The following is a 42,385-nucleotide window of genomic DNA, read 5'->3' on the forward strand; positions in this document are numbered from 1 at the left end:
CGACCTCTCCGGCTTCCGGCACGTGCACCCCGAGCTGACCGGCGACGGCACCTGGCGGGTCGCCTCGCCGCTCGCCGGGCCCGGCGTCTGGCGGGCGTTCGCGGACTTCACCCCGAGCGGCGTCGAGCCGCTGACGCTCGGCGTCGACATGACCGTCCCTGGCCCGCTGGTGGAGCACCCGCTGCCCGCCCCCGCGACCAGCAGCACCGTCGACGGCTACACCGTCACGCTGGCCGGCACGCCACAGCCCGGCCAGGCCGGCCGGCTCACCCTGACCGTGACCCGGGACGGCCGCCCGGTCACCGACCTCCAGCCCTACCTCGGGGCGTACGGGCACCTGGTCGCGCTGCGCCAGGGCGACCTGGCGTACCTGCACGTGCACCCGGAGGGCGCGCCCGGCGACGGGACGACCCCGGCCGGACCGGCGGTGAGCTTCACCACCGAGCTGCCCTCGATCGGTACGTACCGTCTCTACCTGGACTTCCGGCACGACGACGCGGTGCACACCGCCGAGTTCACGGTCGTGGCCGGTGACGTCCCGCCGCCGGCCACGCCGGCCACGACAACCGCACCCACCCCGGACGCCGGACACGGCGTCCCCGGTCACGGACACAGCTGACAGGAGGTGCCGCGATGACCTCGACCGCGAAGTCGCTGCCGGTCGCGCCGAACCGGATCGAGCTGGCGATCGGCGGGATGACCTGCGCCTCCTGCGCCGCCCGGATCGAGAAGAAGCTCAACCGGATGGACGGCGTCGAGGCGACCGTCAACTACGCCACCGAGAAGGCCACCGTTCGGTACGCCGACCAGATCACCCCGGCCGACCTGATCGCCACCGTGGAGAAGACCGGCTACACGGCCGTCGTACCGCCGCCGCCCGCGCAGGCCGCCGCCGAGGCGGCCGCGCCGGTGGACGAGCTGCGCGGACTGCGTACCCGGCTGTGGGTGTCGGCCGTGCTGACCGTGCCGGTGATCGTGCTCGCCATGGTCCCGGCCTGGCAGTTCGACTACTGGCAGTGGCTGTCGCTGACCCTGGCCGCCCCGGTCGTGGTCTACGGCGGGCTGCCGTTCCACCGGGCCGCCGCGATCAACCTCCGGCACGGCGCCGCGACCATGGACACCCTGGTCTCGCTCGGCACGCTGGCCGCGTTCGGCTGGTCACTCTGGGCGCTCTTCCTCGGCGACGCCGGGATTCCCGGGATGGTGCACCCGTTCGAATTCGACATCAGCCGCGGCGGCGGGGCCGGCAACATCTACCTGGAGGCGGCGGCCGGCGTGACCGTCTTCCTCCTCGCCGGCCGCTACTTCGAGGCCCGCTCGAAGCGGACCGCCGGCGCGGCCCTGCGCGCCCTGCTGGAGCTGGGCGTCAAGGACGTCGCGGTGCTGCGCGGCGACCGGGAGACCCGGATCCCGGTGGACCAGCTCGCCGTCGGGGACCGGTTCGTGGTCCGCCCCGGCGAGAAGGTCGCCACCGACGGCGTGGTCGAGGACGGCACCTCCGCCGTCGACGCCAGCATGCTCACCGGCGAGTCGGTGCCGGTGGAGGTCGGGCCGGGCGCCACCGTCGTCGGCGCCACCGTCAACGCCGGGGGCCGGCTGGTGGTCCGGGCCACCCGGGTCGGCGCGGACACCCAGCTCGCCCAGATGGCCCGGCTCGTGGAGCAGGCACAGACCGGCAAGGCGGCCGTGCAGCGGCTCGCCGACCGGATCTCCGGGGTGTTCGTGCCGATCGTGATCGCCCTGGCGGTGGGCACCCTCGGCTGGTGGCTCGGCACCGGCGAAGGGGCGACCGCCGCGTTCACCGCCGCGGTGGCCGTGCTGATCATCGCCTGCCCCTGTGCCCTCGGCCTGGCCACCCCGACCGCGCTGCTGGTCGGCACCGGGCGCGGCGCCCAGCTCGGCATCCTGATCAAGGGGCCGGAGGTGCTGGAGTCGACCCGCCGGGTGGACACCGTCGTGCTGGACAAGACCGGCACCGTCACCACCGGCCGGATGACCCTGGTCGACGTGCTGCCGGCGGCCGGCCAGGACGCCGACGAACTGCTCCGGCTGGCCGGGGCGCTGGAGGCCGCCTCCGAGCACCCCATCGCCCGGGCCGTCGCCGACGGCGCCGCCGAGCGGGGCGCCCTGCCGGCGGTCGGCGGCTTCGCCAACGCGGAAGGGCTCGGCGTCACCGGGACCGTCGAGGGCCGGGAGGTGGTGGTCGGGCGGCTGCGGCTGCTGCGGGAGCGCGGACTCGACGTACCCGAGGAGATCGTGCAAGCGGCGACCGACGCGGCGGCCGCCGGGCGGACGGCGGTCCTGGCCGGCTGGGACGGCCGGGCCCGCGGCGTGCTCGCGGTGGCCGACGCGGTCAAGCCGACCAGCCGCGCGGCGGTCGCCCGGCTGCGCGAGCTCGGGCTGACCCCGGTGCTGCTCACCGGCGACAACGCCACCGTGGCGCAGGCGGTGGCCGCCGAGGTCGGCATCGACCAGGTGATCGCCGAGGTGCTGCCCGCCGACAAGGTCGACGCGGTGCGCCGGCTCCAGGCGCAGGGTCGGACGGTGGCCATGGTCGGTGACGGCGTCAACGACGCCGCCGCGCTGGCCCAGGCCGACCTCGGACTGGCCATGGGCACCGGCACCGACGTGGCGATCGAGGCGTCCGACCTGACCCTGGTCCGCGGCGACCTGATGGCGGCGGTGGACGCCATCCGGCTCTCCCGGCGCACGCTGGCCATCATCAAGGGCAACCTGTTCTGGGCCTTCGCCTACAACCTGGCCGCCCTGCCGCTGGCCGCCGCCGGCCTGCTCAACCCGATGATCGCCGGCGCCGCGATGGCCTTCTCGTCGGTCTTCGTGGTGGCCAACAGTCTCCGGCTGCGCGGCTTCCGACCGGTCGGCTGAGCCCGGTTCGTTCACCCTCGGTGAGCGGCCGTGGTTGAGCCGACCGGCGACGGGGTACCTCCATCTCGTCAGGACGTCATGCTGAGTGGAGGTTCCGATGGGTTACGACGACAAGATCGGCAACGCGACCGAGAACACCGCCGGCAAGGTGAAGGAGGGCGTCGGCCGGGCGACCGACAACGAGCGCCTCGAGGCCGAGGGCCGCAACGACCAGTCCAAGGCCGACCTCAAGCAGGCCGGTGAGAAGATCAAGGACGCCTTCAAGAGCTGACCAACGCCACTACCGCGACGCCGGGCCGGCACCTCGCCGGCCCGGCGCGCTGCGCGCGGACCGCCTGTCCGGCACCCGCGCCGCCCGCTTGGCACACTCGGTGCCACGCCGCCCGATCCGTCCGGGGCCCGGGTGGCGGCACCGCGAGGATGCCCCGGTCCGACCACCGACCGTGACCGACGACCGACGACCGAAGACCGTACGGGGAGAAGGATGTCCGCCACCACCGCCCTGCGCGCCGCCGCCCTGGTGACCCTGACCGCCCTCGCCGGGGCCTGCCAGGCCGACGGAAGCCCGGATGCCGCGGCCCCCGCGGGCGGCCCGACCGCCGCGCCGACCACCGTCGAGCCCGCCCCGACCACCGCCACGCCGTCCCCGCCGACCGCGGCGAACACCGCCGAGGTCTGCGCCGAGGTGGACAAGCTCATCATCGCCAAGAGCCGGGAGATCGCCGCCGACGCCGTGGCGGCGACCCGCAAGCAGCTCACCCCCGAGCAGATCAACGCCCAGGTCAAGACCGACCTTGCCGACCTGGCCGACGACGTACGCGAGCAGGCCGCCAGGGCCGCCGACCCGGAGATCAGGACGCTGGTCGGCCGGACCGCGCAGCAACTCGACGCCGGGGCCAGGTCGGCCACCCCGGTGAAGTGGCTCAGCTCGACGTTCGTGGCGATCCCGCCCCGGCTGGCCCGGGACTGCCGGGCCTGACCCGGTACAACACGTGGGTGACGGCCGGTGCGGGGACCACCCGCACCGGCTCCAGCGTGACGCCGTCGAGCGGCCCCGCGAAGAGCGGAGTGCCGCCGCCGAGGACGATCGGCACCAGGTGCAGCCAGAACGAGTCGAGCAGCCCGGCGGCGAGGTACTGCCGGAGCGTGCTCCCCCCGCCCGCCACCCCGACGTCGCGGTCACCGGCGGCCGCCCGAGCCAGTTTCAACGCCGCCTCGATGCCGTCGGTGACGAAGTGGTACTCGGTGCCGCCCCGCATCACCAGCGACTCGCGCGGGTGGTGGGTCAGCACGAAAACCGGGACGTGCCACGGCGGGTCGTCCCCCCACCAGCCGGTCCAACCCAGGTCCCAGGCACCCTCGCCGCCGCCGAACATCCGCCGGCCCATCACGTACGCGCCGACGCCGGCGGTGATCTCGGCCACCACCTCGGCGTCGAGGTTGCGCTCCCCGCCGGCCTGCCCGTGTCGGGCCCGCCAGCCGTCCGTGGCGAAGAGCCACTCGTGCAGCCGCAGGCCGCCCCGGCCCAGCGGATCCTGCCTGCTCTGTCCCGGCGCCGCGACGTACCCGTCCAGCGACATCGAGATCTGACCGGTCACCTGAGTCATGTCCGGTGGACGTCGGCGGCCGGTGAAACTCATCGGTCGGCGGCCAGCCGGGCGGCGCGTACCTCCAGGTAACGCTGCTCGGGGCGGCTCGTGGTGGCCCGCGCGGCGGCCAGGTACGCCGCCCGTGCGGCCGCCCGCTCGCCGGCCAGCTCCAGCAGGTGGGCGCGGACCGCGGCGAGCCGGTGGTGCCCGGCGGTGCGGTCGTCGGCGTCCAGCGACGCCAGCAGCGCCAGCCCGGCCCGGGGGCCGTCCACCATGGCCACGGCGGCGGCCTGGTTCAACGTGACCATCGGGTTCGGCGCGATCCGGGCCAGCACCCGGTACAGCGCGACGATCTGCGGCCAGTCCGTCTCCGCCGCCGACGGCGCCTCGGCGTGCACCGCCGCGATGGCCGCCTGCACCTGGTAGGGGCCCGGCGCCGACCAGGTCAGCGCCTCGGTCACCAGGGCGACGCCCGGGGCGATCTCCGCCCGGTCCCACCGGCTGCGGTCCTGCTCGGCCAGCGGGATCAGCTCCCCGCCCGGTCCGGTCCGGGCCGCCCGGTGCGAGTCGGTGAGCAGCATCAACGCCAGCAGCCCGGCCACCTCGCCGTCCTCCGGCAGCAGCCGGTGCAGCTCCCGGGCCAGCCGGATCGCCTCCCGGGTCAGCTCCGCCCGGTGCAGCTCGTCGCCGCTGGAGGCGGTGTACCCCTCGTTGAAGATCAGGTAGAGCACCCGCAGCACGGCCCGGAGCCGGTCGTCCCGGTCCGCCGGCGAGGGCAGCACGAAGCGCGCCCCGGCCGCCTCGACCCGCTGCTTCGCCCGCCGGATCCGCTGGCTCATCGTCGCCTCCGGCACCAGGTACGCCCGGGCGATCTCCGCGGTGCTCAGGCCGCCCACCGCGCGCAGCGTGAGCGCCACCTGGGCGGAGCCGGTCAGCGCCGGATGGCAGCAGAGGAAGAGCAGCTTCAACGTGTCGTCTTCGGCGGGCGGCTCCTCGTCGGCGGCCGGGGCGGCCGCCGCGTACGCCGGCTCCCGGACCGCCACCGCGACCTCGCGGTCCCGGCGGGCCCGCTCGCTGCGCCACTCGTCGGTGAGCCGGCGGGTCGCCACGGTGACCAACCAGGACCGGGGATGCTCCGGCACCCCCTGCGCCGGCCACTGGGTGGCGGCGGCGAGCAGGGCCTCCTGCACCGCGTCCTCGCAGGCGTAGAACTGGCCGTGCCGGCGGACGAGCACACCGAGGACCTGCGGCGCGAGGGTACGCAGCAGGTCCTCGACGGCCCGCTCGGTCACATCTCCGTCCCGGCCTGGTCCATCACCGGGCGCACCTCCAGCACGCCCACCCCGTGCGTCACGTCCGGCCAGCTCGCCGCGATCTCGGCGGCCCGCTCCGGGGTCTCGCAGTCCACCATCAGGTAACCGGCGAACTGCTCCTTGCTCTCCACGAACGGCCCGTCGGTGACCTCGACGGCACCGGCGCGGGCGCCGGCCCGGACCGTACGGGTCTGCGACGGATGGGCCAGCGCGTCGCCGCCCACCAGCTCACCGGAGGCGGTCAGCTCCGCCATGATCCGGTCGACGTCGCCGAAGATCGCGTTGCGGTCCTCCTCGGAGAGCTCCTCGACGAAGCCGGGACGGTTCCAGATCAGCAGCATGTACTTCACGGTCCACTCCTCAGGTACGGGCCACCGGTCGGTGGCGCCTCTCGCAGACGGGTCGGAGCCGGGACCTCCGATCCGACATCCTGCCCGAGAAGAAAATCAGCGACCGGGTACCGGCCGGCGGTCCGGCGCGCCGGCAGCCAGCGAGGCCCGGTCGGCGGCCGAGGTGCCGGAGGCCCAGCCGTCCCGGTCCCGGACCTGGAGCCGGTGCCGGGTGACCCCGGGAAAGAGCTGGTCGAGGCGCTCCCGCACGGCGTCGGTACGGGCGGCGAGCACCGGGAGCAGCCGCTCGCCGGCCCGCTCCCCGGTGGCCGCCCGCTCCTCGGCCACCGTGGCCGCCCGCAGCCGCTCGCCGATGCGCAGGGCGAACGCGTTCAGGAAGGACTCGTCGTAGCCCTTGGTACGCCGGCCGCTGCCCGGCCGGCGCTCGCCCCGGCCACGCAGCATCGCGGCGGTCGCCTGCACCAGCAGCGAGGTGTGCAGCAGTTCGACCGCGGCCAGGTCGGTGGGGAAGCCGAGCACGGTGGCGAAGCCCAGGTCGTCGGACCACACCGACTCGCACCGGTTCGCCCCGGCCACCTCCTGGATGAGCAGCGCCTTCGCGGCCGCGTACGGGGCGTCGGTGCCGAGCCGGATGCCGCCCGGCCGGTCGGGCCGCTCGGCCGTGGCGTCGAGCAGGGCGGCGTCGATGCTGTGCCGGGCCATCAGCTCCTGCGCCTTGCCGGTCAGCGCCTCCGCCTCCGCCGGGAAGGTGGTCGACTCGGCCTTGGCCAGCAGGGCACGGACCCGGTCCAGCAGCCGCGAGCCGCTGCCTGGCGCCCCGGCGTTCCGAGCGGCACCAGGCACGCCGGCGCCCCGGGCGGCACCCGGGCCGCCGGGCGGCGGGCGCAGCGTGGCGATCGGCGGCAGCCCTTCCACCAGCACCAGCGCCTCCACCGCGTCCCGCAGCGTGCTGATCCGGTCGCCCTGGGCCCGGCGGTCCAGCCAGCCCGGGTCGGCGTCCCACTCCGCGCCCAGCTCGGCGAGCTGACCGTCGAACCAGCCGGGGACCGGGCCGGGCTGCTCGCGGCGCTGGGCGGCCAGCACGTCGCGGAGCAGCCGCGCGCCCCGGGGCGGCAGCCGCCGCAGCGCGATCCGGTCCAGGTCGACCGGCTGCCAGCCGCGCGGCCAGAGCCGGCCCACCGCGCGGACCAGGCGGGCCAGCAGCGCCGCGTCCACCGCCGGGCCGTCGCCGACCACCAGCCGGTCCAGCGCCCGCTCGGCCTCGCGTACGTCGGTGCCGCGCGCCCGCGCGAGGGCGTCGGCGAGCAGCCGGTCGGCGTCGGACACGGGTGGCCCCTCCTCTGGTCAGGGTCGTCCGGCGACGCCTGCGGATCCGCGGGGAACGCGACCCGCGGTCCCCGGAAAGGAACGGTACCGGCGGTCGGGGCGCCGCCGCTGGTGAGCGCCCTCACCTCGGCCGTCCCGCCGGCCCGCGGCCGCCCCGGCAGGGCCGGCCCCGCCTGATCCACGCGGGAGGAGGTCTCCGGCGCCGGCCCCGCCTGATCCAGCCGGGATACCGCAAACGGGGGTCTCCGGCGCTGCGGAGAGGCCGGATTGCGGCAATCGGAGTGGATCATTCTCCGGTCCGACCCGACGACCGGTCGGTGGCGGCCGCACCGAGGGCGTTCAACCGCGCGGCCCGCGCGTCCGTACTACTCCCGGGTGGACCGGGGCGGCACGACGGACGGAGAGCGACGTGGGTGGGCGGAGCGCGCGGGACCGGGGTCTGCACCGCCGCCGGGGGCCGCGCGTCGGGCCGGCGCTGGCGCTGGTGGTCGCGGTCGGGCTGGCGGCCGGCGGGGTGTACGTGGCGCGGCGCGGCGCCACCGAGCTGCTGGCCACGGCCGGCGCCCCGGTGCCCGCCGCGGTCCCCGCCCGCCCGGCGGCCACCCCGACCCCGCCGGTCGTGACGGCGGCCGGCCGGGCCACCCCGGCGATCACGTACCCGGCTCGGGGCACCGGCGCCTTCCGCACCGCCACGGCGCTCGGCGCGGTGGCCGGGCGCGGGGGCCGGCTGCTGCGCTACCGGGTGGCGGTGGAGGGGGGCATCGCTCGCCTCGACGTGGAGCGGTTCGGGCGGGAGGTCGGCGCGATCCTGGCCGATCCGCGCGGCTGGACCGGCGGCGGCGAGTGGCGGCTGCAACGGGTCGGGCCGGCCGACCCGGCCGACTTCACCGTGCTGCTGACCACCCCGGTGACCCGGGGCCGGCTCTGCGCCGACCCGACCGACCACTACACCTCCTGCCGCAACGGAAACCAGGTGGTGATCAACGTGGCCCGCTGGGTCCGCGGTGTGCCGCAGTTCCCTGATCTTGGCCGCTACCGGCAGTACCTGCTCAACCACGAGGTCGGGCACCGGCTGGGCCGGGGGCACGAGCGCTGCCCGCGGGCCGGCGGTCCGGCCCCGGTGATGGAGCAGCAGACCCTGGGCCTGCACGGCTGCACCCCGAACCCGTGGCCCCGGCCGGACGGCGCCCTGCACACCGGCCCGCCCGGGCAGTACGACGACCCGGTGCCGGCCGAGGATTGAGCCGGCCGGCCTGCGTCGCGCGCCCGCCGGTGGTGAGATGGACGGCGGGTGCGAGGAGGAGGACGACCGCATGGAGTACGTCAAGTTCGGGTCCACCGGCCTGGAGGTGTCCCGGCTCTGCCTGGGCTGCATGAGCTACGGCGAGCCGGGGCGGGGTGGGCACCCGTGGTCGCTGCCGGAGGCCGACAGCCGGCCCTTCATCCAGCAGGCGCTGGAGCTGGGGGTGAACTTCTTCGACACCGCCAACGTCTACTCCGACGGCACCAGCGAGGAGATCGTCGGCCGGGCGCTGAAGGACTTCGCCCGCCGCGACGACGTGGTCATCGCGACCAAGGTGCACGGCCGGATGGGGCCCGGACCGAACCGGGCCGGCCTGTCCCGCAAGCACATCATGAGTGAGATCGACGCGAGCCTGCGCCGGCTCGGCACCGACTACGTGGACCTCTACCAGATCCACCGGCTCGACCCGGGCACCCCGATCGAGGAGACCCTGGAGGCGCTGCACGACCTGGTCCGCGCCGGCAAGGTCCGCTACCTCGGCGCCTCCTCGATGTACGCGTGGCAGTTCGCCAAGGCGCTCTGGGCCGCCGAGCGGCACGGTTGGACCCGGTTCGTCTCCATGCAGAACCACTACAACCTGCTCTACCGGGAGGAGGAGCGGGAGATGCTGCCGTTCTGCCTCGATCAGGGCATCGCGGTGATCCCGTGGAGCCCGCTGGCCCGGGGCCGGCTCACCCGGGACTGGGGCGAGCGGACCGCGCGGGCCGAGACCGACGAGTTCGGCCGCCGGCTGTACGCCCGGACCGAGGAGAACGACCGGGCGGTGGTCGACGCGGTGGCCCGGATCGCGCGGGCAAGGGGGGTGCCTCGGGCCCAGGTGGCGCTGGCCTGGCTGGCCCGCAACCCGGCGGTGACCGCGCCGATCGTGGGGGCGACCAAGCCGCATCACCTGACCGACGCGGTGGCGGCGCTGGAACTGGAGCTGACCGACGACGAGGTGGCGCAGCTGGAGGCGCCGTACGTCCCGCACCCGGTCGCGGGCTTCTAGGGTCGCCGCTCAGGCGTTCACGGCCGCCCGGGCCGGGCGGGGGAACGACGCCCAGATGTTCTTGGTGTGCGCGGTGGCGTACCAGCCGACGGCCAGCGAGAGCTGCTGGGCCAGGAACAGTCCGCGTCCCCCGGAGTCCAGCGGATGGATGTCGGTCAGCTCGGGCACGGTGCGGACGTCGTGGTCGGCCACGTCGAGCAGGAAGCAGTCGTCGCGGCCGAGCAGGGTGACGATGGTCGGCGGCCGGCCGTGCCGCAGCGCGTTGCTGGCCAGCTCGGTGGCGACCAGCACGACCAGGTGCGGCACCTCGTCGAGGTCCTCGCCCTGCACCAGGCCGTGCCGGTCCAGCGCGGCGCGCAGCGACGCCCGCAGGTCGCGCAGTCCGTCCGGGCTGTCGAGCACCCGCCGCTCCAGGTCGACGGCCTCCGGCGGCGGCGAGGTGCGCAACTGTCCCATGGGCTGCGTTCTACCCTGCGTAGCCGCCGGCTAAGCCGGCTCCCGCCCGCCCCGGGGGACGAGCGGGAGCCGGCCGCGCGGGTCAGCGGCGGAGCAGGGCGAAGACGCCCCAGCCCAGGTGCTCGCGGCGGTAGCGGACATACCGCAGCGGGTCCTCGGTCAGCTCCCGGCGCAGTTCCCCGGCCAACTCGTCGTCGGGGTGCGCGTCCAGCCAGCGGCGCAGGTTGAGCCAGTGCGCGGCGGCGTACCGGTCCCAGCTGTCCTGGTCGGCGAGGACCATTTCCACCAGGTCCCAGCCGCACTCGCCGAAGAGCCCGACCAGTCCGGGCAGGTCCCGGAACTCGTCCCGGGAGCGGGCGTGGCAGGCGGACACGGTCGTCTCGTCGGGCGGGTCGAGCCGCCAGTACGGCTCGCCGACCAGGACCATCCCGCCGGGGCGCAGCCCGCGTTCCAGAATCTTCAGGGTGCCGGGGACACCCCCGCCGATCCAGGTGGCGCCGACGCAGGCGGCCAGGTCGAAGGCCTGCCCGGGTACGTAGGCCGCGGCGTCGCCGTGGACGAACCGGACCTGGTCGGCGACGCCCAGCTCGGCGGCGCGCGCCTGGGCCGCGGCGGTGTTGATGGTGCTGATGTCCACCCCGGTGCCGGTCACGCCGTGGTCCCGGGCCCAGGTGCAGAGCAGTTCGCCCTTGCCGCTGCACAGGTCGAGGATCGACGCGCCCGGACGGAGCCCGATCACCCGGCCCAGGGTGGCCAGCTTGACGTCGTCGATCGGGTTGAGGATCCGCAGGTCGCCCTCGCGGATGCTGAAACTACGTGGCAGATCCAATGCGATCACTCCAGGAGAAGAAGGGTGGGGACGTCGAGAGAAGACGACGCTGCTCGGCACGGCGCGGCACGGGCACCAAAACACCCTCTTCAGGCAGTCGGAGTGACGTTGACGGCGAGGCTAGCCGCCGCCCGGCCGCCCGCCAACCGGATTACCCGCCGGCCTGCTCGGCGCCGGGAGTGGGCCACCCCCGCACCGGACGGCAGGATTGGATCGCGCCGTAGCGGGTAGCCCCGGCCGTGGCCGGCGCGGGTCCGTCGAGGGAAGGCAGCGGAGCGACGCGTACCCGGGCCGGCGGGAGGATCGCCGACCTGTCCCGCCGCTGGGGCGGGGCGCTGCCCGATGGGTTGCGTCGGGTCCGGGCCGGTCTCGGGCTGGCCGCCCAGGCCGGGCTGGCCGCGGGGCTGGCCTGGTGGGTCGCCGACAGCCTGCTGCACATCCCGCAGCCGGTGTTCGCGCCGATCTCGGCGGTGGTGACGCTGGCCGCGTCGGTCGGCCAGCGGTTGCGCCGCACGGTGGAGCTGGTCGTCGGGGTGGCGCTCGGCATCCTCACCGGTGACCTGTTGATCGGCGCGATCGGTGTCGGGGCGTGGCAGCTCGGGGTCATGGTGCTGCTCGCGATCCTGGTGGCCGCGTTCATCGGCCGCAGCCCCGCCCTGGTGGTCCAGGCCGGCGCGACGGCGGTGCTGGTCGGCACCCTGACGCCGCTGGTGTCGAACCTCGAACTGCCCCGGTTCGCCGACGCCCTGATCGGTGGCGGGGCGGCCCTGGTGGTGACCGCGGTGCTGTTGCCGCTCAACCCGCTCCGGCTGATCAACCGGTCCGCCGGCCCCGCACTGGACCTGCTCGCCGACCAACTCGACGCCACCGCCGCCGCGCTGCGGGAGCGGGACGCCGTCCGGGCGCGGGCCGCCCGGGACCGGCTCCGGAACAACAAGGCGGAGCTGGGCGCCTTCGGCGAGGCGGCGCAGGGCGCCCGGGAGGCCAGCACGATGTCCCCGGTCTACTGGAGCGCCCGGGAGGGGCCGCTCGGCCGGTACGCCGCGGCGGTGGACCCGATCGACCGGGCCATGCGCAACAGCGGCACCCTGATCCGGCGCACGGTCACCCTGATCGAGGACGGCGAGCCGATCCCGGCGGCCCTGCCGGCGGGGGTGTCCCGGCTCGCCGGGTCGGTGCGGATGCTGCACCGGGAGTTCGCCCGGGGGGCCGCCGAGCCCACCAGGACCCGGGAAGAGGCGGAGCGGGCGGTCGCCGAGGCTGGGCACGCCTACCGCGCCGGGGTGGGTTTCTCCGGCGCCGTGGTGGTGGCCCAGGTGCGTACCGCCGCCAGTGATCTGCTGGTCGCCACGGCGCTGCCGCAGGAGGAGGCGAACCGCCGGGTGCGGCGGGCCTTCGGCTCGCTCACGCCCCCGGAACCGGAGGTCCGCGGCGACGGCCCGGTGGCGGACTGAGCCTCCCGCGTGCCGCCGCCGGCTGCCGGTAGTGCCACCCGTAGGAAATCTTCGCCCCAGGTGTTGACGGAGGTGGTTTCCAACACAACAATCGCCATCTATATCGACATCCATCGTTGTCGATCACCTCTGGAGGGAGGTATCCATGGCGGCCATACGAGGCGAAGTGTCGTGGTTCTGCTGCGGCACCGCCTGGGGTCCCTGCGGCACCGCGGGAGGCGGCGCCTGCGGCACCTGCAGGTCGGGCAACTACCAGCACGCCTGGCCGAACACCTCGGACGCGTGCTACGCCATCACCCATCCGGACACCTGCGGGCTGAACATGAGCCGGCGCGGGTGCGGCTTCCGGCACTACACCACCAACCTCTGCAACGGCGCCCGGGTCGGCACCACCATCGCCGACTGCGGCCCGCAGACCGACCTGTTCTGCGGCGAGCGCACCTGCTGCGGCTCGGCCTGCGGCAGCAACCGGATCATCGACCTGACGCCGGCGGCGTTCAGCGCGATCGGCAGCCTCTCCGTGGGGCTGCGGCCCTGCTCGGTCGACACCGTCTGAACGGGAGGGTTACCCATGGCTCAGACCCTGGACCGTCGGCGCCTGCTCGCCACCGCCGCGCTCGGCGGCGTGGTGGGCGCCACCGGGCTCGGCTCGCTCGCCCCCGAGGCCGCGTTCGCCGCCGAGGCGGCGGCCATCGAGCCCGGCGCCCCCGACCCGAACTTCGTCGAGGGCCGGATCAGCAAGATCTCCGGTCACCTGCTCCTGGTCACCGGATCCGACACGGTGCTGCATTCCATCCGGATCACCGACGGGACCAGCATCTGGAAGCTGCACCCGACCACCTTCGACCAGGTCGCCATCGGCGACGGGCTCTACGCCCGCGGCGTCCGCCTGCCCGACGGCACGCTCGCCGCCGACTCCGTCTGGGTCAACATCGTCAACCTGCACGCGCACATCGCCGCCGTCGGCCGCAACCTGCTGCACCTCGACCACAAGGGGCAGCGGATCGTCGCCCACGTGGTGCAGGGCCGCTCCGCCGCGGTCTACAACGGCACGCCGGCGGTCAGCGACCTGTCCCTGCTGCGGGTCGGCCGGCACGTCCAGGTGCTCGGCGCCTGGCACCCGGACACCAACGAGATCGACATCGCCACCGTCTACGCCGCCGCCTGACCGGGCACGCCCGACGGCTCCGGGTCGCGACGCGGCAGACGCGCCGGCCCGGAGCCGCCGGAGGACGGCGCGCGCCGCTCGCGCCGCCCGGGCGTACCCGTCGGTCCACTCGAGGGGAGAACTGATGATCGACCTGATCGCGGCGCTGCAACCGCTGGTCGTCGGCGCGGTGCTGATCTCGTCAGCGCGCGTCAAACTGCTCAACCGGCATGCCCGGGCGGCCGCCCGACGGACGGCCCTCGCCCGGCTGCTCGGCCAGCACCGGGCGCTGCCCGCGTACCGCCTGCTCGGCGGCGTCGAGCTGACCCTCGGCGCGCTCCTCCTGCTGCTGCCCGCCCCGCGACTGGCGGCGGTCGCCGCGACCGCGCTGGCCGTCGGCTTCCTCGGCTATCTCGGGTACGCCCGCCGGGCCGCGCCCGCCTCCTCCTGCGGCTGCCTGAGCAGCCGCCCCACCCCGGTCGCCGGCCGCAGCCTGGTCCGGGCGGCGCTGCTGGTGGCGGCGGCCGGACTGGCCGCGCTGCTCCCCGGCGCCTGGCCGGACGCGCTGGCCGCCCGTCCCTGGGCCGGCGGTGCCGTGCTGTTGGCCGAGGCCGCCGTCGTGGTGGCGCTCTCCCCGGAACTGGACGCGGCCTGGCTGCTGCCGCTGCGCCGGCTGCGTGCCCGGTTGACCAACCCGCTGCGCGGCGGGTCCGGCCTCCCGCTGCTCGCCACCGTGCAGCAGGTCCAGCTCAGCGACTCCTACCGGCGGGTGGCGCCGCTGCTCCGCTCCGACGTGCGGGAGCACTGGGACGACGGCGAGTGGCGTTTCGTCGGACACGCCGCGCGCTACCAGGGCCGCCCGGCGACGGCCGTGTTCGCGGTGCCGTTGATCGACCCGGAGCCCGCGGCGGTACGCGTCGCCGTCGTCGACGACGCCACCGGCCAGACCGTGCTCGCCCTGGCCGGGGCGGGGCGACCCGCCGGTCCCCGGCTCGACGTCGTCCCGGCATAGCCGGCGGCCACGCCCGGGCGGGACCACCCGGGCCGCCCGCCCACCCGGGCCGCCCGCGCGCTCGGGCGGCCCGGGCCGCCTGCGCGGGCATACAAGGGTGCCGATTCGGCCGTCACGGTCAGCCATGGAGTCCGACAATCAGCATCATGAAGACACGTTGGACATCGGGAGCAGGCATGGCGCGGAAGAGGCACCCCAACATGAGGCAGGCGCTGCTGCTCGCCTTCGCGGCGGGGACACTGGCCGGGGCGGCGGGCGCGATGACGCTGCGCCGCCGGCAGCAGCACGAGGACGGCTGGGCGGGTGCCGGCGGCCGGCTGGACGAGAACAGCCTCCCGCCCTTCAACGGCCGGCTCGACGGCCCCGCCCAGGCGGTCCGCGCCGCGGTGGGGCAGCAGAGCTGACAGCGTGGGGCCGGGCGTCGCCGCCGGGGGTGACCCGGCGGCGCGGCGGCGTCCGGTCACCATGACGTGGCGTCGGTCGGCTGAGCCTGCGCGCACGGTGGCCCGGCCCGGTGCGGATCCGCGCGGCGAGGCGTACGGTGAGCGGGTCACCCGTTTCCCGACGCCCGCCAGGCGCCGCCGCGACCAGCCTGCCCGGGTGCTGCGCGACGTCACTCCCGCCGTAACAGCCCGCTGGTCATGCTGGCGGATCGCCGACCACGTCGCGACCGCCGGATCCGTCGACCGCGACCCGTTCAGAGCCGCCGTGCGTCCCGATGGTGGTGCGATCCAACCGGCACGGCCGCCCGTGAGCCCGAGGCTTCCGGACGGTTTCACAAGGGAGCACCCGATGGAGATCGCCAGACAGCGCATCGTCAGCATCCTTCGCCAACGCGGGCAGCAGGTCAGGGCCGACTGGGTCGAGCGCGAGCTGCCGGAGCGGGTGGACACCACGGAGCACGTCGGCCTGCTCGCCATCCTGCGGCTCGATCCGGCCGATCTCGTCGACGCGCCGGCCACGTGATGGGCGATCCGCTCGGACCGCTCGCCGGCAGCGCAGGTCCCACCATGGCGCCCAGCCCCGGCGTCGCTGAGCCCGATCCGCCGCACCGGAGCCCCGACGTGAGCGATGCCAGTCTCGAGACCGCCGCGCAGCGGGGCAGCGACTACGCGGAGCTGTCCCGGCTGGTCCGGGCGGCGGGGCTGCTCGGGCGGCGGCGAGGCTACTACGCGGTGCGGATCGGCCTCGTCGTCGGTTCCTTCGCCGGGCTGTGCGCTCTCTTCGTCCGGCTGGGTGAATCGTGGTGGCAGCTCGGCACCGCGGCGCTCCTGGCGGTGGTCTTCGCGCAGGCCGGGTTCGTCGGCCACGACGCCGGGCACCGGCAGATAGCTCGCTCGCGCCGGGCGAACGACCTGATCGGCATCGGGCACGGCAACCTGCTGACCGGGATCAGCTACGGCTGGTGGGTGGACAAGCACAACCGGCACCACGCCCACCCCAACACCGAGGGCAAGGATCCCGACATCAGTCTGGTGCCCTTGTCCTTCACCGCCGACCAGGCCCGCCGGCGGCGTGGCCTCGGTGCGCTGCTGGTCCGCTACCAGGCCTATCTGTTCTTCCCGTTGCTCCTGCTCGAGGGCCTGCACCTGCACGCCGCCAGCGTGAAGGCGGTCCTCGGCCCACGCCGGATCGCTCGGCGGCCGGTCGAGGCCGGACTGCTGGCCCTGCACCTGGGCGGCTACCTCACTGCCGTGTTCCTGGTCCTGAGCCCGGCGCAGGCGGTGGCGTTCGTCCTCGTCAACCAGGGACTGCTCGGCCTCTACCTCGGTTGCTCCTTCGCCCCGAACCACAAGGGCATGCCCATCCTCGGCGCCGACGACAACCTCGACTACCTGCGGCGGCAGGTCGTCACCTCCCGCAACGTTCGGGGCGGGCGCCTCCTCGACATCGCGCTCGGCGGCCTGAACTACCAGATCGAACACCACCTGTTCCCGAGCATGCCGTGTCCCAATCTGCGTCGCGCCCGACCGTTGATCCGACGGTTCTGCGCCGAGCACGACATCGACTATCGCGAAACCTCGCTTGGCCGCTCCTGGGCCGAGGGACTGCGCCACCTGAACGACGTCGGGTCCCCACCACCACCGCCGACCGGCGTCGCCCTGCGATGAGCCGGGACGCGGCCGGGGCCGAAAGCCGCGGCGAGGGCGGACGGCCATCCGGATCGACTGCTTCCGGATACCGTCCCGGCCGGGTACCTCCTGGGCCGGGGTGCGGTACCGCGACCGACCGGGGGTCCGGGTAGCGGCCACGAGGGGAACCGATGCGGGAAGATGACCTGCGGAACCTGATCGAGCGCAGCCCGTGGCTGGTCCGGGCGCTGGGCGTCGTTCGGGACTCCGGCCTGCCGGACGCCTGGATCGGCGCGGGCGCGGTCCGCGATCTGGTCTGGGGAGAGCGGTACGGCGGTGGCTTCGACCCGTCCGCGGTGCGGGATGTCGATGTCGTCTTCTTCGATCCGACTGACCTGAGCCGCGATCACGACGACCGGGCCACCGCGCGACTGGTGGCGGCCTGGCCGGAGCCGCCGTGGGAGGCGAAGAACCAGGCCGCCGTGCACACCTGGTACGCCGCCAAGTTCGGCGGTGACCCGGTGCCCCCACTGCGCGGCATCGCCGAGGCGGTCGCCACCTGGCCCGAGTACGCCGCCGCCGTGGCCGTCCGCCTCGACGGACAGGACCGGATCGGGGTGTGTGCGCCGCACGGCCTGGACGACCTGCTCGACGGGGTGTGGCGGCGCAATCCCACCCGGGTCAGCCCGGAGGTCTCCCGGCGACGACTGGCCCGCCACCGCCCGGCCGAACGCTGGCCGGGCGTCCGCGTGGTGACCTGAGCCGGCGCTCGCGCGGTCCGTCGCGCGGCCCCGAGCCTCGCCCCGGCAACCCGTCCGCGGTCGCAACGATGAGTCTCGACATCTTGGCAGCGGCGTGCGCCTCCGCTACGTTCATGGGAACGCTCCCACAAACTTAGAAACTTCTATGTGATCAGGAGGCAACACGTCGTGGCTACCCTCTCCCCGCTCCGCCGCAGATCGGTGGCAGCCAGCGTGGCGGCCGTCGCGGGCGCCACCGTCGTCGGCGTCTGTCTCGCCGTCGGCAGCGCCTCCGCCGGCACGCTGTCCGGATCGCTCTACCGGGACCCGAATTCGGCCGTGGTGCGCTGGGTCGCCGCCAACTCCGGCGACTACCGGGCCGCCGCGATCCGCGACAAGATCGCGAGCCAGCCGCAGGCCCGCTGGTTCGCCAACTTCAACCCGTCGACCGTGCAGTCCGAGGTCTCCGGGTTCGTCGGCGCCGCCAACTCGGCGCAGCAGATCCCGGTGCTGTCGGTCTACGAGATCACCAACCGGGACTGCGGCGGAGCCAGCGCGGGCGGGGCGCCGGACCTCAACCAGTACCAGACCTGGGTGTCCAACTTCGCCCGGGGACTGGGCAACCAGACGGTCATCATCATCCTGGAAACCGACTCGCTCGCCCTGCAGACGTGCCTGAGCGGCAACGAGCTCAACGCGCGCAACCAGGCGCTCTCGACGGCGACCCAGACCATCAAGTCGGCCAACCCCAACGCCAAGGTGTACCTCGACGGTGGCCACTCCACCTGGAACAGCGCGAGTGACACGGCCAACCGGCTCCGGGCGGCCGGCGTGCAGTACGCCGACGGCTTCTTCACCAACGTGTCGAACTTCAACTCCACCTCCAGCGAGGCGAACTTCGGCCGAGCGGTCATCTCCGCCCTCAACGGCATGGGCATCCAGGGCAAGCGCCAGGTCATCGACACCAGCCGCAACGGGGGTGCCAGCGGTGACTGGTGCGCCGACGACAACACCGACCGGCGCATCGGGCAGTACCCGACGACGAACACCGGTGACGGCAACATCGACGCGTACCTCTGGGTGAAGCCGCCAGGGGAGGCGGACGGCTGCCGTTACACGGCCGGTTCGTTCCAGCCGGACCTGGCCTACAGCCTGGCCAACGGCGCGCCCAACCCGCCCACCACCGCGCCGCCGACGACCAACCCGCCGACCACCGCGCCGCCGACTACCGCGCCGCCGACCACCGCGCCGCCGACCACGGCTCCCCCCACCACGCCGCCGCCGACCGGTAACGGCTGCTCCGCCTCGGTGGCGGTCAACCAGTGGTCCGGCGGCTTCACCGCGAGTGTGAACGTCACCGCCGGCTCCGCGAGCATCAACGGCTGGACCGTGACCATGACGCTGCCCGGCGGCGCCGCGATCACCGGCGTCTGGAACGCCCAGGCCAGCGGCACCAGCGGCACCGTCCGGTTCACCAACGTGAGCTACAACGGGCAGGTCGGCGCCGGGCAGTCGACCAACTTCGGCTTCCAGGGCACCGGCACCGGCTCGGGCGCGACGGCCACCTGCGCGGCCGGCTGACGCCATCCGATATCCCGGCCCGGCGCGGAGGACGCTCTCCGCGCCGGGCCGTCCCAGTCCACGGGGCCGGCCCGGCGGGCGTGGCCCTCGTCCGGGTGCCGGCGGCCTCCCTCATCGGCACGGCGCGCAGGTGACGCTCTTCGCCCGGCTGCGCGACGAGGAGTGGGATTTTGCACTCCCAGTGCACTTGTCCCCGTTTCCGTGGCTGTCTAGCGTCACACCATGGCTGACTCGTGGACGTTCGCCGTCGCTCGGGACGATCTCGCACGCACCACCCTCGTCGACGGCGCGGCGCCCGGAATCGCCGACGGGGAGGCGCTGCTGCGCGTCGACCGCGTCGGCCTCACCGCCAACAACGTGACGTACGCGGTGCTCGGCGACGCGATGCGCTACTGGGAGTTCTTCCCACCCGAGCAGCGCGGGCTGGACCCGCAGTGGGGTCTCCCGCCGCTGTGGGGCTTCGCCGAGGTGACCGCGTCCACCGTGGCCGGGGTGGAGCCCGGTCGACGGGTCTACGGTTACCTCCCGCCCGCCGGTCACCTCGTGGTACGCCCCGACCGGGTGGACGGGTCCGGATTCCGGGACGCGAGCGCCCACCGCGCCGACCTGCCCTCCCCGTACAACGCGTACCGGTCGACCACCGGCGACCCCGCCTACCGGGCCGACCAGGAGGACCTGCTGGTCCTGTTCCGCCCGCTGTTCTTCACCTCGTTCATGCTGGCCGACCAGGTCGCCGACAACGACTTCTACGGCGCGCGGTCGCTGGTGCTGTCGTCGGCGTCGAGCAAGACGGCGTACGCCGCGGCGTTCGAACTGCACGGCCGTGGCCCGCGCGTGGTCGGGCTCACCTCGCCCGGCAACCTCAGCTTCACCCGGTCGCTCGGCTGCTACGACGAGGTCCTCTGCTACGACGAGGTCGACAGCCTGGCCGACGTCCCCACCGTCTACCTCGACCTGTCCGGTGCGCCGGCGACCCGGGCCGCCCTCCGTGGTCGCCTCGGCGACCGGCTGGTCCGGGACATCGCCGTCGGGCTCACCAACCAGACGCCGAACGCCGACGCGGCCGAGGAGGTCTTCTTCGCGCCGGTGCAGATGCGCAAGCGCCGACAGGACTGGGGTCGCGACGGCCTCGACGAGCGGTTCACCGACGCCTGGCAGCGGTTCGCGCAGGTGGTGAGCGGATGGCTCGATGTGCGGCCGGGCAATGGGCCAGCGGCGCTGCTGGACGCGTGGCGCGACGTCCTCGCCGGTCGTACGCCGCCCCGGGTGGGCCACGTCGTGCAGCTCTGAGCCACCGGTGTCAGCGCCGGCCCGATGACTCGCCGGCACACGCCGACACAGCATATGGGGTTCAGCTTCGCGGCAGCGTCCATATATAGTGTCCGCTGTAGCTGGTTCGGCACCCATCCAGGGTGGCCGAGGCAAGAGGGAATCCGGTGCGAGACCGGGACTGCCCCGCAGCGGTGAGTGGGAACGACCGCCGTCATGAAGCACTGGGCCGAACAGGCCCGGGAAGCGACGGCCAGTAGGAACGAGCACGACGCCCACGAGTCCGAAGACCTGCCAGCACGCCGTCCGCGTACGCGGACGGCGGTCGAAGGTCGCGTGGGACGACCGACGCCGGCAACCGGAGCTGACCCCTTCCTGGCAGCGCCGTGGCGTCCTTCCACGCGTCCGAGGCCATCGGAGACAGCGCGAGGGAGAGGTCATGACTGTGGTGCGGGAGGGGCTTCCCACCGGTCCGGCTCAGCCGGAGCAGCGCCGGCAGGTGATGCAGGTCCGCAAGCGCAACGGTGACGCCGAGCCGGTGGACGTCAACAAGATCGTCCGGGCGGTGGAGCGCTGGGTCGCGGACCTGGACGAGGTGGACCCGCTGCGGATCGCGACGAAGACGATCAGCGGCCTCTACGACGGCGCGACGACCGCCGAGCTGGACAAGTTGTCGATCCAGACGGCCGCGGAGCTGATCGGCGAGGAACCGCAGTATTCCAAGCTGGCGGCGCGGTTGCTGGCCGCGTACGTGGACAAGGAGGTCCGTGGGCAGGGGGTGGCCAGCTTCAGCCAGTCGATCCGGTACGCCCACGGGCTGGGCCTGATCGGGGACGACACGGCCGCGTTCGTGGCCCGCAACGCCCGCAAGCTGGACGACGCCGTGGACCTGGGCGGTGATCTGCGGTTCGAGTACTTCGGGCTGCGCACGGTCGCCGACCGGTACCTGCTGCGGCACCCGCGGTCGCGGCTGGTGGTGGAGACGCCCCAGTACTGGCTGCTGCGGGTGGCCTGCGGCTTGTCCACCACGCCGGGCGAGGCGATCGGGTTCTACCAGCTGATGTCGTCGCTGGCGTACCTGCCGAGTTCGCCGACGCTGTTCAACTCCGGCACCCGGCACACCCAGCTGTCGTCGTGTTTCCTGGTCGACTCGCCGCGGGACGAGTTGGACTCGATCTACGAGCGGTACCACCAGGTGGCGAAGCTGTCGAAGTTCTCCGGTGGCATCGGGATCGCCTGGTCGCGGGTGCGCGGCCGGGGCGCGCTGATCAGGGGCACCAACGGTCGGTCCAACGGCATCGTGCCGTTCCTGAAGACCCTCGACGCCGGTGTCGCGGCGGTCAACCAGGGCGGCCGGCGCAAGGGCGCGGCCTGCGTCTACCTGGAGCCGTGGCACCCGGACATCGAGGAGTTCCTGGAGTTGCGGGACAACACCGGCGAGGAGTCCCGGCGTACCCACAACCTGAACCTGGCCAACTGGATCCCGGACGAGTTCATGCGCCGGGTCGAGGCCGACGGCGACTGGTCGCTGATCGACCCGTCCGACGCGCCGGAGCTGCCCGACCTGTACGGCGAGGAGTTCGACGCGGCCTACCGGATCGCCGAGAAGAAGGCGGTCCGCACGGTCAAGGCCCGGGATCTGTACGGGCGGATGATGCGGACCCTGGCGCAGACCGGCAACGGCTGGATGACCTTCAAGGACGCGTCCAACCGGCTCTCCAACCAGACCGGGATGCCGGGCAACACCATCCACCTGTCCAACCTGTGCACCGAGATCCTCGAGGTGAACAACGACACCGAGACGGCGGTCTGCAACCTCGGCTCGGTCAACCTCGGCGCGCACGTCACCGCCGACGGCGTCGACTGGGCGAGGCTGCGCGGCACGGTCCGCACCGCAGTGGTGTTCCTCGACCGCGTGATCGACATCAACTACTACCCGGCGGCGCAGGCCGCCGCGTCGAACCCGCGCTGGCGGCCGGTCGGGCTCGGCCTGATGGGGCTGCAGGACGTGTTCTTCACGCTGCGGCTGCCGTTCGACTCGGCCGAGGCGAAGGAGCTGTCGACCCGGATCCAGGAGGAGATCTTCCTGACCGCCCTGGAGACCTCCGCCGGCCTGGCGGAACGCTTCGGCCCGCACCCGGCGTACGCCGAGACCCGCGCCGCCCGGGGGGAGCTGCACCCGGACCTGTGGGGCGTTGAGCCCAGCCAGCAGGACCGGTGGGCGGCGCTGCGGGCGGCGGTCGCCGCGCATGGCTTGCGCAACTCGCTGCTGGTCGCGATCGCCCCGACCGCCACGATCGCGTCCATCGCCGGCTGCTACGAGTGCATCGAGCCGCAGGTGTCCAACCTGTTCAAGCGCGAGACCATGTCGGGCGAGTTCCTCCAGGTCAACACGTACCTGGTCCGCGAGTTGAAGGCGCGGGGACGGTGGACGCCGGAGATCCGGGAACGGATCAAGCGCGCCGAGGGGTCGGTGCAGGCGATCGACGAGTTGCCGCCGGACGTGCGGGAACTGTTCCGCACCGCGTGGGAGCTTCCGCAGCGGGCACTGATCGACCTGGCCGCCGCGCGGGCCCCGTACGTCGACCAGTCGCAGTCGCTGAACCTGTTCATGAGCGCGCCGACCATCGGCAAGCTCTCCTCGATGTACCGCTACGCCTGGCAGTCCGGGCTGAAGACCACCTACTACCTGCGTTCCCGACCGGCGACGCGCATCCAGCAGGCCACCGTCGCCGTCCAGCCCGTCGTCGCCGTACGCGACGAGGAGGCGGTGGCCTGCTCCCTGGAGAACCCCGAGAGCTGCGAGGCGTGCCAGTGACCACCGTTCCCGAAACCCGTACCGCCGCGACAGGGCACCTGCTGCTCGACGCCGGCATGAACCTGACCCTGCGCCCGATGCGCTACCCGCACTTCTTCGACCGGTTCAAGGACGCGATCAGGAACACCTGGACCGTCGAGGAGGTGGACCTGCACGCCGACCTCGCGGACCTGGCCCGGCTGTCTCCCGCCGAGCAGCACCTGGTGTCCCGGCTGGTCGCGTTCTTCGCCACCGGCGACACCATCGTCGCCAACAACCTCGTCCTCAACCTCTACCAGCACGTCAACTCCCCGGAGGGCCGGCTCTACCTGTCCCGGCAGCTCTTCGAGGAGGCCGTGCACGTCCAGTTCTACCTCAACCTGCTGGACACCTACGTTCCGGACGAGAAGGAGCGGTACGCGGCGTTCGCCGCCATCGAGAACATCCCGTCCATCCGCCGCAAGGCCGAGTTCTGCTTCCGCTGGATCGACTCGATCTTCGAGCTGCGCGCGCTGAAGACCCGCGAGGACCGGCGAGCGTTCCTGCTCAACCTGATCTGCTTCGCCGCCTGCATCGAGGGCCTCTTCTTCTACGGCGCCTTCGCCTACGTCTACTACCTGCGCTCCCGGGGCCTGCTCAACGGCCTCGCCTCCGGCACCAACTGGGTGTTCCGCGACGAGTCGATGCACATGACGTTCGCGTTCGACGTGGTGGACACCGTCCGCGCCGAGGAACCGGACCTGTTCGACGACGAGATGGCCCGCCAGGTACGCGACATGCTGGCCGAGGCGGTGGAGTGCGAGGCCCAGTTCGCCGCGGACCTCCTCGAACAGGGCGTCTCCGGGCTCTCCCTGGCGGACATGCGCCAGTATCTGGAGCACGTGGCCGACCGCCGGCTCGCCCAACTCGGCATCGCACCGCTCTACGGCTCGACGAACCCCTTCGCGTTCATGGAACTGCAGGACGTGCAGGAGTTGTCGAACTTCTTCGAGCGGCGGGTCTCCGCGTACCAGGTCGGCGTCAGCGGCAGCGTCACCTTCGACGACGACTTCTGACGTCGGGGGCGGCCGGACCACCACCGGTCACCCCCGGTGCGGGATGCCGCCCCGCCCGGCGGGCCGGCCTCGTCCGGCGCGGATCGCCTCCTGCTGGCCTGGCGCCGCCGGCCTGGGGCGCAGCCATCCTGATGGTCGGCGGCTAGAAAATCTCGGCTGGAACGGCTAGATATCTTCTGCGGTCTGGCATACTCTTCTTGAAGTCGAGAGGAAAGATCCGTCAGGACGCAGACGGGCCGTCCGGCCGTGAGGTCACGACGGGCGGCGCGGGAGGAACAGTCTTCATCGTCCCTCCCGAGAAGCAGTAGGAGCACGTCACCCGGCGTGATACGAGCCGGGGTGCAGGTGGGGCCAAGGCTCTTTCAGGGCTCCAGCTGATGTTCGCCGTACGTGTGCGGGCCGTGAAGTCGCGTGGGCCCCGGCGTCGGCGGACCGTACGTCAGCCAGGGAAACAGGTAGTAGAGGAAAGGGAGGGCCGTACACCGTTTGGATCGCCCGCCGTCGGCCGTCATGTCAGGCCGGGCGGACACCGCAGTTCCCATCGAACGAGAGGTGGTCTCCGGTCACGCATATGCGATCCCCGCACCCGAAGCCGTCAGTTGTGGCTCGTGCGGATACGACAAGCCGACGTTCCCGTCGGTAGATGGTGTCTGACCCGTAACCCTGGGCCCCGGCGCGTAAGCGCCGGGGCCCTCGACGTGGAGGTGACATGGGGCAAGACCCCGATGACATGTTCGGCGACGAGAACACTCCGGCCTACACCATCGGTCAGGCCGCGGAGCTACTCGGTACCACGCAGGACTTCCTGCGCCGCCTGGACGAGGCGAAATTGATCAACCCGCACCGTTCCACCGGCGGGCACCGCCGCTACTCCCGCTACCAGCTGCGCCTGGCGGCCCGGGCCCGGGAGATGGTCGACCAGGGCACCGCCCTGGAAGCCGCCTGCCGGATCATCATCCTCGAAGACCAACTCGAGGAAGCCCTGCGGCAGAACCAGAACCAGCAGTACGGCACGGGGCAACGCGACTGACCGGACGGCTGACCGATGAGGTCGCCGCCCGGCGGTGAGCCGGCTGCCCCGCCAGCGCGAACCACCCCTGGCAGCACTTCCTCCCGCTCGTCGGACCTCTTCCCTCCCGGGCGGTCAGCCGGTTGCGGTGCGACACCACGGGCCCGAGGCGCCGCTCATCGGCCGGCCGTCGTGCCCGGGCGCCGCAGATGCGTCCTGCGGCCAGCAGCCGGTCATCGGCCCGATGCCGGTGGGGTGTCGGTGAGGTGTTTGGTGATGCGTAGCAGCACGTGGTCCGGAGGCCCGGCGACGAAGGCGGCGGTGTCGGCGAGCGCGGCGATCAGGGGCAGGCCGCGGCCGCCGACGGTGAGCGGAGCGGGGAGTTCGGCGTCGAGTGCAGCGCCGTCGGGGGTACTGCCGCGGTTGCCGACCTCGAGTAGGCAGACGTCGTCGTCGATGTCGATGGTGATGTCGACGGCGCTGTCGGGATCGCCGTGCAGCACCGCGTTGGCGCACGCCTCGGTGATCAGCACGGCGAGGTGGCCACGGCGGTCCTCGGCGGCGTCGGTGAGGCTCAGCAGGGTGGTGAGTACATGGCGGGCGCGGGTCACCGAGGACGGTTGACCCGGGAGTGACAGGGTCATGCTCACCCGCATTACGTAGTTCCTTCCCGGATCGGCCTGACCCATCGGAGAACTGCGTCACCCGGAGGCGCGATGCTCCGGGGGCGATCAGCCCGACCCGGGGGTTGCGGAGGTGGAACGGTCAGTGTGCCGGCTCGACGTACGCTGTCCGACGGCGGTCCACCTGCCGGCAGAATAGGGTAGGCGGGATCATCGGCGTGGGGAGGATGTTGTGGATCTGCTGCTGTCGGTCCTACCCGGCCGGGGTTGCACCGTGGTCGAGGTGCGTGGCGAACTGGACATGGCGACCTCCCCGCAGTTGCGTGAGCAACTGCAACGGTTGGTCGACGCCGGTGACCGGCAGGTGGTGATGGACCTGGCCGGGGTGCGATTCATGGACTCCAGCGGGCTGGGCGCGCTGGTGGCGACCTTCAAGGCGTTGCGGGAGGTCGGCGGCCGGTTGTGCCTCGCCGCGGTGCAGCCCGCTGTGCGCAGCGTCCTGACGGTCACGTCGGTGGACCGCGTGATCCACGTCTACGACAGTGTGCAGGCGGCCGAAGCCGATGTGCCGTCCACCGACCATGCGACAGGCCGCTAGTCAGTCGGGCAGCGCGCTGCTGGCACGCCCCTGGTCGGCGCCGGCACTGGTACGCCGGTCCTCGCTGTGGCCGCCGTGCCAGTCGAGGATGAACAGGGTGGCGTCATCGGCCAGGGTCGGTCCACTGACCTCGAGTACGGCGTCGGCCAACGCCCGGACCGCCTCGCGCGGATGCAGATCGGTGATCGACCGCAACAAGGTCGGTAGATCCAGCGTGGCCGCGTTGCGCTCCCGCATGCCGTCGGTGATCACCACCAGACGGTCGCCTGGTCGCAGCGTGATCTCGCCGGCGCGGTGTTCGACGTCGGCGAACATGCCCAGCGGGAAGTTGGCCGGTAGCGGCAGCGTCCGGGTGTCTCCGTCGCGTACCAGCATCGGTGGCACGTGCCCGGCGTTGAGCAGCGCGCAGACCCCGGTGCGCAGGTCGAGACGGCCGAGGACCGCGGTGATGTAGTTGCCGGACACGGTGGCGTGTTCGGCCACGTCGGCGTTCGCGGCCTCGGCCTGCTCCACCAGGCCGACCCCGCGGCGGCGGCTGTTGCGCAGACTGCCCACGCCCAGGGTGGCCGTCAGCGCGCTGGCCACCCCGTGGCCCATCGCGTCGGTCACGCTGAAGTGCAGGACGTCACGGGCGAGGCTGTAGTCGAAGGTGTCCCCGCCGATACTCGCCGCGGGCTCCAGCCAGCCGGAGAGGGTGAACGCGCTGGCCTCACACGTGAACGAGGCGGGCAGCAGGCGGCGCTGGATCTCCCCGGACAGGGTGAACGGAGTGGTGCGTTGACCCCACTCGAAGAGGTCGGTGTACCGCCGGTTGGCGATCACCACGAACGCCAACACGTGCCCCGTGCGGGTGATCTCCGCCAGCGTCTGCGGGTCCGGCTCGTCCGGCAGGATCATCTCGAGCAGGCCGATCGCCTCACCCCGGTCGGTCACCGGCGCCAACACCGTCCAGGTGCCAGGCTGCGCGATCACCTGCACCGTCTGGGTGCGTAGCGCCTGCTCGGCGGGGCCGCCGTCGAACGGCATCACCGTGGCGACCTCATCACCGCCCCGGCGTCCCGCACCCGTGCCGTCAAACGGCACGTGGGCCAACCGGACCAACGCCCGGCCGCTGAGGTCCGCGATCAAGAACGCGACGGTGCGCGCCCGGAGCGTCACGCCGAGTTCCCGGGTGACCGCCTCGACCGCCTCGACCGGCGAGGCGTTCTCTGCCGCATCCAACATCTGCGCCATGATCCGCCCTTGACTGCTCTCCACCGTCCGAGCCTACGAGAGCCGACTGGCCGCGCGGAACGCCCCACGTCGCGTGCCTGTGCCGAGAAGAGGTACGCCGCGGGGGTTATCCCCGGCCACGAAAGTGGGTGGAAGCTGCCTTCTGCCGAGCTACGTCGCGCTCATAGCGTGAGGTCGATGAAGGGCAGCCGCAGGCGCAGCCCTGGTTTCCTGAGGAGTCGCTCAATGGCCGGAAGATTAGGCACAGCCCTGTTCGCTTCGTTGCTTGTTGGCTGTGTGACGGTCGCTTCCGCGGCACCCTCGTCCGCCTCTCGCAACGTCGCACCGCAGGCCCAGCAGCGGGCCGACGAGCCCGCTCGGTTGCGACTGCCGGCGCCGACCGGGCCCTACCCGGTGGGGACCGTCGACCTGCATCTGATCGACCGCTCCCGCAGCGACCCGTGGTCGGCGACCCCGGTCCACCGTGAGCTGATGGTCAGCCTCTGGTATCCGGCCACCGACGTGGGCCGCCTCCCGCGGGCACCCCACATGCGGCCCGGAGCGGCGGCCCACTTCGGCAGCGCCGCCGGCGTCGGCGCCAGCCTGTACGGCATACCGGCGGGCGCGGTGGACTTCGCCGCGACCCGGACCAGCGGCCACCAAGGTGCGCCGGTGGCGCGACGCGAGCGGCCGTTCCCGCTGGTGTTGTACTCAGCCGGCGCCGGCGACCCGCGGACCTGGGGCACCACCCTGGTGCAGGACCTGGCCAGCCGCGGATACGTGGTGGCGACCATCGATCACACCTACGACGCTTCCGAGGTGGAGTTCCCGGACGGTCGCGTCGTCGGCACCATGCTGCCGGAGGCGTTCGGGCGGGCACACCAGCCCGACGAGTTCCAGAGACTGGCGGCCAAGGTGTTCGACACGCGGACCGCGGACATCCGCTTCGTGCTCGATCAGCTGGGGGCACTCGACCGGGGCGCGAACCCGGACGCGGCGGGTCGGCCGCTTCCCAGGGGCATCGTCGGCGCCCTGGATCTCGACCGGACGGGCATGTTCGGCGTCTCCGCCGGTGGGCTGGCCGCCTTGCAGGCCATGAGCGACGACTCCCGGATCAGGGCCGCGGTCGACATGGGCGGCAGCATCGAGTCGCCGATCATCCCCGATCCCCTCCAATTGTGGCCGGTGGCGCGGCGCGGCCTGGACCGGCCGTTCATGTTCATGGGCGACCCCGGCACCGACCACCACCAGACGCCGTCCTGGCGGATGCTGTGGAACAACAGCACCGGCTGGCACGTCGACCTGCGGCTGGACGGCGCGAAGAGCGAGGACTCCTACAAGGACATCGTGCCGCTGCTCCCGCAGATCGCCCGGCAGCTCGGCCTTCCCGACAGCTTCGTCACCGAGACCATCGGCGACATCGAGCCGACCCGCGCCGTTCGGATCGAGGAGACGCTGATCGCCGCGTTCTTCGACAGGTGGCTACGCGGCCGGAACGGGCACGTGCTGGACGGTCCGTCACCACGACTGCGCGACGTCACCTTCGTCCGCTGCCCGTGAACTGTTCCCGCCGGCCGGCAGCCACTTCGGCTACCGGCCGGCGAGTACGCCTGACGATGGCTCCGGGTCATGTGCGATCACCCGCCGAGATAGCGGAGAACGGCCAGCACCCGGCGGTTGTCGCCGTCCGAGGACGGCAGCCCGAGCTTCGCGAAGATGTTCGCCACGTGCTTCTCCACCACCCCGGGAGTGATGACGAGAGCCGCGGCTATCCCCGCGTTGGACCGGCCCTCGGCCATCAACGAGAGCACCTCACGCTCCCGTGGGGTCAGCGACGCCAGCCCGACCATGTCCCGCCCGGCCCGCATCAGGTGGCCGACCACCTCCGGATCCAACGCGGTGCCGCCGGCCGCCACCCGGGTCAGCGCCTCCACGAAGTCGGCGACGTCGGCCACGCGGTCCTTGAGCAGGTAACCGACGCCGCTGGGCCGGTCGGCGAGCAGGCGGGTCGCGTAGCGGGTCTCCACGTACTGCGAGAACACCAGCACACCGACCCCGGGACAGTCGCGACGGATGTCTATCGCGGCGCGTAGCCCTTCGTCGGTGTGCGTGGGCGGCATCCGGATGTCGACCACGGCCACGTCCGGCACGGCGGCGGCGACCGCGGAGCGCAGGGTGTCCGCGTCGGCCACCGCCGCGCACACCTCGAAGCCGCGGTCGGTGAGCAGCCGGACCAGTCCTTCGCGCATCATCGCGGCGTCCTCCGCGATCACCACCCGCATGCCGTCGCCTCCGTTCACACCTGTGTGGGCAGCTCGATCTCGACCCGGGTCGGACCGCCGGCCGGGCTGTGCACGCGCATCCGCCCGTCCACGACCGCGATCCGACGGGCCAGGCCGGTCAGGCCTGGGCCGTCCGGGTTCGCCCCGCCGACGCCGTCGTCCGTGACCCTCAGCGTCAGGCGCCGACCGGATCCGAGGACATCAAGCCCAACCCTGGTCGCGCGGCTGTGCTTGGCCGCGTTCGCGAGCAGTTCGGCGGCGCAGAAGTAGGTGATGGTTTCGATGGCAGGTGCCGGACGGTCGGTCAGCTCGACGGTCACCGCGACCGGGAGCGCGCTGCCGGTCGCCAGGGTTGCCAGCGCGTCGCCGAGGCCGTTGTCGAGGACCGGCGGGTGGATGCCGCGTACCAGGTCGCGCAGGTCGGCGAGGGCGTCCTTCGCGCCGCGGTGGGCGAGCGCGACCAGTTCGCGGGCCTGCGCGAGGTCGGGTGGCGGGCCGTCGGCGCCGAGCTTCTCGGTCGCCATGCCGAGGTTCATCGCCAGCGTGGCCAGCCGGATCTGCGCGCCGTCGTGCAGGTCCCGTTCCAGCCGGCGCATCATCGTGGCCGCGTCGTCGATGGCCCGGGCTCGGCTGGCCTGGAGTTCGCGTACCCGCTCGGCGAGCCGGCGCGGGCCCAGCAGCCGCCGCATCGCCGCCACGTCCGCCGTCGTACCGGCCCGCATCACCCACGGCGCCACCAGCAACATGGCGAGACCGGCCGTGGCGACGAGGAACGTGCCGGCGAACGTCCGGGTGCCGATCGCGCCGAACGGGGTCAGCGCCCACACCGGCCCGAGGCGCGTGCCGGGCGGGTGGTTGCGGAACAGCGGCCACCACAGCGGGTAACTGAGGTTGACCGGACCGAACAGGTAGCAGAACACGCCGTAGCCCTGCGGGATCGCCAGTGGCACTTTGAGCAGGCCGTAGCCGACAGCCCGCCAGCCCGGACCGTCGGCGACCAGCGCACCCACCCGCCGCGAGGGTCGCGGTGGTGGGGCTGCCACGTGCACGTCGAGCAGTCGGGACGCGAGCCGGCGATGGACGGTTCCCATCGCGCGCCCGATCGGAGCGGCCAGCACCACCAGCAGCGCCACGGTGAGCGGGAACAGCACCAGGAACAGCGGCGCGACGGCTGGGGCGGGCTCCCGGGACGTGGCGCCGGTCGCCCAGAGCATGAGGACGCCCAGGGTAGGCAGGAGCGCCGGTACGGCCAGGACCGCGGCTGCGCTGAGCACACCGACCACGCAGAACACCGCCTGGCGCAGGGCCGATGTGATGAACGGAGCGCGCAGCGCGGTCATCGGCCCATTGTCGTCGGTCACGCGTCGCGGAAGCGGAGCAGAATGCCGCCGCACAGGATCGCCACCGCGGCGTACCCACACATCAGCAGCACGCTGAGCCACCCGGCGAACAGCCCGGGTATCGGCGAGGTCACCGCGACCGAGTTGAGCAGCATCAGCAGCGGCACGAAGCGCCCGACCACGATGCCGCTCTCGCCGAACAACCCGACCACGACCATGGGAACGAACATCAGACCGAACAGCGTGCCGATCGCGGCCCCCGAGTGCCGCACCACCGCCCCGATACCCACCCCGATCAGTGCCGTGGCGGCCAGATACCCGCCGGTCAGCAGGACCGCCCGCAAGACCGCCAGGTCCCCGAGGGAAGCGGCCGGGATGGCGGTGCCGCGGATCGCGAGCTGCCCGCCCAGATAGCCGGCGAGGCTTCCCACCACGCCGACGGCGAGAGCGGCGCCACCGCACACCGCCGCCTTCGCCGCCAGAACGGTCCGCCGCCGCGGTACGGCGGCGAACGTCGAACGGATCTGCCCGGTGCCGTACTCGCCGGTCACCATCAGGACGCCGAGCGCGCCCAGGAGCAGTTGGGCCAGGATGGCACCGCTGAGGCTGTTGTTCAGGATCTGGGCGGCGGTAGCGGCCGGCAGGTGGGACCGGTAGCCGAGTCCCACCCCGGCTCCTGCCGCCGCCATCGAGACCACCGTCGCGGTCGTCAGCCACCACGTCGACCGGACGCTACGCAGCTTGATCCATTCCATCCGGGCCACCAGCCGGAATCCGTAGCCGTTCATGTCACTTCCGTTCCGCGGTAGTCGGTGGTCTGCGAGGTGAGCCGGAAGAACGCGTCCTCCAGGGTGTCGTGCCGGCCCGCGAGTTCGGCAACGGTGGTCTCGGCCAGCAGCCGGCCCCGGCCGATGACCACGAGCCGGTCCGCCGTCAGTGCCATCTCGGTGATCAGATGGCTGGACACGAGCACCGTCCGCCCCTCGACGGCCAGAGCGCGCAGCAGGTCCCGGATCCAGCGGATGCCCTCCGGGTCCAGCCCGTTGACCGGCTCGTCGAGCAGGAGGACGCCCGGGTCACCGAGCAGCGCCACCGCGACCCCGAGCCGCTGGCGCATGCCCAGCGAGTACGTGCCGGCGCGCCGCTTCGCCGCGTCGGACAGGCCCACGACGCGCAACACCTGTTCGACCCGGGAGCGGGGGATGTCGTTGCTCGCGGCAAGTGCGGCCAGGTGCGCGTGGCCGCTGCGACCGGGATGGAACGCCCCGGCGTCGAGGAGCGCGCCGACCGATCTCAACGGCCAACTCAGGCTCGCGTACGGCACCCCGCCGATCAGTGCCTTACCACGGTCCGGGACATCCAGGCCGAGGATCATTCGCATCGTCGTCGACTTGCCGGACCCGTTCGGGCCGAGGAAGCCGGTCACCACCCCCGGCTGGATCTGGACGCTCAGCCCGTCCACGGCGACCCGGCCCCCATAGCTTTTGGTCAACTCCCGTACTTCGATCACAAGATCGACGTTAGGCAACACCAGCCGCGGCCAGAAGCCGGCAACCATCCGGCTCCGCCTGGTGGTTTTCCCCCAGCAGACCTAAGCGGCACGGGCCGCTCCGAGTCGGTGGCGGGTGCGCAGTTGGGCGTCCGTTGGGCAAGCTCTTGCCCTCGCACTGCGGCCCCCGCATCGCCGGCTCAAGCCGAAGCGTTCGGGGCCGGATGACAGCGCGTGCGTCGTCGCGACGAGTTGTCTGGCGTTGAGTGGAAGCCCTGTCGGGGTTCTGCCGTCGGCGGTGACCGGTGGTCGGCCGCGTGTCGATCGCGGCCGGCCCGAATGCTTCCGTCGCTGGCCCCGCGCCAGCGTGGTCACGCGGCGGCGCCGAGCACCCACTGTCTGGTCTCGGCGATGAAGTCGGCCGGGAAGCCGAGACTGAACCCGGTCGCCGTCTCCAGCCGCAGGACCAGTTCCGGTGGCAGCGTGACCGCGGTGCAGCCCAGGTTGTCCTGCAGTTGGTCGACGGTACGCGCACCGATGATCGGCAGCACGCCGCTGCGTTGGCGGGTCCACGCGAGGGCCACCTGCGCCGGGGTGACGCTCAGCTCACCGGCGACCTCCTGCACGACCCGGGCCACCCCGAGGTCGCGGTCACCGATCGCGTCCCGGCTCAGCCGCGTCCTCTCGTCGGGTGGGCCGGCGTTGTACTTGCCAGACAGCACGCCGCCGCCGAGCGGGCTCCAGGCCGTCACGGTCATGCCGTACGCCTCGGCCATGGGCAACAGCTCCCGCTCGGCGTCGCGGTTGATGAGGCTGTACGGCACCTGGACGCCGGCGAACGGGGTCCAGCCGCGCCACTCGGCCAGCGTGTTCGCGCGGGAGACCACCCAGGCAGGAGTATCCGACACCCCGACATAGAGCACCTTGCCGGCGGTGACCGCGTCGTCGAGCGCCCGCATGGTCTCGTCGATGGGCGTGCGCCGGTCCCAGATGTGCACCCAGTAGACGTCGACGTGGTCGGTGCGCAGCCGGCGCAGGCTGGTCTCCAGCGACAGCCTGAGGTTCTTGCGGTGGTTGCCGCCGCCGTTGGGGTCGGCCGGGTCACGGGTCACCGTGTACTTCGTGGCCACCACGAACCGGTCGCGCCGCCCGGCGAGCAGCTCGCCCAGCATCTCCTCGCTGGCGCCACCGCGGTAGTTGATGGCGGTGTCCACGACGTTGCCGCCGGCCTCGGCGTAGGCGTCGAGCATGCGCCGGCACTCCTCGATCGGCGCACCGACGCCACCCCGTTCACCGAACGTCATCGCGCCGAGCACCAACTCGGACACCCGCAGGCCGGTCCGCCCGAACGTCGTGTACCTCATCCGAACATCGCCGCCGCGTGCTCGGCCAGCTCGTCGGCGGGGACGTCGCGCAGGTGTCGGTCGACCGCCCAGCGGTGCCCGGACGGGTCCAGGAACTGCGCGGTACGGTCGCCCCAGAACGCATCGTGCGGCGGCTCGAACGCGGTGGCCCCGGAGGCAATCGCCCGATCGTAGACGGCGTCGACATCGGGCACCGACAGATGAAGGGCGGCCGGGCTGCCTCCCAGCGCCGCCGGAGTGCGCAGGCCGCGGTCCGGCCATTCCCCCGCGACGGCCAGCACGGTGTTGCCGATGCGTAGCTCGACCGTGAGCGCACGGCCGTTGGGCAGCGGAACCCGGCTCCTTTCCTGAGCACCGAGCACTTCGGCGTACCACGCGGTCGCGGCGTCGGGATCATTCACGACGAGATGGACGGCAACCTGTGTCATGACTCCACCATACGGCTTGTCTGGTCACAGTGTCCAGACGGCTTCTAAGGTAGGCTGCGGCAGGTGACGGCCCGACGCGATGAACCCCAGCAGAGCCGCGCCGACCTGCGCGAACGTATCTTGGACGCGCTTCGAGAGCTGCTGCGCGAGCGCACCTTCGACACGCTCAGCGTGGCCGACATCATTACCGCCGCAGGAGTCTCCCGGGCGAGCTTCTACTTCTATTTCGCAGGTAAGCAGGCGGTGCTGGCCGAGTTGGTGCGTCGCGCGGTGGGCGCCGGCCACGAGGCCGCCCAGCCGTGGGTGCAGGCGAAGGCCGATCCGCGCGAGACGCTGCGGGCGGGCATCGACGCCGGTGCCGGGCTGTGGCTCGCCAATGCCGCCGTGCTGCGCGCAATCGTGGAGAGCTGGGCGTCCGACCCGCAGCTGCGCAAGCTGTGGCTGGACCAGATGGCGACGTTCACCGACGCCGCGATCACGCGGATCGAGGCCGATCGACGGGCCTACCCCGCCGTCGCGGCCCGGCTTGACGCTGTTGACGTGCCTGCGCTCGCCGCATCGCTGACCTGGACCGGCGAGCGGCTCTACTACCTGGCCGCGTGCGGAGTGTCGCCGTTCGACGACCGGACGGTGCTGGTCGACACCCTGACCCACCTGTGGGTGTCAGCGCTGTACGACTAGCGCGTACCCACGACCAGGAATCCCTCCCCGTCTTCTGGCCGGTGTGCACGCTCATCGGCCAGAAGCGGATGCAAGCGGCTCGGGCTCAGGCGACTGTTGGAGGCGTGCCGCAGCGGATCTCGGTTTCCTAAGACGACGCTCTATCCGTATCCGCAGGCTCATTGCCTGCGGGCTGCTATCCGGTTTTTGGGCGAGCGGGTTGCACCCGAGCGCTGCTCCCTTGCCGAAGATCGGCAGAACCAACGTCAGCCCGGTTCGGACCGCATTCCGGGCTCTTCGGGTGTCGTTGTTGAATCTTCTTGAAGCCCTCGTCACCTGCCTGTGCGACGTGGTAGTGGCCTGATATTGATCACAAGCAGTGATCAGTATCGGTGACTCGGGCCGTACCGTCCGGTTTGTGGTGGCAACTTGTGACGAGTCTTTACACAGCTGTTGGTCGATCTCTACAGTTTCAGCCACTCATTCACCTTGATGACGGGGGTTCTGGTGACTGGTCGTCGATGCAGGCTGCCCTTTTCTGGTGTCGTGACACGACGTGGGAGACGTCGGGTCGCGGTGGTGGCGGTTGTTGGTCTGTTGGGTTCAATGGTGGTGCCGGCTCAGGCTATGGGTGCGGCGCCGGAACGAGCTGATTGCGCCGCGGAGGTGCCAGGAACATCTGCGGCGTTGAGTATGGCGCGTTCGTGTGGTCGTCGGGTTGAGGTTGGCGGGCAGCGGTCGGAGACGAATCAGACGTTCGTGAATCCGGATGGATCGTTCACGACGGTGGCGTCGGCGGTGCCGGTGCGGGCGCGTACGGGTTCGGGTTGGAAGCCGGTGGACACCACGTTGCAGCGGGCGGCGGATGGGGCTGTGGTGCCGGCGGTGGTGGTGGAGCCGTTGCGGTTGTCCGGTGGTGGTGACGGGCCGTTGTTGACGTTGGGTCGGCCGGGTGCGCGGTTGTCGTTGACGTGGCCGGGGCGGCTGCCGGCGCCGAGTCTGTCGGGGGACACGGCGACGTATGCGGAGGTGTTGCCGGGGGTGGATCTCCGGGTGGTGGCGGGGGTTACCGGTTATCGGCAGGTGTTGGTGGTGAAGTCGCGTGAGGCGGCGGCGAATCCGGCGTTGCGGGAGGTCACGTTCCGGGTTTCTGGTGACGGGGTGCGGCTGCGCAACGGTGCGCGGGCCGGGATCGAGGCGGTTGACGGCAAGGGGGAGTTGGTGTTCGCCTCGTCGGGGGCGAGCATGTGGGATTCCCCGGTGCCGGCCGCGGTTGCGGCGGGTGCTGATGACGCGCGACGTGCCGCGGCGCAGGCCGATCGGGTGGCCTCCGAGGGTGGTGAGCCGACGCCGCGCCGGTTGGTGGACATGCCGGTGCGGGTGTCGGCCTCGGGGCTGACGGTGCGCCCGGATGTGGCAATGTTGACCGCTGCGGACACCGTGTTTCCCGTCTTCATCGATCCGCCGTTCAGCAAGCCTTCGCCGGTGCACTGGACGAACGTCATGAACCGCAACCCGAACCATGCGTACTACGGCGAGTACTCCGACATTCGGGTCGGGCGGCAGTGGCAGACCTCGGATGTGTGGCGTTCGCACATGCAGTTCAACATCGCCGAGATGGCCGGGTCGACGATCATCTCGTCGTCGATGCACATCACCGCCGATCACACGGCCGACTGTGCCAGCACCAGCATCGAGTTGTGGCAGACCGCGCGGTTCGACAATCCGTCGACGTACACCTGGTACAACGACTCCGACGGTGACTGGATGGCGCGGGTGGACACCGAAACCTTCTCGGCGAATGAGAGCACCTGCCCGAAGGCCGACGACCCGGGTGAGTTCACCGGCTCGTTGAAGACGAAGTTGCAGGCGCAGGCCACCAGCAAGGCGCCGACGATGAGCTTCGGCCTGCGCGCCACGAGTGAATCCAACCAGTACGAGTGGACCCGGTTCATCGCCTCCTCGGTCAGCTTCCAGGCCACCTACAACCGCCCCCCGAACACGCCGACCAACCAGGCGATCACCGACTGCTACCTCAACTGCACGTCGAACCCGCTGATCGGGCGTAAGGACCCGGAACTGTCCGTCTTCGCGACCGACCCGGACGCGGCGACCATCCTGACGGTCTACTTCGAGGTGCAGACCTCAACCGGAGTGCCGGTAGCCTCCGGCGTCAAGACCGGCTACGCATCCGGACCAACGAAACCGGCCCAGCCGGCGAAGTGGCGAGTGACACCGCTACTCGGCGACGGCAGCTACCGCTGGCGGGCCCGGTCCAAAGACGAACAAGGCAGCTACTCCGGCTGGACGACCAACTGGTTCGCCTTCACCACCGACTCCACCGCCCCTGCGCCGCCGACAATCAGCCCCACAGACCCCGCGCTCTACTTCCAGGACGACGGGTCCGGCGCATGCTCCGGCGGCCTCGGCGCCTATGGCTACTTCGCGCTCTCCGGAGAATCCAGCGTCGCCCAGTTCACCTGGGCACTCGACGGAGGCTCCTACAGCAGCCCCATCACCCCAACGGGCACCACCACCAAGACCGCGACCATTTTGGTCCAACCGCTCAAGGACATGGTCCGTACCCTCCACGTTCGGGCGTACGATGGCGCCGGCCGGTACGGCGAAACCAGCCACGAATTCCGGGTCTGCTCACCAGAGCCACAGGCCGGCCACTGGAAACTGGACAACCGTTCTGACGACGAGGACATCGTCACCCAGCCGCACTTTCTCGGTGGTGGTGGTTTGTCTCAGTTCGTTCAGAATCGGTATGCGGCCGAAGAGTATACGATGAGTGAAAGCGCGGTCGCGTACCTTCCTGCCAACCAGACGGTATTGCCCTTGACCGGCGACGACGCGATTCAACGCATTGATTTGCCGTTCCCAATCAGGTTCTATGGTGGCTCGTACACCGAGGCCTGGATCGACACCAACGGCATCCTCTCCTTCGCGGCGATGACGGAATCTCTGAAGTGGTACGAGGAACTCCCGTACGGGCCAGATGAAGGGGGGAGTTCGGTCAGCCCGGCTGCTTTTCCCTTCTGGGCCGATCTCCGGATCGATGCGCAGTCCAGCATTAGGACGGCGGTCAGCGGCAGCGCGCCGAACCGGGTATTCGTCGTTGAGTGGCGAAACGTGAATGTATACGGCGATCCCGCCTCGAGGCTTAGTTTCGAAGTTCAGCTGGCGGAGTCAGGCAAGGTTGTCTTCGCCTACGCTGACGTTGATGCGGATAATCCAATCGAAAACGGGTGGGTCAGCATGACCGGCATCCAGAATGCCGTGGGCACCAAGGCTGTCAAACCCGTTTACGGTCGGGTCAGGTCGGACGTGGGCTTCACCTTCACCCCCACAGGGTTTTCAACGCCGGATTATCCCGAGGGTTACCGCGAGGCTCGGTTCGACGCTACGAGCGGGGAAAAGCTGACCACGAACGTCCCTGTACTGGCTACCGGTCTGAACCCCGAGACAAACCTGCGGCGCAGTTTCGCCGTCGCAGGCTGGATCAGAGTGACGGACACCAGCACGTCCCGCACGGCAATATCTCAGCAGGGTGCTAACCGGAGCATGTTCGAACTCGGCTACCAGGCAGGCAGCTTCAACAACTACTGCTTCACCATGTCCGCGGCCGACGCCGTGACCGCAACCACCGTCCGGGCCTGTGCTACCGCGCCGGTCATCGTCGGCGAGTGGGTGCACCTGGCGGGGGTATACGACGGCCCCGCCGGAACCATGACTCTCTCCGTCCACCACAAGGACGCAGAGTGGTTCGTCGACCCGGCGCGCACGGAAGTTGTGACGCAACCCTTCACCAGTGTGTGGGACGCCACCGGCACCTTCACCATCGGCGGCGCGTTCACTGGGGCGTCCTTCGACGGCGACATCGATGAGGTCTGGGCTTGGCAACGCGCCCCAGAACAGTCCGAAATCGAGTTCCTGGCGGCCAACTGACGCCGCGCTACCCGCAGCGGCTTCCCTGCCTCGCCCGGGTGGCGATTGCCAGCCGGGCGAGGCGGTGGGCTGGACGTACCTGGTGATCGATCATGGTCAAATTCGCGGCGGATCCGAGCGACCCCGGGGTGAGTGCCTGGTCTCCGGCGGCGGCGCCGACTGTGGGCATGCGGACGGAAAGTCGTTGATCTTCGATGAGGTGCGCGGGGTGTGCTCTCCAGCGGATGCCAACCGGGGTGAACCGGCGCCAACGCGGGTCACCCCGGCCGACCACCGGTCGCAAACCGGGGTCGTGTGCTCCGGGTGTGGTCCTGGGCTGGGGGAACAGGGGCTCGGGGATCGCGGGTGAAGGTGGGCCACTCCCTGCCACCCAGGGTGAGCCGCCAGGTCGCTAGACTGGGCCCTCGCGCCCTCGTAGCTCAGGGGATAGAGCATCGATTTCCTAAGACGACGCTCTATCTGTATCCGGAGGCTTATTACCTGCGGGTTCTTATTTTGTTTTTCATGTTGGTGGGGTCGCACAGGCGCGTTGCTGTGCTCGCTCGGGGAAGATCAGCAGACCACGCCCCTCGGTCCTCGGTGGGGATGATTGGCTGGGGTGTGACCTGCGAGCGAGGTCAGTCTGCTGTCGAGGTGGAAGCCTGCCAGAGGGCACTGACCGGCATGGCGCGGAGTCTGTCGCCGAACGGCAGCGTGGAGGTTCCGGTGTAGAGGACGATGCCGGCGATGAAGTCGTCGCCGAGGCGATCGGCGAGTCGGCGTACCCCGCGGAAGTCGTCGGGTCCGACGGTGGTGGCTGCTTTGACTTCGATCCCGACCACCTGGCCGGTTCTGTTCTCGAGCACCGCATCGACTTCGTACCTGCTCTGGTCCCGGTAGTGGGACAAGTCGACGGGCTGCTCGGACCAGGTGAGCTGACGGGACAGTTCGGACAGGACGAATGACTCAAGCAGCGGGCCGAACGGTGCGCCCGGCCGGAGCAGTGCCCGGGCGTCGGTCGCGATCTCGTTTGCGGCGATGCCCGAGTCAACGAAGATAAGTTTCGATGCGGCGGTGGTCCGGGTGCCCAGATTGCGGGACCAGCCCGGGATCCGTTTGATCAGGAAGATCTCTTCCAGGGCCTGGAGGTAGCGGGCGATCGTCGGTCGACTCAACCCGAGTGCGGATTCGAGGGAGTTGGCGGCGATGATGGTCGCGGACCTGGCCGCAAGCAGGCGTACCAGCTTGCGTAGTTCGCCCTTGTGCTGGATGTCGGAAAGCTGCCGGACATCGCGGTCGATGAGCGCCTGGACGTAGGCGTCGAGGAACCGTTGGCGGCGGCGCGGGTCGGTGCGGGTGGTGGCCTCGGGTAGGCCGCCACGCACTATCCTGGCCGCGTAGTCGGCGCGGGTCACCTCCGAATCGTGTCGCAGTTCCGGACCGAGCGTGAAGACGGCGTCGATGAATCCGTCCGGCTCGGCGTCGAGTTCTCCTTGAGAAAACGGCCAGAGCTCCACGGTCTCCATCCGGCCGGGCAAGGCGTCCGGGGCAGCAACCATGCCGAACAACCGTGACGAGCCAGTGAGCAGATACCGGCCCGGACGGGGGTCTTCGTCGACGGCTGCCTTGATGGCCAGCAGCAGTTCCGGAGCGCGTTGGATTTCGTCGATGACCAGGAGTTCGGAGGAGTCCACGAAGCCGACCGGGTCGGCGATCGCCGCCGCCCGGTCCTGCGCCCGATCGAGATCACGGCGCTCAGCAAGACGATCGCCGGCGACGAGGCGAACCAGCGTGCTCTTGCCTGCTTGGCGTGCTCCGCTGACCAGGACGACGCGGGTGTCGGCCAGGGCCGCGTCGACCTGCGCGGCGGCGCGACGGGGGATCAGGTGTGACGTGGGCACGGCATTATGGTAGCTGGGACGGTTTCGATCTGCGAGGGCTGCCGGTTTCGATCTGCGACGTGCGCTGGGTTCGGTCTGCGCGGCTTCCGATGTTCGATTTGCGGGTGGCCCCGTCGGTCACGGCACGCGATTGCCCAGCGCTCGGCGGCCACGCCGTACTGGGCGAAGCCATCAGGTCCAGAAGCCCGACGGCTCAGACGTTGACCGTCGGCTTGCAACAGGGTCGGCCTCGGCGGGCATAGTCGGGTGTGACGCATCAGGTACGGCCGTCGGACGAGGAACTGTGGTCCTCGATCGCCGCCGGTGACGAGTTGGCGTTCGGTCGGCTCTTCGACCGGTACTCCCGCCCGGTTTACAACCACGCGTTCCGGCTGACCGGGTCGTGGTCCACGGCTGAGGACGTCACCCAGGCGACGTTCCTCGTCGCATGGCGCCGCCGCCACGACGCCCGCCTGGTGGACGGCTCAGCGCTGCCGTGGCTGCTCGTCATCGCCACCGACGCGGTCCGCTCCGAGTGGCGGTCGGCGCGCCGGTGGCTTGCACTTCTACGGCGTCTACCGGACTCTCCTCCGCCGGCCTCCGGTCTTGGGCTGGCGAGGGACCTGCGGCGGGGAGTGGGGCAGGCGTGCCGCCCAGCCCACGCCCGCGAAGGGTCGCAGGACAGGGTGATGATGGTGCCGTATGGCAGGTGCAAGGCAGGCACTTCTACCTGATCGACAACCCGCAGCGCCCACCCCGGATCTGACCGCTACAACCGGCCCGGGCCTGCGGGCGCGGGGTCCGGGAACTCGGTTCAAGGTCACGGATCTCTGGGTCTGGGGGCGGCACGTCTCCGGCTCGCCGCATACCTCGACGGCCAAGGAGGTCCGGCCGATTTCGCCGACGCGCCGTCCCGGCGAGGTGCACCCCTGCTCGTCCCGGTTGCCCGGCGGCGACCGCGACGGGTGAGCGTCGGGAACGGGGGCACCCCGCTGACGTGGCCCCGGCGACCGTCACCGGCCGCCGGGGCTCGCAGGTCAGGACTCTGACATCCGGCGTCGGTAGAGGAGCAGCAGGGCCGCGCCGGTGGTGACGGCGATGGTGCCGATCGCCGTGAGGACGGGCAACAGCGCACCGCCACCGCTGCCGCCCGTGACGGGCAGTTCGCTGCGAGTGGGGAAGCCGGTCGGGAATCCCGTGGGCCGACCGGTCGGTCCTGCCGTTGGGCCACCGCTCGGCGTGCCGGTGGGCTGGCCGGTCGGTCCTCCCGTCGGGCCACCGGTCGGCGTACCGGTCGGGCCACCGGTCGGCGTACCGGTCGGGCCACCGGTCGGCGTACCGGTCGGGCCACCGGTCGGCGTACCGGTCGGGCCACCGGTCGGCGTACCGGTCGGGCCACCGGT

40 protein-coding genes, 1 pseudogene and 1 riboswitch (1 of these 42 running past the window's edge) are annotated in these 42,385 nt (G+C 71.7%); of the genes and pseudogenes, 24 read left to right on the forward strand and 17 right to left on the reverse strand.

All coding sequences use genetic code 11. The features are described from left to right. From AB0I11_RS02895 to AB0I11_RS02910, 4 genes are all read left to right on the forward strand, one after another. On the forward strand, positions 1-619 hold the 3' portion of the coding sequence (locus AB0I11_RS02895; RefSeq protein WP_357309657.1) for a hypothetical protein. 353 nt of this gene lie to the left of the window's left edge; the window shows 619 of its 972 coding nt (coding positions 354-972); the start codon falls outside the window, past its left edge; it ends in the stop codon at positions 617-619. A 14-nt stretch (positions 620-633) separates the two neighbouring features. After that, positions 634-2,886: a heavy metal translocating P-type ATPase gene (locus tag AB0I11_RS02900; protein ID WP_357309660.1), complete on the forward strand. Its 2,253-nt coding sequence runs from the start codon at positions 634-636 to the stop codon at positions 2,884-2,886. Between the two features lie 97 nt (positions 2,887-2,983). Next, complete coding sequence (locus tag AB0I11_RS02905) at positions 2,984-3,157, forward strand: CsbD family protein (RefSeq protein WP_357309663.1); 174 nt, start codon at positions 2,984-2,986, stop codon at positions 3,155-3,157. A gap of 213 nt (positions 3,158-3,370) precedes the next feature. Beyond that, the gene (locus AB0I11_RS02910) at positions 3,371-3,865 is read left to right on the forward strand and encodes a hypothetical protein (RefSeq protein WP_357309666.1); all 495 of its coding nucleotides are present in this window, start codon (positions 3,371-3,373) and stop codon (positions 3,863-3,865) included. Here AB0I11_RS02910 and AB0I11_RS02915 read toward each other — a convergent pair. The 4 genes from AB0I11_RS02915 to AB0I11_RS02930 form a co-directional block, all read right to left on the reverse strand. Next, positions 3,810-4,493, reverse strand: a complete 684-nt coding sequence (locus AB0I11_RS02915) for a dihydrofolate reductase family protein (protein ID WP_357309669.1) — start codon at positions 4,491-4,493, stop codon at positions 3,810-3,812. The genes AB0I11_RS02910 and AB0I11_RS02915 overlap by 56 nt on opposite strands. 29 nt (positions 4,494-4,522) lie before the next feature. After that, on the reverse strand, positions 4,523-5,767 hold the full coding sequence (locus AB0I11_RS02920) for a sigma-70 family RNA polymerase sigma factor (RefSeq protein ID WP_357309672.1): 1,245 nt from the start codon (positions 5,765-5,767) through the stop codon (positions 4,523-4,525). Next, the gene (locus tag AB0I11_RS02925; protein ID WP_357310339.1) at positions 5,764-6,129 is read right to left on the reverse strand and encodes a YciI family protein; all 366 of its coding nucleotides are present in this window, start codon (positions 6,127-6,129) and stop codon (positions 5,764-5,766) included. Before AB0I11_RS02925 ends, AB0I11_RS02920 begins: the two co-directional genes overlap by 4 nt. Positions 6,130-6,234: 105 nt before the next feature. Beyond that, positions 6,235-7,464 carry a DUF2786 domain-containing protein gene (locus AB0I11_RS02930; protein ID WP_357309675.1) on the reverse strand — a complete coding sequence of 410 codons (1,230 nt, stop codon included), beginning with the start codon at positions 7,462-7,464 and terminating at the stop codon, positions 6,235-6,237. A 475-nt stretch (positions 7,465-7,939) separates the two neighbouring features. Here AB0I11_RS02930 and AB0I11_RS02935 point away from each other — a divergent pair, with 475 nt between their 5' ends. Together AB0I11_RS02935 and AB0I11_RS02940 are read left to right on the forward strand one after the other, a co-directional pair. Next, entirely contained in the window at positions 7,940-8,707 is a 768-nt protein-coding gene (locus AB0I11_RS02935; RefSeq protein WP_357310348.1) for a DUF3152 domain-containing protein, read from the forward strand. 70 nt (positions 8,708-8,777) lie between these two features. Beyond that, complete coding sequence (locus tag AB0I11_RS02940) at positions 8,778-9,755, forward strand: aldo/keto reductase (RefSeq protein WP_357309679.1); 978 nt, start codon at positions 8,778-8,780, stop codon at positions 9,753-9,755. Between the two features lie 9 nt (positions 9,756-9,764). On the opposite strand, the gene AB0I11_RS02945 is transcribed toward AB0I11_RS02940, so the two are convergent. Together AB0I11_RS02945 and AB0I11_RS02950 are read right to left on the reverse strand one after the other, a co-directional pair. Next, positions 9,765-10,211, reverse strand: coding sequence for an ATP-binding protein (locus AB0I11_RS02945; protein WP_357309682.1), 447 nt, complete (start codon positions 10,209-10,211; stop codon positions 9,765-9,767). Between the two features lie 82 nt (positions 10,212-10,293). Then, a complete protein-coding gene (locus tag AB0I11_RS02950) occupies positions 10,294-11,049 on the reverse strand; it encodes a methyltransferase domain-containing protein (protein WP_357309687.1) in 756 nt (251 codons plus the stop codon). A 293-nt stretch (positions 11,050-11,342) separates the two neighbouring features. Here AB0I11_RS02950 and AB0I11_RS02955 point away from each other — a divergent pair, with 293 nt between their 5' ends. From AB0I11_RS02955 to AB0I11_RS03015, 13 genes are all read left to right on the forward strand, one after another. Continuing rightward, positions 11,343-12,494, forward strand: coding sequence for an FUSC family protein (locus tag AB0I11_RS02955; protein ID WP_357310357.1), 1,152 nt, complete (start codon positions 11,343-11,345; stop codon positions 12,492-12,494). Between the two features lie 145 nt (positions 12,495-12,639). After that, the gene (locus AB0I11_RS02960) at positions 12,640-13,050 is read left to right on the forward strand and encodes a hypothetical protein (protein ID WP_357309690.1); all 411 of its coding nucleotides are present in this window, start codon (positions 12,640-12,642) and stop codon (positions 13,048-13,050) included. A 15-nt stretch (positions 13,051-13,065) separates the two neighbouring features. Then, on the forward strand, positions 13,066-13,662 hold the full coding sequence (locus AB0I11_RS02965) for a cell wall protein (protein WP_357309693.1): 597 nt from the start codon (positions 13,066-13,068) through the stop codon (positions 13,660-13,662). Between the two features lie 124 nt (positions 13,663-13,786). Continuing rightward, entirely contained in the window at positions 13,787-14,653 is an 867-nt protein-coding gene (locus tag AB0I11_RS02970; protein ID WP_357309696.1) for a MauE/DoxX family redox-associated membrane protein, read from the forward strand. Positions 14,654-14,829: 176 nt separating this feature from the next. Continuing rightward, positions 14,830-15,057, forward strand: coding sequence for a hypothetical protein (locus tag AB0I11_RS02975; protein ID WP_357309699.1), 228 nt, complete (start codon positions 14,830-14,832; stop codon positions 15,055-15,057). 388 nt (positions 15,058-15,445) lie between these two features. Further along, a complete protein-coding gene (locus tag AB0I11_RS02980; RefSeq protein WP_357309703.1) occupies positions 15,446-15,619 on the forward strand; it encodes a hypothetical protein in 174 nt (57 codons plus the stop codon). Between the two features lie 98 nt (positions 15,620-15,717). Beyond that, positions 15,718-16,764 (forward strand): acyl-CoA desaturase, encoded by a 1,047-nt coding sequence (locus AB0I11_RS02985; RefSeq protein WP_357309706.1) that lies wholly within the window; start codon positions 15,718-15,720, stop codon positions 16,762-16,764. A 152-nt stretch (positions 16,765-16,916) separates the two neighbouring features. Then, positions 16,917-17,486, forward strand: a complete 570-nt coding sequence (locus tag AB0I11_RS02990; protein WP_357309709.1) for a nucleotidyltransferase family protein — start codon at positions 16,917-16,919, stop codon at positions 17,484-17,486. A gap of 168 nt (positions 17,487-17,654) precedes the next feature. Next, positions 17,655-19,046 (forward strand): glycoside hydrolase family 6 protein, encoded by a 1,392-nt coding sequence (locus AB0I11_RS02995; protein WP_357309714.1) that lies wholly within the window; start codon positions 17,655-17,657, stop codon positions 19,044-19,046. A gap of 222 nt (positions 19,047-19,268) precedes the next feature. Beyond that, entirely contained in the window at positions 19,269-20,336 is a 1,068-nt protein-coding gene (locus AB0I11_RS03000) for a DUF2855 family protein (RefSeq protein WP_357309718.1), read from the forward strand. Positions 20,337-20,421: 85 nt separating this feature from the next. Then, positions 20,422-20,629: riboswitch (cobalamin riboswitch) on the forward strand. A gap of 125 nt (positions 20,630-20,754) precedes the next feature. Beyond that, the gene (locus tag AB0I11_RS03005) at positions 20,755-23,133 is read left to right on the forward strand and encodes a ribonucleoside-diphosphate reductase subunit alpha (protein ID WP_357309722.1); all 2,379 of its coding nucleotides are present in this window, start codon (positions 20,755-20,757) and stop codon (positions 23,131-23,133) included. Continuing rightward, on the forward strand, positions 23,130-24,167 hold the full coding sequence (locus tag AB0I11_RS03010; protein WP_357309725.1) for a ribonucleotide-diphosphate reductase subunit beta: 1,038 nt from the start codon (positions 23,130-23,132) through the stop codon (positions 24,165-24,167). The genes AB0I11_RS03005 and AB0I11_RS03010 overlap by 4 nt, the downstream gene beginning before the upstream one ends. 709 nt (positions 24,168-24,876) lie before the next feature. After that, positions 24,877-25,197 carry a helix-turn-helix domain-containing protein gene (locus tag AB0I11_RS03015; protein ID WP_357309728.1) on the forward strand — a complete coding sequence of 107 codons (321 nt, stop codon included), beginning with the start codon at positions 24,877-24,879 and terminating at the stop codon, positions 25,195-25,197. Between the two features lie 212 nt (positions 25,198-25,409). Here AB0I11_RS03015 and AB0I11_RS03020 read toward each other — a convergent pair whose 3' ends face one another. Continuing rightward, positions 25,410-25,820: an ATP-binding protein gene (locus AB0I11_RS03020; protein ID WP_357309733.1), complete on the reverse strand. Its 411-nt coding sequence runs from the start codon at positions 25,818-25,820 to the stop codon at positions 25,410-25,412. A 211-nt stretch (positions 25,821-26,031) separates the two neighbouring features. Between AB0I11_RS03020 and AB0I11_RS03025 the strand changes: the two genes are divergently transcribed. Next, positions 26,032-26,397: an STAS domain-containing protein gene (locus AB0I11_RS03025; protein WP_357309736.1), complete on the forward strand. Its 366-nt coding sequence runs from the start codon at positions 26,032-26,034 to the stop codon at positions 26,395-26,397. On the opposite strand, the gene AB0I11_RS03030 is transcribed toward AB0I11_RS03025, so the two are convergent. Continuing rightward, positions 26,398-27,654 (reverse strand): PP2C family protein-serine/threonine phosphatase, encoded by a 1,257-nt coding sequence (locus AB0I11_RS03030; protein ID WP_357309739.1) that lies wholly within the window; start codon positions 27,652-27,654, stop codon positions 26,398-26,400. 336 nt (positions 27,655-27,990) lie between these two features. Between AB0I11_RS03030 and AB0I11_RS03035 the strand changes: the two genes are divergently transcribed. Further along, entirely contained in the window at positions 27,991-29,169 is a 1,179-nt protein-coding gene (locus AB0I11_RS03035; RefSeq protein WP_357309742.1) for a hypothetical protein, read from the forward strand. Between the two features lie 77 nt (positions 29,170-29,246). Here AB0I11_RS03035 and AB0I11_RS03040 read toward each other — a convergent pair whose 3' ends face one another. The 6 genes from AB0I11_RS03040 to AB0I11_RS03065 all read right to left on the reverse strand — a co-directional run bounded on the left by AB0I11_RS03040 (position 29,247) and on the right by AB0I11_RS03065 (position 34,512). After that, positions 29,247-29,891 (reverse strand): response regulator transcription factor, encoded by a 645-nt coding sequence (locus AB0I11_RS03040; RefSeq protein ID WP_357309746.1) that lies wholly within the window; start codon positions 29,889-29,891, stop codon positions 29,247-29,249. 14 nt (positions 29,892-29,905) lie between these two features. Continuing rightward, on the reverse strand, positions 29,906-31,231 hold the full coding sequence (locus tag AB0I11_RS03045; RefSeq protein WP_357309749.1) for a sensor domain-containing protein: 1,326 nt from the start codon (positions 31,229-31,231) through the stop codon (positions 29,906-29,908). A gap of 17 nt (positions 31,232-31,248) precedes the next feature. After that, entirely contained in the window at positions 31,249-32,019 is a 771-nt protein-coding gene (locus AB0I11_RS03050; protein ID WP_357309753.1) for an ABC transporter permease, read from the reverse strand. Then, on the reverse strand, positions 32,016-32,741 hold the full coding sequence (locus AB0I11_RS03055; RefSeq protein WP_357309756.1) for an ATP-binding cassette domain-containing protein: 726 nt from the start codon (positions 32,739-32,741) through the stop codon (positions 32,016-32,018). The genes AB0I11_RS03050 and AB0I11_RS03055 overlap by 4 nt, the downstream gene beginning before the upstream one ends. 350 nt (positions 32,742-33,091) lie before the next feature. Then, positions 33,092-34,084: an aldo/keto reductase gene (locus tag AB0I11_RS03060; RefSeq protein WP_357309760.1), complete on the reverse strand. Its 993-nt coding sequence runs from the start codon at positions 34,082-34,084 to the stop codon at positions 33,092-33,094. Beyond that, positions 34,081-34,512: a VOC family protein gene (locus AB0I11_RS03065; protein WP_357309764.1), complete on the reverse strand. Its 432-nt coding sequence runs from the start codon at positions 34,510-34,512 to the stop codon at positions 34,081-34,083. The genes AB0I11_RS03060 and AB0I11_RS03065 overlap by 4 nt, the downstream gene beginning before the upstream one ends. Positions 34,513-34,575: 63 nt before the next feature. Here AB0I11_RS03065 and AB0I11_RS03070 point away from each other — a divergent pair, with 63 nt between their 5' ends. Continuing rightward, positions 34,576-35,193, forward strand: coding sequence for a helix-turn-helix domain-containing protein (locus AB0I11_RS03070; protein WP_357309767.1), 618 nt, complete (start codon positions 34,576-34,578; stop codon positions 35,191-35,193). A 728-nt stretch (positions 35,194-35,921) separates the two neighbouring features. Here AB0I11_RS03070 and AB0I11_RS03075 read toward each other — a convergent pair. Continuing rightward, a complete protein-coding gene (locus AB0I11_RS03075) occupies positions 35,922-36,185 on the reverse strand; it encodes a hypothetical protein (RefSeq protein WP_357309770.1) in 264 nt (87 codons plus the stop codon). A 28-nt stretch (positions 36,186-36,213) separates the two neighbouring features. On the opposite strand from AB0I11_RS03075, the gene AB0I11_RS03080 reads away from it, so the two are divergent. Beyond that, positions 36,214-39,123: a LamG domain-containing protein gene (locus AB0I11_RS03080; RefSeq protein ID WP_357309773.1), complete on the forward strand. Its 2,910-nt coding sequence runs from the start codon at positions 36,214-36,216 to the stop codon at positions 39,121-39,123. A gap of 617 nt (positions 39,124-39,740) precedes the next feature. On the opposite strand, the gene AB0I11_RS03085 is transcribed toward AB0I11_RS03080, so the two are convergent. After that, a complete protein-coding gene (locus AB0I11_RS03085; protein WP_357309776.1) occupies positions 39,741-41,003 on the reverse strand; it encodes an ATP-binding protein in 1,263 nt (420 codons plus the stop codon). A 248-nt stretch (positions 41,004-41,251) separates the two neighbouring features. Here AB0I11_RS03085 and AB0I11_RS03090 point away from each other — a divergent pair, with 248 nt between their 5' ends. Next, on the forward strand, positions 41,252-41,716 hold the full coding sequence (locus AB0I11_RS03090) for a sigma factor (RefSeq protein WP_357309780.1): 465 nt from the start codon (positions 41,252-41,254) through the stop codon (positions 41,714-41,716). A 303-nt stretch (positions 41,717-42,019) separates the two neighbouring features. On the opposite strand, the pseudogene AB0I11_RS03095 reads toward AB0I11_RS03090, so the two are convergent. After that, positions 42,020-42,385, reverse strand: a pseudogene (locus AB0I11_RS03095) (hypothetical protein); the annotation flags it as partial.

The sequence above is a fragment of the Micromonospora sp. NPDC050495 genome (assembly GCF_040655175.1).
Lineage (GTDB): Bacteria > Actinomycetota > Actinomycetes > Mycobacteriales > Micromonosporaceae > Micromonospora.

Excerpts from the sequence above, each read along its gene's own strand:
- AB0I11_RS02900 (WP_357309660.1), top strand. The coding sequence starts at position 634 with ATGACCTCGACCGCGAAGTCGCTGCCGGTCGCGCCGAACCGGATCGAG.
- AB0I11_RS02905 (WP_357309663.1), top strand. The coding sequence starts at position 2,984 with ATGGGTTACGACGACAAGATCGGCAACGCGACCGAGAACACCGCCGGC.
- AB0I11_RS02910 (WP_357309666.1), top strand. The coding sequence starts at position 3,371 with ATGTCCGCCACCACCGCCCTGCGCGCCGCCGCCCTGGTGACCCTGACC.
- AB0I11_RS02915 (WP_357309669.1), bottom strand. The coding sequence starts at position 4,493 with ATGACTCAGGTGACCGGTCAGATCTCGATGTCGCTGGACGGGTACGTC.
- AB0I11_RS02925 (WP_357310339.1), bottom strand. The coding sequence starts at position 6,129 with ATGCTGCTGATCTGGAACCGTCCCGGCTTCGTCGAGGAGCTCTCCGAG.
- AB0I11_RS02940 (WP_357309679.1), top strand. The coding sequence starts at position 8,778 with ATGGAGTACGTCAAGTTCGGGTCCACCGGCCTGGAGGTGTCCCGGCTC.
- AB0I11_RS02945 (WP_357309682.1), bottom strand. The coding sequence starts at position 10,211 with ATGGGACAGTTGCGCACCTCGCCGCCGCCGGAGGCCGTCGACCTGGAG.
- AB0I11_RS02960 (WP_357309690.1), top strand. The coding sequence starts at position 12,640 with ATGGCGGCCATACGAGGCGAAGTGTCGTGGTTCTGCTGCGGCACCGCC.
- AB0I11_RS02965 (WP_357309693.1), top strand. The coding sequence starts at position 13,066 with ATGGCTCAGACCCTGGACCGTCGGCGCCTGCTCGCCACCGCCGCGCTC.
- AB0I11_RS02970 (WP_357309696.1), top strand. The coding sequence starts at position 13,787 with ATGATCGACCTGATCGCGGCGCTGCAACCGCTGGTCGTCGGCGCGGTG.
- AB0I11_RS02975 (WP_357309699.1), top strand. The coding sequence starts at position 14,830 with ATGGCGCGGAAGAGGCACCCCAACATGAGGCAGGCGCTGCTGCTCGCC.
- AB0I11_RS02980 (WP_357309703.1), top strand. The coding sequence starts at position 15,446 with ATGGAGATCGCCAGACAGCGCATCGTCAGCATCCTTCGCCAACGCGGG.
- AB0I11_RS02990 (WP_357309709.1), top strand. The coding sequence starts at position 16,917 with ATGCGGGAAGATGACCTGCGGAACCTGATCGAGCGCAGCCCGTGGCTG.
- AB0I11_RS03000 (WP_357309718.1), top strand. The coding sequence starts at position 19,269 with ATGGCTGACTCGTGGACGTTCGCCGTCGCTCGGGACGATCTCGCACGC.
- AB0I11_RS03005 (WP_357309722.1), top strand. The coding sequence starts at position 20,755 with ATGACTGTGGTGCGGGAGGGGCTTCCCACCGGTCCGGCTCAGCCGGAG.
- AB0I11_RS03015 (WP_357309728.1), top strand. The coding sequence starts at position 24,877 with ATGGGGCAAGACCCCGATGACATGTTCGGCGACGAGAACACTCCGGCC.
- AB0I11_RS03020 (WP_357309733.1), bottom strand. The coding sequence starts at position 25,820 with ATGACCCTGTCACTCCCGGGTCAACCGTCCTCGGTGACCCGCGCCCGC.
- AB0I11_RS03040 (WP_357309746.1), bottom strand. The coding sequence starts at position 29,891 with ATGCGGGTGGTGATCGCGGAGGACGCCGCGATGATGCGCGAAGGACTG.
- AB0I11_RS03045 (WP_357309749.1), bottom strand. The coding sequence starts at position 31,231 with ATGACCGCGCTGCGCGCTCCGTTCATCACATCGGCCCTGCGCCAGGCG.
- AB0I11_RS03050 (WP_357309753.1), bottom strand. The coding sequence starts at position 32,019 with ATGAACGGCTACGGATTCCGGCTGGTGGCCCGGATGGAATGGATCAAG.
- AB0I11_RS03060 (WP_357309760.1), bottom strand. The coding sequence starts at position 34,084 with ATGAGGTACACGACGTTCGGGCGGACCGGCCTGCGGGTGTCCGAGTTG.
- AB0I11_RS03065 (WP_357309764.1), bottom strand. The coding sequence starts at position 34,512 with ATGACACAGGTTGCCGTCCATCTCGTCGTGAATGATCCCGACGCCGCG.